Genomic DNA, 57,395 nt, shown 5'->3' with positions numbered 1-57,395 from the left:
TCTCCAACTCGCCCAGGTAGCGCGTAGCCGTGGGCTTGTTCACGCCCAGCTGCTGCTGCACCACGGTGTTGGTGATGCTGCCGTGCTGCCCGGCGTGTAGCAGCACCGGAACCTGTCCCGCGCACACGCCCTGCCGCTAGCATTGCGTTGGTCGGCTGGTTGCCGCTTGCAACTCGGCCACGCTGAGGGAGGCCAACGGGAGGGCAATAGCCAAGCCGGACCCGTGCACCACGTCATTGGCCCATGCGGCCAAGTCCGCCGCGTACACCATCCGTTGCCCGGCGCTGTTCTGATACTCCGTCTTGCCCTCCATGAACACGGCCAGGTTGGGGCGTAATGCCGCAGGTATGTCGGAAAAGGCTTGGTCAGTGGAGGCCGCTAGCAGGGACTCTAAATAGGTGCGCAGGGCTAGATAAGCCGCGTGGTGTTCAAATGGCATGAGGCAAAATCAGAAATCTACTAGAAAGTCCTTCACCTAAATTTAGGCGTTATAAGCCTTTTTAATGGTTTAGAAGGTTTTCAAGTAGAGTAACACTGGTAACATAGGTAATACGAGTAACATTAGTAACACCAGTAACATTCGGTTGCGTATGTTTGCGGCATGAGCAAGATTCTGGCGTTTACAAATCAAAAGGGAGGAGTTGGCAAAACCACGTCCACAGCCAACGTGGGGCCGGGCTGGCCCGCGCCGGCCAGCGGGTGCTGCTGGTGGATTTAGACCCTCAGGCTAACCTGACCAAAGGCTTGGGTCTGATCGACGCCGAGCAGAACGTGTACGGTGCCCTGCTGGGTGAGTACCGTCTGAAAGCGTACTCGCTGCACGAGAACCTGGCCCTGGTGGCCGGTTCCCCGGCCCTTTCCGGCTTCGAGAAAGTGAAAGGCGACGAGCTGGACCGCGAGTTTTTGCTCAAGGAGCTGCTTGAACCCGTGCGCGAGCGCTGCGACTACATTCTGCTGGACTGCCCCCCGCCTTGGGCCTGGTTACCCTCAACGCCTATGCCTGTGCCCAGGCGCTTTATGTTCCGCTGGAAGCCCAGATGTACGCGGCCGACGGCTTGGAAAAGGTGTTGGAGCTGGTGGGCCGGGTCCGGCGGCGGCTAAACCCGGAGCTGTCGGTGGGCGGCATCTTCTTTACCCGGCACGACGGCCGCAAAATACTGCGCCGGGAAACCGCCGAGGAACTGCGAGCCTCTACCCGGGCCTGGTGCTGACCAGCTTCATCCGCGAGAGCATTGCCTTGGGCGAGGCACCGCACCTGGGCCAGGACATTTTCACTTACGCCCCGCAGAGCGCCGGGGCTACCGACTACCAGGCGCTGGTCGCCGAAATCCTCACGCGTTAATCCGATCCCTTCCATGGCCAAAACGTTCAAGAACCTGCCCCGCCCCGGCGACCCCAAGGCCGCCAAGCCCACGTCGGAACGCGACTTTTTCGACCTTAGCGACGAGCATGAGCCGGTGGAAAAGCCAGCAGATAAGCCAGAAAGGGCAAGTAACATTGGTAATACCAGTAACACACGTAACACCAGTAACACCCCAACGGTAACGATTGAGGCTGCTGGGTTGGAGCCTGGGCCTGCCAGCCCGGCTGCTCCGGCGGATGGGGTGCGCCAAACGTTCGTGGTAAGCCGGGGGCACTTGGAGCAACTGCGCGACTACGTTCACGCCCGCCGCACTCAGGGCGAGTACACCTACTCGCAGAAGCAGGCGCTGCAGGAGGCGTTAGATTTGCTCTTCGCTGGCGCCGCGCCGGCCCCACCGCGGCCGGCGCAGGCCCGCGCGCAGGAGCAGCAGCGTCGGCAGCGCATTCAGCAGGGCCGACGACCGGAGGTTGGAAATAGCTAGGTATGGCTAGTTCGATTGGTCAGGCTCCAACTGGCTGCTGGCAACGATGAGGCCCAGTTAGCCACCATATGAGTTAGCACAGACGACATTACGGGACGCTCCGACACTATGCAGGCAGCCGGCGCAGGCTGCTCAGTGGAGCCTTCTTAAAGCAGGGGGCTAAGAGCCTATTTACTTCGCAGTGGAATAAACCCTTAAATACTCCTATTCGAATCTTGGCAATCGTTGATTTTGCGGACTTAGCCCATACTGGTGCCACAAAAAACGCCTCTCTTAGCAATCCAAGAGAGGCGTTTTTGTGTGATAACGAAGCTGACTACTACTCGGCTACGACAATTCGTTCAACTTTGTGTTGAGTAGCCGTATGTAGTGTGCAGTAGTAGATGCCGGCCCGAAGCCCGGTGAGACCTGCAGTGACTTCAAAAGTACCCGCAGGGGATTGTGACTGGTCAACTACAGTTCGGACTTCTCGGCCTAGTGCATCGCTCAAAATCAGGCGTACCCGACCAGGCTGAGCCACCTGGTAGCTTAAGCGAACTGAACCCGTCGCGGGGTTGGGGAAGGCTTGCAGAACAGTGCCTTGACTAGGGACACTGCCAGCAACCGCCGCTTTGCCCTTCCCTGCGGGACGAGTCAGTACTATAGCCTGCTTATACTTGGTGCCTTGGCACACTGCGTCAATAGCAGCGGGAGTTGCTTGAGACAACACGCCGCAGGAAGCTACGGGCAGAGATGCGTAACTGGCCACCGCGCTCGTCGTGACCGGGTAACGGGCTACAAACAGCACGTTTTGTTGTGTGGCCGTCGCGGCGACCGGCCGCAGGTTAAGCATCACCTTTAAATACGCAGTTTTATAAACAAATTCCTGGCTCAAGTCGCCTGTTCCACCCAACGCTTCAGTAGTGAAGATAGTATTTTTGATGCAGGCCGCATCCTGGTATTCGGTTCGATACAGGTAATTGAAGCTCCCATCGGGTTGCACTACAGAGCCTTCCAAGGTGTATTCGCCTCCGAAAGGCTCCACTTCGTTACCTTCCACGATCAATGCAACTTTAAAATCTTGCACCGTAAGCCCAGCGGCGGGGTTAATGACGTACTGCAGGTCCTCGGCCAGACGGAAGGAACGCACGATGTTGCGAGAGCGGTCGGGGTTAGTGGTCGTGGCGGCCTTAGTTTGAATAACTGGTTTTTTAACAAACTGAAGACACCCATGGCCTCGTTATAGTACGGGACATTTTCCGGAATGCTAACGGATATGCGATTGCCGGGATTGTGAAAAGGGGTGGTGTTGTATAAACTAGGCGCAGAAATGGTTCCGGTGGTAGTAGTGGCCATCTCAATGGCCATGGGTTGCATGCTTACTGGTTGTGGTCCTGCATCCTGGCCACCGCCCATAAAGTAGTCGAGCATGCTGACCGCAGCTCCAATATAAGGCAGCGCCGCCAAGCCACTCTTCAAGAACCCTCCCGATTTAAGGTCGGAATTAAGGGTAGACAGTTGGCTTGCCTTAGCTGGATTTTGGGCAGAAAGTTTGTTAGTAAATTTGTCGATGTTGTCGTAAGACTTGCCACCCGCTGCTAATACCCCGTTCACTTTTCGTATGAATGGGATGCCTTTGTCAAAATCTGAGCCTGTTGTGCTCGTGCCGCTCCCCGCCGTCACCAAGGACCCGGTCGTGTTCCCAATAAGGTTGACATTTGCTTGGGAGATCAAACTCACGTTGAGGTGGTCTAGCTAAGCCGGACACAATTGGGACGTTGTTTGAAGATGGGTTTCGAAGTGGTTGGGTGAGCAGTAGCCAAGGGCAGAATGACGCCGTTCGGCATTGTAATAGGCGATGTGGTGGCTGATTTCGAGCTTCGCTTCCGCCAAGCCGGGGAAACTGCCGCCGTCGAGTAATTCGGCCTTGAAACGGCTCCAAAAGGATTCGGCGTGGGCGTTGTCGTAGCAGTTGCCGCGCCGGCTCATGCTTTGCTGCGCGCCGTGGCGTGCCACCAGGTCCTTAAAACGGGTGGCCGTGTACTGGCTGCCCTGGTCGGAGTGCACGACCAGCCCGGCCGCGGGCCGGCGCACGACCAGGGCCCGGCGCAGGGCCTCGCTGACCAAGTCTTCGGGCATGGTGTCGCGCACGTCCCAGCCGACGATTTTACGCGAGCAACGGTCCAGCCACACGGCCAGGTAGAGCCAGCCGCCGCCCTGGCGGGGCAGGTAGGTAGGTGATGTCGCCGACCCAGACCCGGTTCGGGGCGGTGGGGGCCGGCTGGCCGAGCAAGCGGTTCGGGGCGGCGCGCACGGCCGGGTCCGAGTCCGTGGTGCGGGGCACAAACGAGCGGGGCTGCTGGGCCCGCAAGCCGTGCGCGTGGAGCACGCGGCGGATGCGCCAGCGGCCCACCGCGTGGCCCTGGGCCTGCACCTCGGCCCGCAGCCGGCGCGTGCCGTAGCGCTGCGCATGATAGGCAAAGGCCTCGCGCACGGCCACTTGCCACGCCGGTTCGGGCACGGGCTGGCCCTGCTGCCGGTGCCAGGCATAGTACGCGCTGGGCGTAACCTGCAAGGCCTGGCAGAGCTGGCGCACGGGCACTTGCTGCTGGCGCTGGGCGATGTGCTGGTAGGTGCTCACCGGGTCGGCTGGCCGAAGATGACCAAGGCTTTTTTAAAATATCGAGTTCCTGCTCGGCCCGTTTCAGTCGGGCCCGCAGGGCGCGCACTTCCGGGTCACGCGCCACTTCTTCGCTGCCCACTTCGGCCACGAGCCTGGGCCTGCTGCCAGCGGTAAAGCAGCTTGGGGCTGATGCCCAGCTGCCGGGCCGCGGCCTGCGTGCTGCGGCTCTCGCCGGCCAGACGAAGGGCTTCCGTCTTAAACGCCTCGTCGTACTTGCGTCGTTTGTCGGGCGACGACCCGCTCTTTTTGGCTGTCATCACAGAAGAAATATACGTCCTTCTTCTGTCCGCTTTGCCTAGACCACCTCACGTCAACTACTAGCCGCGAATCAAACTGGCAAATGCAAGGGTCGTAATCCATGGGAAAATCTGCCACGAACCACTTGCTGCGCCCGTTTAAGTAACGTGCAATGCCCACAAATTCCGGATTAGTACCTACCTCTGTATCTTCTAAGGCTACACCCAAAGCGTTTTGGCGGTTAAGGGTAGCAGCTTTGTTAAGCGCAGCGTTACCAAAGGTTAGTTTTATTTCCGCCAGTGGTAACTGTTTTGCAAATCCCCGACGGCAGTGAAGACTCTGAGCATGCTAGTGTAGCGGTTATAGAGAATCACTGTCGGATTGGTCGTTTTGGCGGGGTTACCCGCATCATCATAACCTAAATCTCTTCTAATCAACTCCCAACCATCCGCTGGATTATCAATTTTGCCCTGAAAACGGTCCATATTCGAGTTGAATGGCTGACGCCAAGGCAGTTCAATATAGTCTTGACCTACGCCCGGGAAAGGACTATTCAGTGTGTAGCGGCTGCCGTTGTAAGTAGTTGGCTGGTAATTACCATAATACCAATTAAAGGTATTGGGCTGCCCGCCAGGATTATTAGGGTTTGCTGGGTCGGTGCGCACACCAATTGGAGGGCAAGGTGCCGTTTGCCCAATGGCGGGATGTGGGAAGGATAGGGACGCAGCGAGCAGCCCCACCCCAAGAGGGTAGAAAAATTTCATTAACCAGAAAAGTGAAAGGTGAAAAAAACCGGGACTTACCGGACGCGTTTGCCGAGAAATACTTTGTCGATGATGGTAGGGCTCACCTGGGTGCGGTACTCGATGCGAATGCTATCGCGGGTGGTTAAGTATCCCTTGGTGATGTTTAAGCCCGTGCATCCGCCTCTATTGGCTGTAATGCCGCGCCACGTCAGGCCGATTTCAACATAAGGAATTCGGCACCCTTTGGGCAGCCCTACCGCGTAGTTGCTTGGATCGGCCGCCGGGTTGTTGGGGAAGGAATAATTGGGGCCGGAGTAAATGCGTACCGTAAACGTGTCCTGCGGGGCGTCCGAATTACTTCCTTAAACTTCCCATAAATTGGCGCCCGCGGGTCACGGATGGGCACCAGGGTCAGGACTTGGGTAAGTGTATCCACCCCGTCATCGTTTTTGAAGCACGCCGCGTTAGGTGGGCGCTTGGCAATTAGGCGGACGGGAATCGGTCCCAATGTTAGGTTGTCAAAGCGCACGGCGGTAGTACGCCCGGTGCGCTCGTCGATAGCGCCGATGCGCCATTGGTAGCTCGTGTAGGGCGCGCCCGGGCCCTGCAATGACACCGTCTGACCATTGTAAGCTGTGTCGGGTGTAGGCGTGCCGAAGGCTTCGACGAAGCTCACAGTCAAAGGGTTGGCCTTTTGACCCTGGCAGGGGTTGGGGGTGGAAGCTTGGTCGCGGCATGCGGGCAGGCCCATGGCTAGCGCTGCCGTTAAAAGCAATATGCCCGATTGCCGAATCGGGGCGACCAATCTCTTGATTTGCATGGGTAGAAGCAAAAGGATGAGAACGAAACAAATGTATTTGTCGCCTGACGTTAAAACAAGATAATTTATATATATATAATATTATTTTCTATTTGTTATGTATGTAAAGTATTTTTTAAGTTGTAGCCACTCTTTTCTGCAAAAGAGTGAGCCGCGCAGTGTAGGCCGTCCAAATTTTTTAATTCATTTCGAACAGTAGGAAAGACTCCAGTAAACACCTAGCTGGGATAACCAATCTAGATGTCTTTCAGCTTGACGTAACGGTAATACAGTCGCTCTAGGTATGACAACTCTATTTGAATACTTTTGGACGGATTGTCTCTATACTGGTCACTAAGCGGGGCTTCTCGCAAACTGGTACTACCGTACCTGCTCACATAGGAAGACGTACCCGTTGGTCACGCTGACCCGGCTGGCATCGGCCCCGGCCCCACCCTGTGTGGTGGAAAAGCCCACCACTCGGTAGCCGTTCTGCACTACGAAATTGATGATCGAAGTCGGCGACGCGGGCATAGGAACCTTTGCGTATTTTTTGTTCAGTTCTGCTTCGCTCAGGTTTGCCAAGCCCCGTCCGCCAGTGTCGAAGGCGGCTTGCAGGAATGAGGTGCCTGCTAGATTCCCCCACCAATTGATGGTTACCAGCACCATAGTGGGTGGTGGTGTGCTGGCCGAGACAGTTGAAGTGGGTATGGTCTGCGCTTGGGCAGGACAGAGCAGCAGGGACCATAGGATGGTACTTGCGAAAGCGATGACCCAGCGATATCGAACGAGAGGCATATGCAAGAGATAGAAGAAAGGTGAAATGAGAATTGTCTATCAAGGTATCCGACAGATATCTCTGTTAAGTATGATTAGGGCGCCTTCATGCGATGATACATGCGAATGCAGTCATGGGTAGTTTATCATCCCTCGGCGATGTCAAAACCGCTGAAGCTCTATTCGCACCCGTAAGGACACTACCGTAGCCGCACCCTCGCATTCGAGCGAGCGCTCGAAAATCATGTACAAAGGCACGTGCATTCCTAAATATAGTATTTTATAATAAATGGATACTTCTCGGTCAACGCATAAACAAGCGGGCCCGTGTGTGACATCAAATTAAATAACTTTTTTGGTGGAAGTTTATCCCACCGTATTTAAAAGAAGGGCGACTAATAGTAACACAGGTAACACAAGTAACACGGGTAATACTTCTACACTAGACACTACTAGCTGATTGGGTCCACGCAAGATTATATCTGATACGTCCCGTGCAGCTTGTGACTGGGCTAAGAAGGGGCTGCGTTAACTCATTTTGGCTTTCTTGAGTCCCAAGACGGTGAGCAGGAGCCCGCCGGGATTTTTATCGGCCTTGATTTTATCGGTTTTTAGCCGGTACATGAACTTGAACAGCTCGTTGAGCAGCTGCTTGTCGCCGAGGATGCGGCCGACCAGCTGGATGTCTTTTATGCCCAGGGTCTCGAGGTGACGACGGGCCATCAGTACCCGGGCCTGTTCCGGGGATTCCTCAAGGGAATCGGCAGCTGTTTGGGCTGCTGCCGGGTGACGTAGAAGCGGACGGCGTGAAACGAGCGGCCCTGCTTGAGCAGGGTGTAGCCAATCTTGAGCTCGGTGTTCTCGTTGATTTGCCGGACGGCAATGTCGAGCACCTTGGCTTTCAGGTCGCTGATGCGCTGGAACTGCTCGGGCTCCTTGCCCTTGGCGTCCTTGAGCTTGAGCATGAGCTTAAATTCTTCTAGGTCGTAGGTCTTGGTCTCGCCGATGTCTTTCCACTGCGAGGCCAGGCGGTAGATGCGCTTGGCGTACTTGCTCGATATCTTCAGGGCCGAGAAGAGCTGAAACGAGGTGAAGTTGTTCTTTAGCTCGAACAGGTAGGGCCGGATGTCTTCCGAGAGGCGGATGCGCAGGAAGCCCTGGCCTTTGACGTACTCCACCTTCTGGAACATCCAGAGCTGCACGTAGGCCTCGTCGTTCTCCACCTCGAACATGCGCGAGCCCATGGACTCGGTCGCTTCCTTGAGCTGCTTGTAGTGCCACTCCCGGCCCGTCATGGCCACGACCTCGTTCATATGAATCTGGTACTCCTGGTTCGGGGCGTCCTCGCGGCGGAGCTTGGAGAGCAGAAAGAACAGCAGGTCCAGCTGGCAGGCCGTGTAGTCGTAGCGGGCGGTGGTGATGGCATTGTGCTGCCGGACTTGCAGGGCGTCAGTCGATTCCATAGGGTAGCGGTAGGTCACAAATATAGGGCGCAGGACTTAAAAACTACCCTGGTTTTTCAAGGGCGTTTTTAACTGATAAAAAGTCGTAGTTCGCCAGGGAGGTGACTGATAAAAAGTCGTTTTTAACTGATAAAAAGTCGTTTTTAACTGATAAAAAGTCGTTTTTAACTGATAAAAAGTCGTTTTTAAGTGGCGTAACAGTCATTGTATCAACACGTTCTGAGCCCTGCAAATAGACAAATAAAGAAAAATACACAAGTTGTTGACTCGCGCGAGAGGGAAAAAGCTTTTAAGAAAAGGGAAGAGGCGACGAAAAACAGCAAAAAAGGGAAGCGCACAAAAAGGTACAACGGCAAAATGGGATTGCACTTTTTTAATACTTAATTATACTTTAAATATTATTGGGCACTCTTTGGGGTTAGGACGCAATTCCCGGTACGGCCACTAGGTCCTAAGGTGCCTTTGCACTTAAGGCTTTGCTGCCTAACGCTGTCAATGCCGGCGGGTCGTGCGATGCGGTGAAAAACGACTTTTTATCAGTCATTCCCTGATTCCACGGCATGTTGCGGGCTCGTCTAGGCGCACGAAGCGTCTGGCAGCCGAAATCCTGGGGCTTTCACTGATAAAAAGTCGTTTTTCACGACGCCTTCCCCGACGAATCGGGTCGATGTGCCCCATGGGCTGCGCCTCGGTCTCAGGCGGCCGCCCTCATTGCAGCACGCGCTGCGCCTACCCAGCTAAAGATGATAGGTAGAACCACCACGCGCCTTCTACCCCTGAAATGCAATTGCATTGTACATGTGTTTGGTTTATGACTACGCGCCTGATTCGGGTGGGCAACTCCCAGGGTATTGTGCTGCCCAAGAAGCTACTGCAGTAGTATCACCTCAGCAGTGGGGCCGACTTGCAGCCCACGCCCGAGGGGCTGCTCATCAAGCCGGTAGGGAAGCCCCGCCGCCAGGGCTGGGACGGGCGCTTTCAGCGGGCGCTGGCCCAAGGCCCGGTCCCGAAGGGCGTGTTGCTGGCAGGATTCGCCGGTGACGCCTTTGAGGACAGGGAATGGCGGTCGTAGGCGTGCAGCGCTTCGAAGTCCGGCTCACCAATCTGGACCTGACTCAAGGCAGCGAAGTCAACAGGACCCGTCCCTGCGTAGTGCTCTCGCCCGACGAGATGAACCGCCCCCTGCGCTTGGTCACCATTGCCGCGCTGACCAGCACCCGCCGGGATTACCCCTCCCGGGTTGACTGCACCTTTCAGGACAAGGAGGGCCAGGTCGCGCTCGACCACCTCCGATTGGTCGACAAAACGTGCTTGGTGCGCCGCCTGGAGATACTGCCCAGCGCCACCGCTCAGGAAATGTGTGACCGGCTGCAGGAATTGTTTCAGTACTACCGAAGGCCGGTCCCCGGCCTTCCAAACGCAGGCCCGATGGCAGACTTTGCGCACCTGATTCCCGGGGCACGGCCACGCTTTCCGCCGCCGAAGCGGCCGCTTAGGAGGAGCGCCGGTAGGGCTGCCTCAACGTGCTGGCGGCGCAAGCGGCGGAGGACCCCGACTACGAGCCGGATGCTTACCGCCTGGCCCTGCACCCGGGGGAGGTGACGGGGCGGCTCAGCAGTCAAGATGTCAGGGAGGCCCTTCGTGACCATTATGCCCAGTTACAAGCCGGCACCAGGCACCGGCTCCCCCATGAGCGGTTGGATGACCCATGGCGCGGGTACCACCAAGCGGGCGGAGGCTACGCCACGCACCTGCTCGGGGCGGTGTAAGATGCCTAGCGGGCGGGCTACGTCCCCCACCAGCCCCCGTCTACGGAACGCACCCACTCGGTCAGGAGCCCCTTGGGGCCCGCATCGCGCCCGGCTTCAGCAAAACGGAACGGACCACCCTGGTAAGCCAAGCGTAGGAAATGATAAGACGCCGGCAGTACCTCCGATATTCTGGAGAGCCCGCTCGCAATCCTCTGCTGGAGCCCGGCGCTTTTGAGCGGGAGGTGCTGGGCAGCTACGTGGCCCAGGAGATCAGTGCGAGCCAAGCCCAGCAGCTGCTAGCGACCCACGGGGAGAGTCGGCAGCACCATGACTCTTTCGGATTCTAAGGGGTACACAAATCGGATTATTTCGGGTTGCTTGTTTCTGCCCGGTATCAGCGCTTGGCTGCAACGACAAGGGCTGGACCGTTAGCGGAGGATGCCTAACGTCCCTATGCTTCCAGAATATCCCGTGGATGACCGCCGCTATTTAGCTCCTAGCCGTAACCTAGCCTCGTGCTTTTCCGTCTGTTCAACGGCCCCTAACGCGTTGAGTAGCCAGCCATGTTGTTGGCGGCAAAAACCTGCGGTTTATGCGCCACCAACGGCTGGCTTTGGCTCCTGTCGTCGCCAAAGTCCTACTCCCTGTCCTGTGCTATGGAAGCTTCCTTACCTGCCGAAGAGACCCCGCCCAAGCGAAAAGGCGGCCGGCCACGCAACCCCGTGGCCCGCCCGGACCGGGCCACGGTGCGCTTCACTAAAATTGAATACCTGGCGGTCAAGCGCCGGGCCCAGGCCGCGCGGCTGACGGTGGGGGACTACTGCCGCCAGGCGGTGCTGACGGGCCAGGTACTCCCGACACTGGACCCCGCCGCGCTTCCCGCGCTGCACGAGCTGCGGGCCTTGGGCAACACGCTGAATCAGCTGGTGAAGAAGGCCCACGGGGTCGGGGTACGTAGCATCGCCCTCAAGGCCGATGGACTGCTGGATGCGTTGACCAAACTGTTGGCGTCGTGATCGGCAAGACAATTATCGGACGCAGCTTCGGGGGCTGCGTGGCCTATCAGTTCAAGAAGCTCGACCAGGGCAACGGCGAGGTGCTGCTGAGCCGGGGCGTGCGCGACTACGACGCGGAGGCCATGACCCAGGACTTCGAGCAGCAGCGCCGGCTCAACCCCGCGCTCGGGCGGGCCGTGTGGCACACGTCCATCTCTTTTCCGCCGGAAGAAAAGGAGCAGCTGACCAATGACAAAATGGCGGCAATTGCCCTGGACTACCTGAAAGGGATGGGCCTAGCCCAGGGGCAGTACGCGGTGATTCGCCACGACGACCGGCCGCACCCGCACTTCCACATCGTGGCCAACCGGGTGGCGGACGACGGGCACACGGTCGGGGACGGCCATAACTATTCACGCAGCGAAGCGCTGCTGCGCGAGCTGGAGCAGAAGTACGCGCTGACCCCGGTGCTGAGCCAGGAGAAGCGGCAGAGCCTGGCCAACGTGCCGGTGCACGAGCAGGTCCGCATCCGGCTGCGCGAGGCGGTGCAGGCGTGCGCCCAGCAGGCCCGGAGTCTGCCCGAGTTCACCCAAGGGGTGGAAGCGCGGGGCATCACCGTGCAGCTGCACCGCAACGCTGCCGGGCAGGCGACGGGCATCAGCTTCGAGCAGAATGGGCAGCGCTTCAAGGAAGCCAGGCGGCGCGGCCGCTGTCCTTGGGCGGCCTGACCAAGACTTTGAACAGCATAACCAACAGCAACAACCCCAACTTAACCAACCCGCAACCCCACGCTTGCGCTCATCCGACCACGGACTGGGCTATTAATCCTTTCCTTTTCTACCCTCTCTTCTATGAACAACGAGCTAATTGGTGAACTGCTGCAGGGCCTGACCGACGACGTGGCCAGCGTGAAAAAAGCCTGGCGGATCAGCAGCCCCCGGTGGATTACCGTCCGACCCTGGAAAAGCTGGCTACGATTGTGCTGGAAGTGCAGGAAGCGGCGGCGAAGCCCGCGCCCGTCCCCGAGAATGCGGCTCCTGCGGGAGTGGGCAAGGACTTGGAGCAGCAGCTGCGGCAGGCAGTCGCCGAAGAAGTGCGGCGCCACCACCCGGACCGGCCGCTCACGGAGCTGGTGCGGTACGGGGTGTGGGCGTTCATCGGCTTGCTGGTCGTGCTGTGCCTGAGCTTGTGGGGGTGGTGGAACGCGGCCACCGTGCGCGACCAGTACGAGCGCAGCGCGTGGTTGTGGCGGGAGACGATGCAGACCAATCCGGCTTATGCCGTGTCGGTGGGGGCGCGGTGGCGGCAGGACTCGGTGACGTTTCAAGAGCAAACGATCCGCCTTGAGGAGCGGGAGCGTCTGCTGGTGCAGGCGCAACGGAAACGGGCCGAGGCGTTGCAATTGGAAAAGCAAGCCAGTCACAAAAGAACCAAGTAACGCGGTTGCGCTAGGAGCCGACGGTATCAAGAGAGCTAAAGAGCCGCTGTGGGTGCAGTACATGCTCCACGGCCTGTATCAGCCTCGGCCGAACGCAGCTATTCTGCGGGGCAAAGAGAAGGAACACAGCTTCTTGAGAGAAGTGATTTTGGCGATCGGGCCCAAAGACTGGCCGCTGCTAGCCAGAAAAGCCCTACAGGAGCGATTTGGCATCAGTTGCGTGAAGCTGCGCAACTGTGTGCAAACCCATTTTTGAGATTTTCTAATGGCCATTCAAGATGCCTTTGGTGTATATGCCGGCTTCTTCTACTGGTCCCAAATGCCAGGGGCGGTGGGGATGATTACGGGCTCCTATTAAATGCCTTCGCTGGGTTGACAAGGCAGAGTGGGGGTGTGTGATTCCGGGTTGTAGGCTTTCGGCTTTATCGCCTTCATTGTTTAAACCCATAGCCTTGGTTAACCTTTTTCATTTGGTGAGACCTGGGATGCCACAGTCCAGTTTCCTACCGCTCAACTGCACCAAGAGTTGAAGGAGCTCTGTTTTAAGTCTTGCCAGCTACTAAACAGGCCCAGCAGATTCAGCGGCTACCTAGTGCCAGTGAGGGCGACCAGAAGGGGCTAGCAAGGTCGTCCCCTTACGGGCAAGTATACAGATCCAGCGCCCGAAGCCTAACCGAGAGCAGGAGTGAGGCTAGCAGGCAGAATAATGGGTTGAAGGGAAAACAGTACTATAGTTAAGACTATAGTATCTATTGATAATATAAGTAATTAATTATATTAAATATATAACCTGAACGGAGGTAAAATATTTTGTTTCGTTCTCAACCCATTAGCTCGGCACTGTGCATGAAAGTGCGGATGAGCCTTGCAAACCCTGTTAATCAGTGCCTTACTTGCGTCACTAGCCTCCCTTGTAGCGGCTAACCTGTTGTTTCACCCGTTCTGTGCCTCCACCACGGACGGGGACGCTGCCCAACCCTCCCGGTTGCTGGTGCCCGGTCCCCACGGGGGCCAGGGCCGCCAACGTCAGCGGGTGCTGCGCCGGTTTCCGGCCCGGTCCCGTGAGTTTCTACCCGTTGCCCTTTCCGGCCGGTGTTCCGCACGGCCGCTCCATTTCCTCTTTTTCACGCCTCGGTGCTGGCGGCCCCTGCTTGCGCGTCTTCGCGCAAGGGGACCCCGTCATGCTTTTCCTTCGGCTCTTTCGGTTCGTGTATGATTTCATCTTCTATCCCTTCATTGCCCAAGCTTTAGGATAGCCTTGCATGTTAAACACGCCGTCAACCCATTGGGGCTGTTTACTCTCGTGCCTGGGAAGGTGCGTTGGTCTTGTCCTACCGGCACGAGCATGGCGGATACTGCTACTCCGGCCAGCCGCTGCTGGCGAAAGCATCCCTTGACATGAACGGATTGCGGCTTGGCAGGCGGGTAAGATGTGCCCTTTTTACCGCAAAAAGGTCCATTTGCTTACTCCATTTGCCTATTAGAGAGCGAAGCAGCCTCAGAATTCGCCCTCGCCTTGTGATGCTGGCGGGATATAAGACAACGGAGCAAATACCTACTACATAATTTTTGATGCATGACTTATCGTTTCAGACGGGCGCTTCTGGCATTGAGTATTGGCTGCCTTCTCACCCCGCGCTGCGGGCACAAACTCAGCTGGCAGCGGAACGAAAATTAATTCCTCCCGCTCCCGTTACGGCTCCCATTGGCACCTTCGGCAGCTTACCGGTGGACCTGAATGCCGGGGCCGTCTCGGTGAGCGTGCCGCTCGTGGAAATCAAGAGCCCGCAACTGACGCTGCCGCTGGCCCTGAGCTACCGCACCACCGGGGTGCGGGTGGAAGAAATGGCCTCGTGGGTGGGGCTGGGGTGGTCGTTCAACCCGGGCGGGTTGATGACGCGGACCGTAAAGGGATTGCCGGATGAAACCCCCAACTCCGGATACTTTGACGCGTGGCCCGTCTGGCATGCGGCGGATTCCATTGCCCGGGCGCAGCCTACTTCCAGCACCGCACGTGCAGACAAAAAGCTCCGCGACGGGCAAGCCGCGAACGGCACACTGGACATTGAACCCGACCTATACAGCATCTCGATAGCAGGGCAAAGCGTGACGATGACGCTGGACTCTCACCACCGTCCTTTTTTAAATCCCCACCAGAATTGGGTGGTCGGCGGCAGCGCGTCCGGTGGCTGGGAGGTGAAGCTGGCGGACGGAACGACGTACTCCTTCGACGCTCCCGAGACCACGGAGGCGCTTGGGCTAACCCCTGGGACCACCACAAGTTTTCACTCGGCGTGGCACCTTACGCAAATTACCTCCGCCGACGGCAAGGACCAGATCAGTCTCTTCTATAGACTCAATAACACCAGCCAACAGGTCCCCAGCAGCAAGGTCAATCGGGTCAAGCTGTACCAAGTTCCTTACAGCACAGATCCCGGCTCTCCCTATTACTGTGCCCAAGATCCCCCTTTTAGCCAAGGGGAAGGCTCCGTTCCCAGCAGCTACACCACTCAGACCCTGCAGGAAATTCGCACGGCGACGATGAAGGTGGTGTTCAACAGCGACATGAACCGCCTCGACGTCGCGCTGCCCCTGGACGTTCCGGCCCCCGTGCTGCGCAGCATCGACGTCACGGGGCTTACCGCTTCGAAGGCCGCACGTCGTTACGAATTGCAGTACGGCTACTTTAATGGGGGAGCCGGGCGCGCCTCACGCTTGCGCTTGGATGCGGTGCAGGAAATGGGGAAGCCCCTATCGGTTCGAGTACCACCACACCCCGCTGCCGAGTCGGGACAGCTACGCCCAAGACCACTGGGGGTATTTCAACGGCGCGCCCAATAGTTCGTTGGTGCCGCAATTGCCGCTGTCCTACCTGAGTTCCAACTTGTTCGTCTTGAATCCTTATGCCTCCGCCAACCGGGCCAGCAACCGGGATTATGCACAAGCCGGCAGCTTGGTTTCGATTCAATACCCTACGGGAGGCCGCACGTTTTTTGAATACGAATCAAATGTGGTAACCGAACTCCGCCAGACCAATTCCGATCCCGACCCGGCCCAGATGCAATTGGTGGCTTCGGCCAGCGGCGGGGCCATGGATTCGCTTTCGGAGATTGTTTACTATCAATTTTTTCCGGGCGGCTATCAAGGCATTGGCACGGCTTCGGTCAGTGCCACCTATGTCGAACTCCCCAAAGGGGCCACGGGCGTCAGCGTTAACCAAGACATCTACTTAAGCAACAACCCATCAGGTGGGACGCCGCGCACGTATTTCTACCGTCTTCAAGAAGGCGTGCCCGCACCCGGAGGGTTTGATACCCGAACCCAGCTGTATCCCCCGACCCCCTACAACGGCACCCCGAATACGCTGGACCCCGGTAATTACCTGCTCGTGGCGCTTTCCTATTCGCCCGACGACCGCGCGACGCTCCTGGTCAAGCTGCGGAATTTGGCCCTGGTGCCCGATCCCTACTTCGACCGCGTCGTGGGCGGTTTGCGCGTCCGCCGGATGATTGATTACGCGCGCTCGGGGGACAGCCTGACCACGACCTACGGGTATACGCGGTACGACAGCGTTCAACAGCGGCATTTTTCGACCGGCAAGCTCTTTTTGAGCCCCGATACTTGCGGATGACGCTTTGCGGGGACGCGGTGTTAGCGGCTGGCGACAGTCGCCTCATCAACGCCGGGCAGGACGGCTACCACATTGGCTATGAGCAAGTCTCCGTTACCCGCCGCGGTACGGCGACCGGTCAAACAACGTACACGTATCTCAACGAACAGGATAGCAACCGGCGCAACTTGCTGGTTTCCGAGCTCTACCAAAACGACCAAGGGCGGCCCGTGAAACGAGTCGATCATGCCTACCTGGGCGTGATCACGGCCCAGCAACAACAGTTCAAGGTGACGTTATCAGGCTATACCGTGGCCCCGTGCGGACGAACGGATTGTGCCGAGTACTATACCATAGGGATGACATTTACGAAACGGATAATGCACTCTACACCAGTGTGTTTTCGCCCCGCGTTTCCAGCCGGGAGCGCCTGTATGGGCGCGGTGCGGCTGCCTTCACGGACGTATCTACCAGATGGGGATACGGCAAGACCAAGGCCGGCAGTTGGCACACGGACCCTTCCTGGGCCAGCAAAGGGCTGTCGGATCAGTCGTTTTTAATCACGCACACGCGGTTTGCCTCCGACTACGATGCCGCGCAGGCAAGCAGCCCGGTGGCCCTGGCCATTCAAGGGCTTCAGGACCGAAACGTCGTGGACGCGGTGGTGGAACAGCAGCAATGGCGGCGGCGAGGGCTTGATTCTACCTTGGTGAGCAGCCAGCTGACCCACTATTATGCCGACGGGCACCCGCAGCGGCTGTGGCAGGCCCGGGTGTCGGCTCCTCAACCCTTCACCTCGGCGGCCATCGGCAGCAACGGCACGTGGCTCCAAGATGCGCGCTACGAGGAAACGTTAGCGTTCGATGGCTACGATGCCAAAGGCAACTTGCTCCAGCAACACCGCCCCCAGGGCCTGCCCAGTGCCTACGGGTGGGGCTACGGGGGCACGAAGCCGATTGCCTATGCCCTGAATGCCGCCGCCAGTCAATTGGCGTGCACCAGCTTTGAGGCGGGCGAGTTACGTCCGTGGGTGGCGACGGGCACGGGCGGGGCCTTCGTGACGACCGAGGGATACACCGGCACCGCCAGTTACCGGCTGGGCTCGGCCAGTGGATTGCAATCAGGGCCCTTAACGGCGGCGACCTACGCGGTTTCGTGCTGGGCAAGACAAGGAACGGAGGTGCCCAAAGCCAATGGGCAACCCTTGACCTACGCCGGTGTCGAAGCCAATGGCTGGCGGTTGTACGCAACGCAGGTGGCCATTGCAGCCGGTGGCCAAATCACCGTGTCGGGCGCTGGGGTGGTGGATGAACTACGCGTCTTCCCGGTGGGGGCCCAAGTGACCACCTATACCCACGATCCGTTGGACGGCACGACTTCTCAAACGGACCCGCAGAATCGCACTGTGTTTTTTGAGTACGACGCGCTGGGCCGCCTCGTGCGCACCCGCGACGAGCAGGGGCGCATCCTCTCGCAGCAGCAATACCACTACGCCGGGCAGTAAGCGCGTTCGCGCACGGCCTTGCCTCCCCACTCCCGAGCTTTTCACCAGTCCGTTATGTCCCACCTCTCCTCGCTGCGAGGCGTGTTACGCCGCGCCCTGTTCTTTGTTTTCTGGCTCGGTGCCGGCGCTTACGGGGTCCGGGCCCAGGGCGTGCCCCCGGGCGAGGGCCTGGTGGCCGACTCGACCGAGCTGCGCGTGCTGCGCCATTTCTACGCCGCCACGGGCGGGCCGGCCTGGACCACGCGCACCAACTGGCTTACGGGCACCACCCTGGCCGAGGCCGGCACCTGGGCGGGTGTGACCGTCAGTGGCGGCGACGTCACCGGTTTGGTCAGCGGCAACAATAACCTGCAGGGCACGCTGCCCGCCGCCCTGGGCCAGCTCCGGGGCCTGACCGTGCTCGAGTGCTACACCGCCCCCGGGCTCACCGGCGCGATCCCCCGGCCCTGGGCCGCCTGGCCCGGCTGCAACGCCTGGTCTTCTCCTTCACCGGCCTGACCGGGCCCATCCCCGCCGAACTCGGCCAGCTCGGCAGCCTGACCTACCTCTCGCTGTATTCCAGCAAGCTCTCGGGCCCGATTCCGCCCGAACTCGGCAACCTGGGCCAGTTGCAGAGCCTGTACCTGGGCAACCACTACAACATCCCGCTCGGGCAGGGCAACGCCTACACCGGGGGCATTCCCGCCGCGCTGGGCAACCTGGCCAACCTGACCACCTTCGAGCCTGAGCGTGACCCCGATCGGGGGCCCCATCCCCGCCGCGCTGGGCAACCTGACCAGCCTGACGTTCCTCGAGCTCGACGGCGACCAGCTCACCGGCGCCGTGCCGGCCGCGCTTACGCAGCTGCCCAAGCTCACGGCCCTGTACCTGAACGCCAACCGCCTGACCCGGCTGCCGGCCTGGCCCGCGGGGTCGGCCACGGCGGCCCTGCGCTTGTACGCCCACAACAACGTATTCGACTTCGGCAGCCTCGAGCCCCAGTTCGAGGGCGCCGGCGACCCGCGCCAACTCGGGCTCAACTACGCCCCGCAAACCGCCCCGGCCGGCACGGACACGGTGCGCGCCCTGCCGGGGCAGGCGCTCACGCTGCGCCGCCCGCTCGGCGGCACGCGCACGCATTACCAGTGGCAGCGCCGGCAGGCCGGCGCCTGGCAGGACGTGGCCGGCGCGGCCGACTCGCTCTACGCCGTGGCCGCGGCCAGCGCCGCCGACTCGGGCGCCTACCGGGTGCGGGCCACCAACGACTGGGTCACCAACCTGACCCTGACCAGCAAGCCCCTGTACCTGGCCCTCGGCGCCGGCCCGGTGGGGCCCCGCAACCGGCCCGACGAGACGAACCCCGGCCTGGCGTTGGCTCCCTTGCGGGCCGGTGCGGACTCGGCGGCCAGCGCCCCGGCGGACGTCAACTTCGTGCGCACCTGGGTGCCGCGCGTGCCCCTGCTGCCCGTGGCCGCGCCCCGCCGCCGCCCGCGCCCACCCAGGTGATTTTGCGCGAGGAGTGGGCCAACGTGCCCGGTGGGGCCCTGGCCGACGTGCCCGTGCACCTGGCGCCGACCGGCACGGCTTATCTCAACCAGGCTCGAAGCCCCGGCCGCTTCGGGCTTCAACTACGCCGCCCGCGTGCGCGGCTACCTCGTCGCGCCCCTGACGGGGGCCTACACCTTCTGGATCGTGGGCGACGACGCCGCCGAGCTCTACCTGAGCCCCGACCAGGACCCGGCCCACAAGGTCCTGATTGCTTCCTGCCTGGACTACACCTCCTCCGCCCACGACTTCGACCGCTACCCCGCCCAGCGCTCGGCCACCATCCAGTTGCTGGCTAATCAGCGCTACTACGTCGAGGCCCGGCACAAGCAAAGCTGGGGCCCGGGCTACCTGGCCGTGGCCTGGACCCTGCCCACCGGCGCCCGCCAGGAACCTATCCCGGCCACGGCGCTTGAGCCGCTGCTGGACGCGCCCGCCGACGCGGCGCCCACGTGGCCGGTCAGCGCCGCCGCCCGCACCACGCAGTACCTCGACGGGCTGGGCCGGCCGGTGCAGACCGTGCAGCACGAGGCCTCCCCGAGCTGCGGGACCTGGTCCAGCCGCAGGCCTACGACGCGCTCGGCCGCGAACCCCGCCAGTACCTGCCCTACGCCGCCGACGTCACCGCCACCCCGGCCAACGCCGTGGGGCCGGCCGGCTTCCGCTACCGGGCCCTGACCGAGCAGGCCGCCTTCTACCGCAGCACGGGCGTGCCGGGCGGCGGGCAGGGACCGCCCGACCCCGACTTTGCGGGTCGGGGCGTGGCCCGCACGGGCCGGGCCTACGCCGAGACGCAGTTCGAGGCCTCGCCCTGAACCGGGTGCTGGCGCAAGGGGCGCCCGGCGAATCCTGGCAGCTGGGTACGGGCCACGCCGTCGGTCGCAGCGAGCGGCCCAACACGGACGAGGACTCGGTGCTCTGGTTCCGGCCCGGCTACGATCCGGCGGTGTTCGACCCGGGCTACCAGGGCGTGTACCCGGCCGGGGAGCTCTGGGGGATGGAAGTCGCCGACGAGAGCGACCACCATTACCGCACGATCGAGTGGAAAGACAAGCAGGGCCAGGTCGTGCTCCGGCAAGTCGAGGCCGCCCGCCCGGGCACGGGTTCCTCAGCAACCAGCCGTTGGCTGCGCACGGCCTACGCCTACGACGACTTCGGCCGCCTGCAGTACGTGCTCCCACCCGAAGCCGCCAAGCGCGTGCTGGCCACCGGCGTGCTGCCGGCCCCGCTGCCGGCGGCGGCCGCACCCTTCGTGTTCCGCTACCGCTACGACGGGCGTGGCCGGCAGATTGCCAAGCAGGTGCCGGGCACCGACGGCGAGACCGTCGTGGTCTACGACGCGCTGGACCGGCCGGTGCTCAGCCAGGACGCGCAGCAGCGCCTCCGGAAGGAGTGGAGCTGGACCAAGTACGACGCGCTGGGCCGCGTCGTGCTCACCGGCCTGGTCACGCGCGCCGACGGGGCGAGCCCGACCATCTTGCAGGCCGGGGCTGACGCCGACACGACCGCAGCCCGCCAGTACGAGCAGCGCACGGCCAATGCCGGCGCCTACCCCCAGTTCTACACCACGGATCGGGCCTACCCGCGCCTGGGCCAGGCGGGATTCGGCGCCGGGCTCGTGCTGGGCGTGAGCTACTACGACGACTACAACTTCAACTTCGACGCCCAGGGTACGGCCGATGCCGCCTATAACGCGGACACGAACTTCGCCTTTCCCGCCGGCACGGCCCCGTGGCCGACGCCCGCACCACGGGCCTGGTCACGCGCACCCGCGCGCGGCTACTGCACCGCCCGGCCGGGGACCCGGGGGCAAACTGGCTCACGACGACGACCTTTTACGACGCACGCGCCCGCCCCGTGCAGGTGCAAACCACCAACGCCCGCAACCGCGAAGGCCTGGTCACCACCCACCTGGACTGGACGGGCCAGCCGCTGCAGCGCGTGACCCTGCACCGCGGCCCGGACTACGAGCCGCTCATGGTGCAGGACTTCTTCGCCTACGACCACACGGGCCGGCTGCGCGCCACCCGCCAGCAGGTGGGCGCCGAAACCCAGCCCGTGCTGCTGGCGCGGCGGCGCTACAACGAGGTGGGGCAGCTCGTGGTCGACTCGCTGGCCACCGGGGCGCTGGCCCAGGCCGTGGACTACGCCTACAACCCGCGCGGCTGGCTCACGGGCCTCAACAACCCCCACGCGCCCGATCCGGCCGACTTGTTTAACCTGAGTTTGCACTACGAGCGCGGCTTCACCCGGGGCTACGAGCAGTACAGCGGCAACCTGACGGGCCAGACCTGGCGCGGCCGGGACGGGGTGCAGCGCGCCTACGGCTACGCCTACGACCCGCTCAACCGTTTACTGCGGGGCGACTTCGTGGCCCGGGCCGGCGCCTTGGCCCCGACGCCCGGGGCCTGGAACGCGGAGGAGGACCGCTTCCGCCTGTTTGGGCTGGGCTACGACGACAACGGCAACATTGGGCACCTGCAGCGCCGGGGCCTGCTGGCGCCGGCCACCCGCACGGCGCCGGCCCGGTTCGGGGCGGTGGACCAGCTCGCCTACACCTATCAGGGCAACCGGCTGCAGGCCGTCGACGACCAAATCACGGGCAACCAGCTCCCGCGCCCCACGGGTTATAATGGAGCACCGGCCTCGCGGGCCGGAGACTTCCAGGAACAAGGCGTGAAGCTGGGGCAGGAGTACAGCTACGATGCGAGCGGCAACCTCACGGCCGACAAGAACAAGGGCATTACCCGCATCTTGTACAACCACCTGAACCTGCCCCGGCAGGTCAAGTTCGGCGCCGGGGCCGACAGCGTGGTGTTTCGCTACGCCGCCGACGGGCAGAAAGTGGCCAAGCTCGTCTACCAGACCGGCAAGCCCACGCCGCAACGCACCGACTACCTGGCTGGCTTCCAGTACGAGGCCGACTCGCTCCGGTTCTTCGCCCACGCCGCCGGGCGCGTGCTGCGCTCCTACCCGCGCGACCCGGCCGGGCAGGTGCGCACGGTCACGACCCGCGAGTACACGGTGTCGGACCATTTGGGCAACCTGCGCCTGGCCTACCGTCCCGGCCAGCGCCTCACGTATAAGACGTCGCTGAACCTCGGGGACGCCGACCAGCACGGGCGCGAGGTGCGCCAGTTCGACTCGCTCAGCGTCTCGGCCCCCGTGGCGCAACAAGTGGGCAGCCTCTCCCGCACCGATACGTACGTGGCGCGGCTCAACGCCGGCGGCTCGGCCCCGCAGCCGCTGGGCCCGTTGAAGCAGCTGGCCGTGCAGAAAGGAGATACGATCACCCTGAGCGCCTACGCCCTGTACCCGCAAGCGGAACAACAGAGCTTCTGGTTCTCGCTCGCCTCCTTCCTCACCGGCCTGCTGCAGCCCGCCGCCGGCCAGCCCGCCCCGCCCGAGGCCGTGCGCCGCGGCGGCCTGCCCCTGCTGCAGATCGGCGTGGCCGCCGGCCTCACGGGCCTCGACCAGTTGCCCGGGGGCGTACCCAAGGGTTACCTGCGCCTGCTCGTCTTCAATAGTGATTCGGTACTGGTCGGCCAGCAGGTGCAGCAGATCACTTCCCTGGCGTTGAACAACTACCAGCCCCGGAGCCTGCAGCTCATCGTACCCCAGGACGGCTACGTGACCGCCTACGTGGCCAACGAGAGCGCCGTGGACGTGTTCTTCGACGACGTGAGCGTCGAGCTCCGCCAGGGCCTGCAAATCCAGGAAACCCAGTACGACCCCACAGGACTCGAACTGGCCGGGCTCCCCGGCAGCACGCCGGGCTTAAAGCCGCTGAACCAATACAAGTTCAACGGCAAGGAGTTCCAGACCGACCTGGGCCTGAGCTGGAACCACCAGGACTGGCGCTTCTTTGATGCCCAACTTGGAAGGTGGCACAGTGTCGATCGTAAAGCCGAAGAAGGCGGCCAGGAATCGTGGAGTACGTATCAATTCGGCTTTAACAACGCACTGCGATATAGCGATCCTGATGGCGAATGCCCACCGTGCATCATTGCGGCAATGCTCGCCATTCTTAGCACTGCCATGCCAGTCAACGCTCCCGGCCTCAATCAAGAAGTCAACCAGCGACAAATGGCGGAAGCCAAGGCTTCATACGATAATGGCATGCTAGGAGCGCTCATGCCCGCAGGCACAATCAGGACGGGATGGAGCGCAATAAATGGAGCGAGGAACGTTGCTAACCGATTTGAAAAAGCTGCTGAAGCAAGAGAAAACGGACAAATTCCAAACGCAAAAGCGGGTGCTTTGCGCGAAAAAGCGGCACAAACTGAATTGGAAAAAGCCAACCCAGGAGCTTCTGTGCAAAGAGAACGATTTTTGCGGGATAGCAATGGTAAAATTGCTAAAGATCCAGTTTCAGGTGAAGGCCGTAGAATAGACCATGCCGTTATAAAAGATGGAACCGTCACTGATTTGGTTGAAACTACTAGCCTTACTGCCCCTAAAGGAGCTCAAGCCGCAAAAGAAGCGCGGATTCGAGAGGCGGGCGGCACTTACATTCGTGACAAGGAAACACGCAAACTTCATGACGTAAAAGAAGTGCCAACAAGATTAGAACGAAGAGATTAAAAGATGGAAAAGGATTTCACGCTGTTCAAAGTATCCTGGTTTACTCAACGTCCAGGCGGCATAGAAAGCATAGAAAAAATTCATGCAAGACATCGGGCCTTAATAACATTCCTTCAAAATCATAATTTGACACTTCGAACAGTTCTCGAGCCTGAAGAGATTATTAATGATGAATCTTGCTTGATGCGTTCAGATTTGACAGATGAGGGTTTTAAACTTTATCAGAAAGCGGAGCAAAAATGGCTTCGTGGAATCGATCGTGGTAAAGACCCAACCGATATGGGTGTTTTTGAAAAAGAACTGGCAAAACTCAGATTTCTATCATCACACCCTTAAACTAAGTTTGCATGCGCACCCAAGGATTACCTTCGCCTGCTCGCCTTCAACAGCGACTATATCCTAGTTGAACAATATGTTCACTTGCTCGCGGAGGCCACATTAAGGGCATTCCTGTTTGATAATATATATCAAAAGGCCTGTGATATATTAAGCCCCATGCGATCCCAGGAGCCCCGGCCTCGCGGGCCGGGGACTTCTAGGAAGGAGGGGTGAAGCTGGGCCAGGAGTACGAGTACGACGCCAACGGCAACCTGACTCAGGATAAGAATAATGGGATCACGCGCATTTTGTACAACCACCTGAACCTGCCCCGGCAGGTCAAGTTCGGCAGCGGGGCCGACAGCGTGGTGTTCCGCTACGCCGCCGACGGGCAGAAAGTCGCCAAGCTCGTCTACCAAAGCGGGAAGCCCCGGTGCGCACCGACTACCTCGGCGGCTTCCAGTACGAGGCCGACTCGCTGCGCTTCTTCGCCCACGCCGCCGGCCGCGTGCTGCGCCAGTACGTGCGCGACCCCGCCGGGCAGGTCAGCACCGTCACGACCCGCGAGTACACCGTCAGCGACCACCTCGGGAACCTGCGCTTAGCGTATCGCTCCAGCCAGCGTGTGACGTATAAAAATTCCTTGAACCGTAGAATGTGGCAATACTTCAAAAAGCCGCCGTTTGGGGCCGAGGATTGCCAGCAGTGCACGCGTTATGAGGAGAGCATCAAAAGTTGTGGAGCCGTGGCAGACAGCACGGTGAGGATCAAGAAGCAGAAGCTTACCAATTGCAGCTACAGGTATTAAATATATGAGTAATTGCTAGCCGCATGGAAGCTCCTGAAAAACGCTACAAAACAGCTGACTCATGTAAGCACAAGCCCTAAAATCATATAGTGTACCGCGTACAGAAAACCGTACACGGTACACTAGTAGCATCTTCATAATCGGATAATTAGCAAAATGCGATAACTTCTCCGACAGCTCAATGGCTGAAGTTTGCCATGAATCATGGCATTTTATCTCGCTATCTCAATTTTGATCGACTTGCGTTGTTCACCTGTTTGCAGTACACAGTGGTACAACCCCTGAGGTAATTTGATAGCATCGAATTGTACTTCGTGCACACCTGCTGATTGTGATTGTGTATTGAGAAGTTTTTGAACGCTGCGGCCCATGATGTCCATAAGTTCGATACTCACTGTCGCCTCTTTGTTCAAAGTGTAGGAGATCTTACTTATCCCCGACGCTGGATTGGGCATGCACGTAAGTTGAATGGGGGTACTTGGATTGGTTAATCCCGCAGTTTTACCGGGCCGGGCTAACATCACCGGATTGTACGTATTGGGGTTGGTGCAAAACTGTTGTATCTGCGCTGATGTCTGCACCGCTACTTGGCGTGAGCATCCTGCCGGATAGTTTGGATTAGTTGCGCCCGCAATGCCTGCTTGGGTCACCGGAAAGTACGGCAAGTTAAACCCACCTTTTGCTTGGTAGTAGTAGCGGTCACCATAGCTGTATGAATTATTCGGATCCGGGCAGTCTTGAACATAAAATTGGTCAAACTGAAGGTTACCTGGGTCATTTGGCGAACGCGACACGTCGACCTTGTAAGTAGCCAAATAGATGATTGGTTGGGTATTAGCTGGGGCGTTGACCGGGTGAAAATTGCTTTTACTTTCAAATAAAGTTTAGGCTCCACATAATCAAAGCCTTGACTGTGGTTTTGCGCTACTGCAATGCTGGTGCTACCTAAGCAACCAAGGGGTAAAAATGGGGTCCGAAAGCGTTTGTCTGTTTCTTTTTCATACCCTATTCTGTTGTAATAGTCCGGCACTGTATTATTTAATAGACTCGGGTCACCAAAGGTGGCAGCAAACGTACCCAACCCAGTGCTTGCATTTTCAACGACTAGTGCTGCCTTTAAGTCAGTCAGTTGTAACCCAGCTGCAGGGTTGACGGCATATTTTAAATCGTTAACCAATCGATACTGTTTGACTCGGTCATCGTAAAGTCCTATGCTGCTAGTAACCGTTTCAGGTGCACATAGGGGATACCCATATTCGTCATAGCCGAGGTTACAGTTGGGATCGTACGAGGGATTCGCGGTTTCCACGCTTAAGACGCCATTTGTACGAGCATTTGCATAAACAACATACTCAATTTTAGGCGTTTCCAAAAGCGCAATCAATCCCAATACGTTGTCATAATTGGGTACGGCAGCGGTTCCATCGCTGAGTGAGCCTGGGGTTTTCAAAATCCGGTCACCTCGAGGAATAGACAAGTCTAATTTACCGGAAGCAGAACCTGTTAAGTCGAACTTAAGGTTTGCCTCAAATGCCATTGGGGCAGCTGATTTAGACTCCGACCTTCCCCTGCAAGTAGAAAGTCAAATATGCCCATCATCCCACCTAAGTATGGGATACTATTTCCCAACCTCATGATGTTTGTAAATGCATTAAGGTCAGCTGCAGCTGCTCCAGGATTAAGGGAGTTGTTAAAACCATTAATTGCCGCTGCTCCACTTGCAAAGTTAGCGTAGGTGTTATAGCCTTTTGTTCCCGATGAAATAAGGCCATTCACCCAATTGAAAACGGGGAAGTCTGATCCGTTAACGTTTACACCCGCGTTGCTTTTGATGACCTGTTTTATGTATCCCGTTCCATCTAGTTTAATAGCGAGGTTAGCGTCTGTGCTTTGGATTAATTCAAAAGTGAAGCGCAGGCGGGAGGAAAACATGCACGTGCAGGGGTCGTAAGCAACGGGAAAATCCGCAAACATCCAGAAGTCGGATTCATTCGTGTAGCGGTTAGGAACCCGCATGGAAATGTCCTTTGTAAAGCGGTCCACTGCTGGCATGATGGATTCGGCATGCGCCAGCAAAGCACTTGCTCGCTGTCCCGTTTTTTCAAATTGCAAGGATACGGTGGCGCCATTATTGGTCGCAGTAATAGGGTCGGTCACCAGAAAAAAGACCCTAATGGTTGCCGTATAACGGTTGTAAAGCGCAAAAAATGGATTAGTCACTGCCGTGGCGGGCAAAGCGACTCCACTGCCTAAATCTTTGACTAACAGTTCCCAACCATCTATAGGTTGGCAGTCTTTAACGGCTGCATTTTGAAGAAAAATGATGTTTTGGTTTTGGAGCGTGCTATTTGGCGAATAGAAGGGAGACGCTATGGTAGTGGGTTGAGGCCGGTTTTTAATGTAAGCATCCGTAAAGAACTGGGCGGTCCAATTCCACGTGTTGTTGCTAGCCGGCGAATTCCACTGAGTGGTAACCGTGTTAATGTTGTCTTGGCAAAGCTGAGCCCTTGACATGTGGGATGCCAATAGGCACACCGAGGCAAGAAAAAGCGAGTAGAGCTGTTTCATTTTATTGTGAAAAAAGTAAGAAATAGAAATGGCTATTTTCTGCGCCCGATGAATTTGTCGCGTAGGCGAGTTCCCGGCACTGCCTTTTTGGGGTCGCTGTAACTGTATTCAACGACTATTGCCCGCTTGTCCTTGCGGTCCAGTACTGCCTTACCTTCCAACGAGCCGGCACCGTACGCCGGATCAAAGGTGCCGCTGTAAGCAAACAGGGCAGTTGACCCTATTTTTAATTCATCCCTAAGGTTATAGGTACACCCTTCTGGCAGGTTTAAGAGGCTGTTATTCCGAATTTGTATGGTGTACTTTCGGCTGGGGTCAGATAAGGAATAGCCCTCATAATCCCCAAAAACAGGAGCTTCTTTGGCAGGTAGTACCACTAAGGTCTTTTGACCCATAACCTCTTTGCCGTCAACTGCGGCACAACCCGTGGCAGTGCCCGTGTTAACTTTGAGCCGGACGGTGACAGGCCCCACAGGGTTTTCAAAGAAGAGACGAATTGTGCGGCTTCTATATACTCTCGGGTCGGCCCCGACGGTCCACTCGTAGGTTACATCGACGCTATCCAAGGCCGTGAATAAGATAGGGATTGTGTTGGACGCACCAACTGTATCCACTTCGTACCGCCCAATAAGTTGCATACTCGCAACTCCAATTTCCTCCTGAATGGTAAACGCCGCCGTAGGAGGGGTCACCTTCGTACACGGAGCAGGGTCAGGAGTGCTTTGACAACTGCTTATAGTTAGGCCGAAGCCAGTCATTGCGGAAAGTAACCCCAGCCTTGAACGGATTTTAAGCATTTCTTACTTGGGGTAGACAAGTTAGTATATATACTTATTTATATTGTAAATATACTGTCCATATTTTTAAATTCACAAGAAAATATTGTAGTTTTTAAAATTATATGAAAATTAATATATTGTTTAACCTCTATAGTTTCCTGCACAACACTTTTTGGCCACGAAACCTGGTGAAGCTTGGGCATGTCTTTAAGCACAAGCTAGCGGCGGTGCGTATTGGATAATGGATAAAAAGGTTAGATTTGAGTATTGCCACTTTTCAATTTTCTACCATGCTCAAGTATCTTTTTTGCTTTTCATTGCTAGGGTTAACCGCTGCGCCAACGCTTGCTCAGACTACGTCTGTCGCTCCTTTAGTTTCAGTTTATCGCCATTGCCTTATAACAGGAAGGGATAGTGATTTTGCGGGCGTTCATTTAGAATATGGCCAAGAAGCGTCCCCTCCGGTGAACGACACACAACTTGCGCAGGACGATGCCATTGTTCGCAGAATGAGCTCCATGATGGCTGCATTGAATTATATGAGCAAACGCGGCTGGGAATGCATCGGTGTCAATACGGTTCCATCAGATGTGAGTACCACCACCGGGGTAGTCCATTCGACAACCAGTTATTTGCTGAGGCAACGTGTTCAATAGAGACTCTTTCTGATGATTTAGCGAATTAGGCGAGCACTGGATGTAGCCTTAAAGTCATTTCATCCCCCAATGTCACTAAAAGGCCAAAGTGTAAGGCAGGACAGTGAAAAGGCTTCCCTAGTTTTTGCTAATGACCTGTAGGAGACCCTAAGATTGGTGCCTTATACCTAGTTTTACATGTTGCAAACGAACGTTTACAACATGTAAAAGGCGTAGCTTTGGGGCGTTTTCTTCCCTCTTGTTCTGATTTGATGTCCCCGGCGCGCCGTTACACTCCTTATTATCGCGTCTCCACCCAAAAGCAGGGCAGTTCCGGTTTAGGCCTTGACGCGCAGCGGGCCGCCGTGCGGGCCTTCGTGCCGGACGCGGCCCAACTCGGAATTGAATTCGTGGAAATCGAGAGCGGTAAAAAGAACCAACGGCCGCAGCTGCTGGCCGCCATCGCCGAGGCCCGACGGGTAGGCGCAACGCTGCTCATTGCCAAACTGGACCGGTTGTCGCGGAATGCGGGTTTCATCTTTGCCCTCCGTGATTCGGGCGTAGATTTCGTCTGCTGCGACATGCCCGACGCAAATACCCTCACGGTGGGGTTGTTCGCCGTCATCGCCCAGCACGAGCGCGAAACCATCTCCAAACGCACGAAGGAGGCACTGGCGGCCAAGAAGGCGCGGGGCGTCACATTGGGGAGCCCGGCCAATTTCACGCCGGCGGTCATCGCCCAGGGCCAGGCCGCGATGCAAGCCAATGCCCGCGAACACCAAGCCAACCGGCAGGCTGCCCGGCTCGCGGGGCTGCTGCGCAGCCAGGGGTACACCTTGCAACAGGTCGCCGATGAGCTGAACCAAGCCGGCTACCGCACCCGCCGCGGCCGGACGTTCCATCCCACCACTGTCCAGCGGTTATTGCCGGTCCAACATAAGCTCACTGCGTAGCACACTAAGAAGGTCCGTTAAAGCAGTATTACCGATGTTACTAGTGTTACTCAAATAATCCATAAAGGCCTTTTTATGGCAGCGAGAGGGTAAAAATGCCTTAGGCCCTGAATATTTCCTGTCATCTTCGGGCGGCAACATCCACTCACTTGTTGCCATAACCACCGTTTTTGTATACAGCAACGCCCACCATGGATACACGGCGGGCGTTCTGGTCTTTTACTGGGCAGCCGCATAATCAGGCCCGACTGAGGGTTGTTCCTGACTACCAAACCACCTGTTTCGCCGCTAGGCTGGAAACGCGCTCAGGTACTCAACGCCGACAAGATACAACGATTTAGAAAGTTACTGTTTTTGTGAATGCTTATGCCCGTTAATAAGCCCAGGTCTTTTAAAGGTGCGGTGCTTGGAATCGACTTTGGTAAGCACTGATGCATGCCGAGCAGCTAACTAGGGTGTCGAGGAATTCGGTTTGGCGCTCCCCGCGTAGCGTTTCAGCATCAACGGCGTCATAAAGCCTCGTTAACCCTGTTGAACTTTGCGTAGGGTTACAAAGCGACCTGTCCGGCCCTAGTGCTGGAAAATACGGGTTCTCGTAAAGGTGCGGCTCAGTGGCAGAAATGTGAAAATGCGCTCCTAAACGGATGGGACTCGGCTGCGGCGACGTATTCATAATCTGGAAGTGTTATCGTATGGTAAGCCCTTAAAGCTAACGCACTCGGTTTAAGGATGTGGATTTAACTACACCGCGCCTGTCTCTTTTTGAATCGACAACCACGCATCGGCATCCATTCCGTTCATGTACTCCTTTTACAGATGCTTCAGGAAAGCTTTGCGGGCCTCCTCAGTGCTTAAATCCAGTTTTAGATCACCCGCAGGAGTGGTTACCACGCGCACGCTGTGTTCAACGTTGCGCTTAGGCCTAAAGGTGAAAGGCCCTTCAGTTGTCAGGTTTTCCACTGCTTACTGCAACGCGTAGACCTCAAATCCTTCCAGCCCAACCGATTGAAGCCATATGCGAAAATCGGTAGTTCGTGTCCGGTTGCGTATCATAAACAAAGTGCATTTGGTCTACACTAGGATTGTTGCTTAGGGGCTAGGCAAAGCCTATTATCACTTTATAGAGACCGCTACAGGGGCCTGCTAATAAGCAAAATGTGGAGGTTTATGCTGCTTGCAAAGTGATCTTACTGAGGTCTTGAAGAGCTTTAAGTTTAGCTTGGCCCCTTCGCATCCACTCCACCACGATGGGTTGATATTCTGGAAATTCAAGTTCTCTGAATACTAATTGGTATTCAGCACAGAGGGCAGGTGCCTCCGCTTGGAACAGCAAATAGCGTTCGGCTAATAAAGACGCGCTCGGAATAAGTCGGCCATCCTGCTGCTTTGCATACGGCCGGAGCCAGTCGCGGACGCAGGCGATTATAAGCGCCGGGTTGTTGTTGTGACTCCGGGGTCCTCGCCGCCCAGGTCGGTAATGTGTTGTTTGTACCGGTGAGGGTCGCTGTCAAGAACGAGATATTCTTTTAGCTGGTCATGCGCATGCCCAAACTGGCGGCAGCCCATGAACAGGCCCAATTCCAGGGGCATGTTGTTGCGAGGCATCTTGCCAATGTCGATGCGCGAGAGGTCGTGGATGCCGAAGCGGCATTCGCCGATGAGGTCCATGATGCGTTGTAGGCGATTAGTCTGATTATTGTCCTCTAAAGCGCACTGCGCAGCAAAACCACAGGCGTGGATGGTAAACACCATCGCCCGGAACAGCTCTTTAAAATCCTCATCAAAGGGGCAGTTGATAAAAACGTTATAATCGTAATCCGCGGGTTTTGTGCGGTGAATGGTCTTACGGCGATTCTTCATGTAGCCAACACAGCTATTTCTTGCGGGAAGTAGGTTTGCGGGCTGGAGCGGCCACTTTTTTAGGGGCAGCAACCTTCTTTGGTGTGGCCGCTTTCTTGGGCAAGCCCGTGCTGCCCGCGCGTACGGCCGGACCACCGTACAGGCGTTGGTATTCTGCTCGCAGGGTACCCAGCTTTTTGTCGCTCCGGGCATCTGTCCCGTCCGGATTGCGAATAGCCCCTTTGTCAAGGCCTAGCCTTTTTTCTAAATTACCGATTTTGATGTCGGATCGGACTTTACGGGGCGGCATGGATAATGAGTAGAAAGCACGAAAAACATTAGCGTAATACAGCCATTACGTGGGTGGAAAGATAATCATTTGTATAAAAGGCCATCGGTGCTGAAATGATAAATAGTTGAAAAAGCTTTGAAATCAACTTTTACCTATCTGTACCCTTTCTGAGTTTGTATTAGGTCTAACCCTCATTTCGCTGAGTCAGCCCGGCGAATACCTGCGCGGCATCTAACGAGCTTGGACATATAACGCAAAGGCCGAGTTAGTCGAAGTGCCCTTAAAAATGGTCAAATGCATCAACAACGATTACGAGGGCTGAGTAGCTGGGATGATGGCACGCCTATCGGTGGGTAAATCCCCTGTTTTTCAATCCCAGAATCTGCGTTTATGTAAGGGTAGTTATGGCAGGCAGTGATCTGGTATCACAGCCCGCAAAGACCAAGGAGAAGCCTGGGTAAGGCTTAGGGTAATTCTATTCCCCGCTACTACAAGTAAGGACGCATAGAGCATGGGGTTGCGTTATTGAACGATAAGTTTTAACTTTGCGTAATACAAAGTGTATACACTTTGTATTTGCAGCTAACATGGCGATGAAGTACCTCTCTAACTAGCGCAGCGGCCTGGAATTTGATTTTCTGACTTTTATGTACTATCTTTGCAGGAAGTATATATACTTCCTGCTTTTCGGTATGTTCAACCGCTGCTATGGCCGGTAAATCACGGTTTGTTATCGCAGAAGCCCGAATACGGGCGTTCTTTAAGCAGCATCCTAAGAAGGCCTTTACCAAGCTGCAACTGATTGCCGTGCTGGAGGAACAACGGGCGACCTGGAACATTGCGCCGACCACTACGGAGGAAAAGCTGATTGACCAGCTGCTGGCCAAGGAGATGTTGCAGAAGATAAAGCTTCAGTCCGACGGGTACTTGCCCTCGAAAGAGCTCTATGTGCAGGATGAGTTTTCGGTGTTGCACATCGCCACGGCGTTGGCTCCCAGAGCTTACCTGTCGCATTACTCGGCCGTGTGGGCGAACGGCTTAACCACGCAGATACCGAAAATTATCTACGTGACGTTTGAGCAGACCAAGAAGCCCCAGCGGGAGTCGTCCTTGACGCAGGCTGGCATTGACGCGGCTTTTGCCAAGCCTCAGCGCCGCACCACGGCCAGCGTCCGCTACGGTGACTTTACGTTTATGGTGCTCAACGGCGGTTTTACGAACCGCCTGGGCGTACATCAGCTGGACGGCATTCCCACCACCAACGTGGAGCGCACCCTGCTCGACAGCACCGTGCGGCCCGGCTACGCGGGGGCGTTTCAGCCGTCTTGGAGGCCTACCGCAATGCCCTGGGCAAGCTCTCGTTAAATAAGTTGGTGGCTACGCTGGACGCGTTGGATTTCATCTACCCCTACTTCCAAGCGGTGGGGTTCTATCTGGAGCGCGCCGGCTACCAGGGCAAGAAGTTAGATGAGTTGCGGGAGCGTCCGAAGGCGTTCGATTTCTACCTAACGTACGACATGGAGGAGAAGGATTATTCCACTGACTGGCGGCTTTACTTTCCTAAAGGGCTATAATTCCGCCAAAGGCGTTCATCACGTAGTTGAAATAGAAGTCAAAATCCTGCACTTCTTCCGTTTGGGAAACCGTCGCCCGGACGTTCTCCCAGTCGTCGCGGTGGATGGCCTTGTGGTGGCGCATCTGCTGTAGAAACGCCAGCGGCACGCGCTTGGCGTCGAAGACGTGTTGCAATAGCGCCCGGCTCTCGGCGGAGCGGCAGGTGACCCCTTGGGATTCCATGATTAAGTGAATGTCGTAGAAGTCCCGTGCCCGTGCCCTTGGGGTATGAGAAGGAATTATCTCGGCGTACTGCGGCAGTTGCTGGCAAATGGCCCGCACTTTCTCGAATACAATCATTTCCGCCGTGTATACATACACGGTGTAGCCATCCACTTTAATGAGACGCTTGCTGCCTTCGCCCGTGTACTCGAACTTGCTGAACTCGATTTGAAACTTCGAGGAATTGTTGGGGCGCAGGGGGATAAAATTCCGTCGCTGCGCTTTGGGATTCGCAGTCGACCGGTCGAACACGTGCTGCTCAACCACTTTGAACTCAACCAGGTAACCACCCCAAAAATCAGCCACATGGGGCTTGACTTTGGGCTTGATGACAAAGTTGTATTCCAGCACCACGTAGCCGTTTTCGGCGTAGGTCTGCACCAGCGTTTTTTCAATTCTGTCCCTAATGGCTTGGAGATCTTCCAAAAAGTCGCCGTCGGCCAGGGAAAAGTCCAAGTCAAAGGAAGTGCGCGAAACCGCGCCCTGCTGGTCACTGTAGGCCAGGTCGATGGCATTGCCCCCTTTAGCACAATGGCTTCACTCAGCTCGTCATCGGAAGCGAGGGCAATAAGGGCGAGGTGCTTGATTTTGTTGACGACATCGATATCCATAGGGAGAGCTTAGAAGCGCGGTAGCTTGACTACTGCACCGGCAAAATTAGCCGAATTTCGGAGGCCCTACTGACAGAAGTGGTAACACGGATAACAATAGTAACATTGGTAATACTGGTAATACTGGTAACACCGGTAATAGTGGTAACACTGGTAACACCGTTAATAGTGGCCTCGAAAGCCAAGCCGGTAGAATTATACTGCTTGAGCCAATCTATCTGTTGAAAAAAGCGCCTCCACATTGCTCATTCAACGAATTACAGTTGGGTGTCGGCTCGTGGTGAGCCAATCATGAGCCAATCAACTGGTGCTCCGTTCCGGCCCCGCGGGTCCCGGTTTCCTGCAGGTAGCCGCCCTTCTCCAACTCGCCCAGGTAGCGCGTAGCCGTGGGCTTGTTCACGCCCAGCTGCTGCTGCACCACGGTGTTGGTGATGCTGCCGTGCTGCCCGGCGTGTAGCAGCACCGGAACCTGTCCCGCGCACACGCCCTGCCGCTAGCATTGCGTTGGTCGGCTGGTTGCCGCTTGCAACTCGGCCACGCTGAGGGAGGCCAACGGGAGGGCAATAGCCAAGCCGGACCCGTGCACCACGTCATTGGCCCATGCGGCCAAGTCCGCCGCGTACACCATCCGTTGCCCGGCGCTGTTCTGATACTCCGTCTTGCCCTCCATGAACACGGCCAGGTTGGGGCGTAATGCCGCAGGTATGTCGGAAAAGGCTTGGTCAGTGGAGGCCGCTAGCAGGGACTCTAAATAGGTGCGCAGGGCTAGATAAGCCGCGTGGTGTTCAAATGGCATGAGGCAAAATCAGAAATCTACTAGAAAGTCCTTCACCTAAATTTAGGCGTTATAAGCCTTTTTAATGGTTTAGAAGGTTTTCAAGTAGAGTAACACTGGTAACATAGGTAATACGAGTAACATTAGTAACACCAGTAACATTCGGTTGCGTATGTTTGCGGCATGAGCAAGATTCTGGCGTTTACAAATCAAAAGGGAGGAGTTGGCAAAACCACGTCCACAGCCAACGTGGGGGCCGGGCTGGCCCGCGCCGGCCAGCGGGTGCTGCTGGTGGATTTAGACCCTCAGGCTAACCTGACCAAAGGCTTGGGTCTGATCGACGCCGAGCAGAACGTGTACGGTGCCCTGCTGGGTGAGTACCGTCTGAAAGCGTACTCGCTGCACGAGAACCTGGCCCTGGTGGCCGGTTCCCCGGCCCTTTCCGGCTTCGAGAAAGTGAAAGGCGACGAGCTGGACCGCGAGTTTTTGCTCAAGGAGCTGCTTGAACCCGTGCGCGAGCGCTGCGACTACATTCTGCTGGACTGCCCCCCGCCTTGGGCCTGGTTACCCTCAACGCCTATGCCTGTGCCCAGGCGCTTTATGTTCCGCTGGAAGCCCAGATGTACGCGGCCGACGGCTTGGAAAAGGTGTTGGAGCTGGTGGGCCGGGTCCGGCGGCGGCTAAACCCGGAGCTGTCGGTGGGCGGCATCTTCTTTACCCGGCACGACGGCCGCAAAATACTGCGCCGGGAAACCGCCGAGGAACTGCGAGCCCTCTACCCGGGCCTGGTGCTGACCAGCTTCATCCGCGAGAGCATTGCCTTGGGCGAGGCACCGCACCTGGGCCAGGACATTTTCACTTACGCCCCGCAGAGCGCCGGGGCTACCGACTACCAGGCGCTGGTCGCCGAAATCCTCACGCGTTAATCCGATCCCTTCCATGGCCAAAACGTTCAAGAACCTGCCCCGCCCCGGCGACCCCAAGGCCGCCAAGCCCACGTCGGAACGCGACTTTTTCGACCTTAGCGACGAGCATGAGCCGGTGGAAAAGCCAGCAGATAAGCCAGAAAGGGCAAGTAACATTGGTAATACCAGTAACACACGTAACACCAGTAACACCCCAACGGTAACGATTGAGGCTGCTGGGTTGGAGCCTGGGCCTGCCAGCCCGGCTGCTCCGGCGGATGGGGTGCGCCAAACGTTCGTGGTAAGCCGGGGGCACTTGGAGCAACTGCGCGACTACGTTCACGCCCGCCGCACTCAGGGCGAGTACACCTACTCGCAGAAGCAGGCGCTGCAGGAGGCGTTAGATTTGCTCTTCGCTGGCGCCGCGCCGGCCCCACCGCGGCCGGCGCAGGCCCGCGCGCAGGAGCAGCAGCGTCGGCAGCGCATTCAGCAGGGCCGACGACCGGAGGTTGGAAATAGCTAGGTATGGCTAGTTCGATTGGTCAGGCTCCAACTGGCTGCTGGCAACGATGAGGCCCAGTTAGCCACCATATGAGTTAGCACAGACGACATTACGGGACGCTCCGACACTATGCAGGCAGCCGGCGCAGGCTGCTCAGTGGAGCCTTCTTAAAGCAGGGGCTAAGAGCCTATTTACTTCGCAGTGGAATAAACCCTTAAATACTCCTATTCGAATCTTGGCAATCGTTGATTTTGCGGACTTAGCCCATACTGGTGCCACAAAAAACGCCTCTCTTAGCAATCCAAGAGAGGCGTTTTTGTGTGATAACGAAGCTGACTACTACTCGGCTACGACAATTCGTTCAACTTTGTGTTGAGTAGCCGTATGTAGTGTGCAGTAGTAGATGCCGGCCCGAAGCCCGGTGAGACCTGCAGTGACTTCAAAAGTACCCGCAGGGGATTGTGACTGGTCAACTACAGTTCGGACTTCTCGGCCTAGTGCATCGCTCAAAATCAGGCGTACCCGACCAGGCTGAGCCACCTGGTAGCTTAAGCGAACTGAACCCGTCGCGGGGTTGGGGAAGGCTTGCAGAACAGTGCCTTGACTAGGGACACTGCCAGCAACCGCCGCTTTGCCCTTCCCTGCGGGACGAGTCAGTACTATAGCCTGCTTATACTTGGTGCCTTGGCACACTGCGTCAATAGCAGCGGGAGTTGCTTGAGACAACACGCCGCAGGAAGCTACGGGCAGAGATGCGTAACTGGCCACCGCGCTCGTCGTGACCGGGTAACGGGCTACAAACAGCACGTTTTGTTGTGTGGCCGTCGCGGCGACCGGCCGCAGGTTAAGCATCACCTTTAAATACGCAGTTTTATAAACAAATTCCTGGCTCAAGTCGCCTGTTCCACCCAACGCTTCAGTAGTGAAGATAGTATTTTTGATGCAGGCCGCATCCTGGTATTCGGTTCGATACAGGTAATTGAAGCTCCCATCGGGTTGCACTACAGAGCCTTCCAAGGTGTATTCGCCTCCGAAAGGCTCCACTTCGTTACCTTCCACGATCAATGCAACTTTAAAATCTTGCACCGTAAGCCCAGCGGCGGGGTTAATGACGTACTGCAGGTCCTCGGCCAGACGGAAGGAACGCACGATGTTGCGAGAGCGGTCGGGGTTAGTGGTCGTGGCGGCCTTAGTTTGAATAACTGGTTTTTTAACAAACTGAAGACACCCATGGCCTCGTTATAGTACGGGACATTTTCCGGAATGCTAACGGATATGCGATTGCCGGGATTGTGAAAAGGGGTGGTGTTGTATAAACTAGGCGCAGAAATGGTTCCGGTGGTAGTAGTGGCCATCTCAATGGCCATGGGTTGCATGCTTACTGGTTGTGGTCCTGCATCCTGGCCACCGCCCATAAAGTAGTCGAGCATGCTGACCGCAGCTCCAATATAAGGCAGCGCCGCCAAGCCACTCTTCAAGAACCCTCCCGATTTAAGGTCGGAATTAAGGGTAGACAGTTGGCTTGCCTTAGCTGGATTTTGGGCAGAAAGTTTGTTAGTAAATTTGTCGATGTTGTCGTAAGACTTGCCACCCGCTGCTAATACCCCGTTCACTTTTCGTATGAATGGGATGCCTTTGTCAAAATCTGAGCCTGTTGTGCTCGTGCCGCTCCCCGCCGTCACCAAGGACCCGGTCGTGTTCCCAATAAGGTTGACATTTGCTTGGGAGATCAAACTCACGTTGAGGTGGTCTAGCTAAGCCGGACACAATTGGGACGTTGTTTGAAGATGGGTTTCGAAGTGGTTGGGTGAGCAGTAGCCAAGGGCAGAATGACGCCGTTCGGCATTGTAATAGGCGATGTGGTGGCTGATTTCGAGCTTCGCTTCCGCCAAGCCGGGGAAACTGCCGCCGTCGAGTAATTCGGCCTTGAAACGGCTCCAAAAGGATTCGGCGTGGGCGTTGTCGTAGCAGTTGCCGCGCCGGCTCATGCTTTGCTGCGCGCCGTGGCGTGCCACCAGGTCCTTAAAACGGGTGGCCGTGTACTGGCTGCCCTGGTCGGAGTGCACGACCAGCCCGGCCGCGGGCCGGCGCACGACCAGGGCCCGGCGCAGGGCCTCGCTGACCAAGTCTTCGGGCATGGTGTCGCGCACGTCCCAGCCGACGATTTTACGCGAGCAACGGTCCAGCCACACGGCCAGGTAGAGCCAGCCGCCGCCCTGGCGGGGCAGGTAGGTAGGTGATGTCGCCGACCCAGACCCGGTTCGGGGCGGTGGGGCCGGCTGGCCGAGCAAGCGGTTCGGGGCGGCGCGCACGGCCGGGTCCGAGTCCGTGGTGCGGGGCACAAACGAGCGGGGCTGCTGGGCCCGCAAGCCGTGCGCGTGGAGCACGCGGCGGATGCGCCAGCGGCCCACCGCGTGGCCCTGGGCCTGCACCTCGGCCCGCAGCCGGCGCGTGCCGTAGCGCTGCGCATGATAGGCAAAGGCCTCGCGCACGGCCACTTGCCACGCCGGTTCGGGCACGGGCTGGCCCTGCTGCCGGTGCCAGGCATAGTACGCGCTGGGCGTAACCTGCAAGGCCTGGCAGAGCTGGCGCACGGGCACTTGCTGCTGGCGCTGGGCGATGTGCTGGTAGGTGCTCACCGGGTCGGCTGGCCGAAGATGACCAAGGCTTTTTTAAAATATCGAGTTCCTGCTCGGCCCGTTTCAGTCGGGCCCGCAGGGCGCGCACTTCCGGGTCACGCGCCACTTCTTCGCTGCCCACTTCGGCCACGAGCCTGGGCCTGCTGCCAGCGGTAAAGCAGCTTGGGGCTGATGCCCAGCTGCCGGGCCGCGGCCTGCGTGCTGCGGCTCTCGCCGGCCAGACGAAGGGCTTCCGTCTTAAACGCCTCGTCGTACTTGCGTCGTTTGTCGGGCGACGACCCGCTCTTTTTGGCTGTCATCACAGAAGAAATATACGTCCTTCTTCTGTCCGCTTTGCCTAGACCACCTCACGTCAACTACTAGCCGCGAATCAAACTGGCAAATGCAAGGGTCGTAATCCATGGGAAAATCTGCCACGAACCACTTGCTGCGCCCGTTTAAGTAACGTGCAATGCCCACAAATTCCGGATTAGTACCTACCTCTGTATCTTCTAAGGCTACACCCAAAGCGTTTTGGCGGTTAAGGGTAGCAGCTTTGTTAAGCGCAGCGTTACCAAAGGTTAGTTTTATTTCCGCCAGTGGTAACTGTTTTGCAAATCCCCGACGGCAGTGAAGACTCTGAGCATGCTAGTGTAGCGGTTATAGAGAATCACTGTCGGATTGGTCGTTTTGGCGGGGTTACCCGCATCATCATAACCTAAATCTCTTCTAATCAACTCCCAACCATCCGCTGGATTATCAATTTTGCCCTGAAAACGGTCCATATTCGAGTTGAATGGCTGACGCCAAGGCAGTTCAATATAGTCTTGACCTACGCCCGGGAAAGGACTATTCAGTGTGTAGCGGCTGCCGTTGTAAGTAGTTGGCTGGTAATTACCATAATACCAATTAAAGGTATTGGGCTGCCCGCCAGGATTATTAGGGTTTGCTGGGTCGGTGCGCACACCAATTGGAGGGCAAGGTGCCGTTTGCCCAATGGCGGGATGTGGGAAGGATAGGGACGCAGCGAGCAGCCCCACCCCAAGAGGGTAGAAAAATTTCATTAACCAGAAAAGTGAAAGGTGAAAAAACCGGGACTTACCGGACGCGTTTGCCGAGAAATACTTTGTCGATGATGGTAGGGCTCACCTGGGTGCGGTACTCGATGCGAATGCTATCGCGGGTGGTTAAGTATCCCTTGGTGATGTTTAAGCCCGTGCATCCGCCTCTATTGGCTGTAATGCCGCGCCACGTCAGGCCGATTTCAACATAAGGAATTCGGCACCCTTTGGGCAGCCCTACCGCGTAGTTGCTTGGATCGGCCGCCGGGTTGTTGGGGAAGGAATAATTGGGGCCGGAGTAAATGCGTACCGTAAACGTGTCCTGCGGGGCGTCCGAATTACTTCCCTTAAACTTCCCATAAATTGGCGCCCGCGGGTCACGGATGGGCACCAGGGTCAGGACTTGGGTAAGTGTATCCACCCCGTCATCGTTTTTGAAGCACGCCGCGTTAGGTGGGCGCTTGGCAATTAGGCGGACGGGAATCGGTCCCAATGTTAGGTTGTCAAAGCGCACGGCGGTAGTACGCCCGGTGCGCTCGTCGATAGCGCCGATGCGCCATTGGTAGCTCGTGTAGGGCGCGCCCGGGCCCTGCAATGACACCGTCTGACCATTGTAAGCTGTGTCGGGTGTAGGCGTGCCGAAGGCTTCGACGAAGCTCACAGTCAAAGGGTTGGCCTTTTGACCCTGGCAGGGGTTGGGGGTGGAAGCTTGGTCGCGGCATGCGGGCAGGCCCATGGCTAGCGCTGCCGTTAAAAGCAATATGCCCGATTGCCGAATCGGGGCGACCAATCTCTTGATTTGCATGGGTAGAAGCAAAAGGATGAGAACGAAACAAATGTATTTGTCGCCTGACGTTAAAACAAGATAATTTATATATATATAATATTATTTTCTATTTGTTATGTATGTAAAGTATTTTTTAAGTTGTAGCCACTCTTTTCTGCAAAAGAGTGAGCCGCGCAGTGTAGGCCGTCCAAATTTTTTAATTCATTTCGAACAGTAGGAAAGACTCCAGTAAACACCTAGCTGGGATAACCAATCTAGATGTCTTTCAGCTTGACGTAACGGTAATACAGTCGCTCTAGGTATGACAACTCTATTTGAATACTTTTGGACGGATTGTCTCTATACTGGTCACTAAGCGGGGCTTCTCGCAAACTGGTACTACCGTACCTGCTCACATAGGAAGACGTACCCGTTGGTCACGCTGACCCGGCTGGCATCGGCCCCGGCCCCACCCTGTGTGGTGGAAAAGCCCACCACTCGGTAGCCGTTCTGCACTACGAAATTGATGATCGAAGTCGGCGACGCGGGCATAGGAACCTTTGCGTATTTTTTGTTCAGTTCTGCTTCGCTCAGGTTTGCCAAGCCCCGTCCGCCAGTGTCGAAGGCGGCTTGCAGGAATGAGGTGCCTGCTAGATTCCCCCACCAATTGATGGTTACCAGCACCATAGTGGGTGGTGGTGTGCTGGCCGAGACAGTTGAAGTGGGTATGGTCTGCGCTTGGGCAGGACAGAGCAGCAGGGACCATAGGATGGTACTTGCGAAAGCGATGACCCAGCGATATCGAACGAGAGGCATATGCAAGAGATAGAAGAAAGGTGAAATGAGAATTGTCTATCAAGGTATCCGACAGATATCTCTGTTAAGTATGATTAGGGCGCCTTCATGCGATGATACATGCGAATGCAGTCATGGGTAGTTTATCATCCCTCGGCGATGTCAAAACCGCTGAAGCTCTATTCGCACCCGTAAGGACACTACCGTAGCCGCACCCTCGCATTCGAGCGAGCGCTCGAAAATCATGTACAAAGGCACGTGCATTCCTAAATATAGTATTTTATAATAAATGGATACTTCTCGGTCAACGCATAAACAAGCGGGCCCGTGTGTGACATCAAATTAAATAACTTTTTTGGTGGAAGTTTATCCCACCGTATTTAAAAGAAGGGCGACTAATAGTAACACAGGTAACACAAGTAACACGGGTAATACTTCTACACTAGACACTACTAGCTGATTGGGTCCACGCAAGATTATATCTGATACGTCCCGTGCAGCTTGTGACTGGGCTAAGAAGGGGCTGCGTTAACTCATTTTGGCTTTCTTGAGTCCCAAGACGGTGAGCAGGAGCCCGCCGGGATTTTTATCGGCCTTGATTTTATCGGTTTTTAGCCGGTACATGAACTTGAACAGCTCGTTGAGCAGCTGCTTGTCGCCGAGGATGCGGCCGACCAGCTGGATGTCTTTTATGCCCAGGGTCTCGAGGTGACGACGGGCCATCAGTACCCGGGCCTGTTCCGGGGATTCCTCAAAGGGAATCGGCAGCTGTTTGGGCTGCTGCCGGGTGACGTAGAAGCGGACGGCGTGAAACGAGCGGCCCTGCTTGAGCAGGGTGTAGCCAATCTTGAGCTCGGTGTTCTCGTTGATTTGCCGGACGGCAATGTCGAGCACCTTGGCTTTCAGGTCGCTGATGCGCTGGAACTGCTCGGGCTCCTTGCCCTTGGCGTCCTTGAGCTTGAGCATGAGCTTAAATTCTTCTAGGTCGTAGGTCTTGGTCTCGCCGATGTCTTTCCACTGCGAGGCCAGCCTGGTAGATGCGCTTGGCGTACTTGCTCGATATCTTCAGGGCCGAGAAGAGCTGAAACGAGGTGAAGTTGTTCTTTAGCTCGAACAGGTAGGGCCGGATGTCTTCCGAGAGGCGGATGCGCAGGAAGCCCTGGCCTTTGACGTACTCCACCTTCTGGAACATCCAGAGCTGCACGTAGGCCTCGTCGTTCTCCACCTCGAACATGCGCGAGCCCATGGACTCGGTCGCTTCCTTGAGCTGCTTGTAGTGCCACTCCCGGCCCGTCATGGCCACGACCTCGTTCATATGAATCTGGTACTCCTGGTTCGGGGCGTCCTCGCGGCGGAGCTTGGAGAGCAGAAAGAACAGCAGGTCCAGCTGGCAGGCCGTGTAGTCGTAGCGGGCGGTGGTGATGGCATTGTGCTGCCGGACTTGCAGGGCGTCAGTCGATTCCATAGGGTAGCGGTAGGTCACAAATATAGGGCGCAGGACTTAAAAACTACCCTGGTTTTTCAAGGGCGTTTTTAACTGATAAAAAGTCGTAGTTCGCCAGGGAGGTGACTGATAAAAAGTCGTTTTTAACTGATAAAAAGTCGTTTTTAACTGATAAAAAGTCGTTTTTAACTGATAAAAAGTCGTTTTTAAGTGGCGTAACAGTCATTGTATCAACACGTTCTGAGCCCTGCAAATAGACAAATAAAGAAAAATACACAAGTTGTTGACTCGCGCGAGAGGAAAAAGCTTTTAAGAAAAGGGAAGAGGCGACGAAAAACAGCAAAAAAGGGAAGCGCACAAAAAGGTACAACGGCAAAATGGGATTGCACTTTTTTAATACTTAATTATACTTTAAATATTATTGGGCACTCTTTGGGGTTAGGACGCAATTCCCGGTACGGCCACTAGGTCCTAAGGTGCCTTTGCACTTAAGGCTTTGCTGCCTAACGCTGTCAATGCCGGCGGGTCGTGCGATGCGGTGAAAAACGACTTTTTATCAGTCATTCCCTGATTCCACGGCATGTTGCGGGCTCGTCTAGGCGCACGAAGCGTCTGGCAGCCGAAATCCTGGGGCTTTCACTGATAAAAAGTCGTTTTTCACGACGCCTTCCCCGACGAATCGGGTCGATGTGCCCCATGGGCTGCGCCTCGGTCTCAGGCGGCCGCCCTCATTGCAGCACGCGCTGCGCCTACCCAGCTAAAGATGATAGGTAGAACCACCACGCGCCTTCTACCCCCTGAAATGCAATTGCATTGTACATGTGTTTGGTTTATGACTACGCGCCTGATTCGGGTGGGCAACTCCCAGGGTATTGTGCTGCCCAAGAAGCTACTGCAGTAGTATCACCTCAGCAGTGGGGCCGACTTGCAGCCCACGCCCGAGGGGCTGCTCATCAAGCCGGTAGGGAAGCCCCGCCGCCAGGGCTGGGACGGGCGCTTTCAGCGGGCGCTGGCCCAAGGCCCGGTCCCGAAGGGCGTGTTGCTGGCAGGATTCGCCGGTGACGCCTTTGAGGACAGGGAATGGCGGTCGTAGGCGTGCAGCGCTTCGAAGTCCGGCTCACCAATCTGGACCTGACTCAAGGCAGCGAAGTCAACAGGACCCGTCCCTGCGTAGTGCTCTCGCCCGACGAGATGAACCGCCCCCTGCGCTTGGTCACCATTGCCGCGCTGACCAGCACCCGCCGGGATTACCCCTCCCGGGTTGACTGCACCTTTCAGGACAAGGAGGGCCAGGTCGCGCTCGACCACCTCCGATTGGTCGACAAAACGTGCTTGGTGCGCCGCCTGGAGATACTGCCCAGCGCCACCGCTCAGGAAATGTGTGACCGGCTGCAGGAATTGTTTCAGTACTACCGAAGGCCGGTCCCCGGCCTTCCAAACGCAGGCCCGATGGCAGACTTTGCGCACCTGATTCCCGGGGCACGGCCACGCTTTCCGCCGCCGAAGCGGCCGCTTAGGAGGAGCGCCGGTAGGGCTGCCTCAACGTGCTGGCGGCGCAAGCGGCGGAGGACCCCGACTACGAGCCGGATGCTTACCGCCTGGCCCTGCACCCGGGGGAGGTGACGGGGCGGCTCAGCAGTCAAGATGTCAGGGAGGCCCTTCGTGACCATTATGCCCAGTTACAAGCCGGCACCAGGCACCGGCTCCCCCATGAGCGGTTGGATGACCCATGGCGCGGGTACCACCAAGCGGGCGGAGGCTACGCCACGCACCTGCTCGGGGCGGTGTAAGATGCCTAGCGGGCGGGCTACGTCCCCCACCAGCCCCCGTCTACGGAACGCACCCACTCGGTCAGGAGCCCCTTGGGGCCCGCATCGCGCCCGGCTTCAGCAAAACGGAACGGACCACCCTGGTAAGCCAAGCGTAGGAAATGATAAGACGCCGGCAGTACCTCCGATATTCTGGAGAGCCCGCTCGCAATCCTCTGCTGGAGCCCGGCGCTTTTGAGCGGGAGGTGCTGGGCAGCTACGTGGCCCAGGAGATCAGTGCGAGCCAAGCCCAGCAGCTGCTAGCGACCCACGGGGAGAGTCGGCAGCACCATGACTCTTTCGGATTCTAAGGGGTACACAAATCGGATTATTTCGGGTTGCTTGTTTCTGCCCGGTATCAGCGCTTGGCTGCAACGACAAGGGCTGGACCGTTAGCGGAGGATGCCTAACGTCCCTATGCTTCCAGAATATCCCGTGGATGACCGCCGCTATTTAGCTCCTAGCCGTAACCTAGCCTCGTGCTTTTCCGTCTGTTCAACGGCCCCTAACGCGTTGAGTAGCCAGCCATGTTGTTGGCGGCAAAAACCTGCGGTTTATGCGCCACCAACGGCTGGCTTTGGCTCCTGTCGTCGCCAAAGTCCTACTCCCTGTCCTGTGCTATGGAAGCTTCCTTACCTGCCGAAGAGACCCCGCCCAAGCGAAAAGGCGGCCGGCCACGCAACCCCGTGGCCCGCCCGGACCGGGCCACGGTGCGCTTCACTAAAATTGAATACCTGGCGGTCAAGCGCCGGGCCCAGGCCGCGCGGCTGACGGTGGGGGACTACTGCCGCCAGGCGGTGCTGACGGGCCAGGTACTCCCGACACTGGACCCCGCCGCGCTTCCCGCGCTGCACGAGCCTGCGGGCCTTGGGCAACACGCTGAATCAGCTGGTGAAGAAGGCCCACGGGGTCGGGGTACGTAGCATCGCCCTCAAGGCCGATGGACTGCTGGATGCGTTGACCAAACTGTTGGCGTCGTGATCGGCAAGACAATTATCGGACGCAGCTTCGGGGGCTGCGTGGCCTATCAGTTCAAGAAGCTCGACCAGGGCAACGGCGAGGTGCTGCTGAGCCGGGGCGTGCGCGACTACGACGCGGAGGCCATGACCCAGGACTTCGAGCAGCAGCGCCGGCTCAACCCCGCGCTCGGGCGGGCCGTGTGGCACACGTCCATCTCTTTTCCGCCGGAAGAAAAGGAGCAGCTGACCAATGACAAAATGGCGGCAATTGCCCTGGACTACCTGAAAGGGATGGGCCTAGCCCAGGGGCAGTACGCGGTGATTCGCCACGACGACCGGCCGCACCCGCACTTCCACATCGTGGCCAACCGGGTGGCGGACGACGGGCACACGGTCGGGGACGGCCATAACTATTCACGCAGCGAAGCGCTGCTGCGCGAGCTGGAGCAGAAGTACGCGCTGACCCCGGTGCTGAGCCAGGAGAAGCGGCAGAGCCTGGCCAACGTGCCGGTGCACGAGCAGGTCCGCATCCGGCTGCGCGAGGCGGTGCAGGCGTGCGCCCAGCAGGCCCGGAGTCTGCCCGAGTTCACCCAAGGGGTGGAAGCGCGGGGCATCACCGTGCAGCTGCACCGCAACGCTGCCGGGCAGGCGACGGGCATCAGCTTCGAGCAGAATGGGCAGCGCTTCAAAGGAAGCCAGGCGGCGCGGCCGCTGTCCTTGGGCGGCCTGACCAAGACTTTTGAACAGCATAACCAACAGCAACAACCCCAACTTAACCAACCCGCAACCCCACGCTTGCGCTCATCCGACCACGGACTGGGCTATTAATCCTTTCCTTTTCTACCCTCTCTTCTATGAACAACGAGCTAATTGGTGAACTGCTGCAGGGCCTGACCGACGACGTGGCCAGCGTGAAAAAAGCCTGGCGGATCAGCAGCCCCCGGTGGATTACCGTCCGACCCTGGAAAAGCTGGCTACGATTGTGCTGGAAGTGCAGGAAGCGGCGGCGAAGCCCGCGCCCGTCCCCGAGAATGCGGCTCCTGCGGGAGTGGGCAAGGACTTGGAGCAGCAGCTGCGGCAGGCAGTCGCCGAAGAAGTGCGGCGCCACCACCCGGACCGGCCGCTCACGGAGCTGGTGCGGTACGGGGTGTGGGCGTTCATCGGCTTGCTGGTCGTGCTGTGCCTGAGCTTGTGGGGGTGGTGGAACGCGGCCACCGTGCGCGACCAGTACGAGCGCAGCGCGTGGTTGTGGCGGGAGACGATGCAGACCAATCCGGCTTATGCCGTGTCGGTGGGGGCGCGGTGGCGGCAGGACTCGGTGACGTTTCAAGAGCAAACGATCCGCCTTGAGGAGCGGGAGCGTCTGCTGGTGCAGGCGCAACGGAAACGGGCCGAGGCGTTGCAATTGGAAAAGCAAGCCAGTCACAAAAGAACCAAGTAACGCGGTTGCGCTAGGAGCCGACGGTATCAAGAGAGCTAAAGAGCCGCTGTGGGTGCAGTACATGCTCCACGGCCTGTATCAGCCTCGGCCGAACGCAGCTATTCTGCGGGGCAAAGAGAAGGAACACAGCTTCTTGAGAGAAGTGATTTTGGCGATCGGGCCCAAAGACTGGCCGCTGCTAGCCAGAAAAGCCCTACAGGAGCGATTTGGCATCAGTTGCGTGAAGCTGCGCAACTGTGTGCAAACCCATTTTTGAGATTTTCTAATGGCCATTCAAGATGCCTTTGGTGTATATGCCGGCTTCTTCTACTGGTCCCAAATGCCAGGGGCGGTGGGGATGATTACGGGCTCCTATTAAATGCCTTCGCTGGGTTGACAAGGCAGAGTGGGGGTGTGTGATTCCGGGTTGTAGGCTTTCGGCTTTATCGCCTTCATTGTTTAAACCCATAGCCTTGGTTAACCTTTTTCATTTGGTGAGACCTGGGATGCCACAGTCCAGTTTCCTACCGCTCAACTGCACCAAGAGTTGAAGGAGCTCTGTTTTAAGTCTTGCCAGCTACTAAACAGGCCCAGCAGATTCAGCGGCTACCTAGTGCCAGTGAGGGCGACCAGAAGGGGCTAGCAAGGTCGTCCCCTTACGGGCAAGTATACAGATCCAGCGCCCGAAGCCTAACCGAGAGCAGGAGTGAGGCTAGCAGGCAGAATAATGGGTTGAAGGGAAAACAGTACTATAGTTAAGACTATAGTATCTATTGATAATATAAGTAATTAATTATATTAAATATATAACCTGAACGGAGGTAAAATATTTTGTTTCGTTCTCAACCCATTAGCTCGGCACTGTGCATGAAAGTGCGGATGAGCCTTGCAAACCCTGTTAATCAGTGCCTTACTTGCGTCACTAGCCTCCCTTGTAGCGGCTAACCTGTTGTTTCACCCGTTCTGTGCCTCCACCACGGACGGGGACGCTGCCCAACCCTCCCGGTTGCTGGTGCCCGGTCCCCACGGGGGCCAGGGCCGCCAACGTCAGCGGGTGCTGCGCCGGTTTCCGGCCCGGTCCCGTGAGTTTCTACCCGTTGCCCTTTCCGGCCGGTGTTCCGCACGGCCGCTCCATTTCCTCTTTTTCACGCCTCGGTGCTGGCGGCCCCTGCTTGCGCGTCTTCGCGCAAGGGGACCCCGTCATGCTTTTCCTTCGGCTCTTTCGGTTCGTGTATGATTTCATCTTCTATCCCTTCATTGCCCAAGCTTTAGGATAGCCTTGCATGTTAAACACGCCGTCAACCCATTGGGGCTGTTTACTCTCGTGCCTGGGAAGGTGCGTTGGTCTTGTCCTACCGGCACGAGCATGGCGGATACTGCTACTCCGGCCAGCCGCTGCTGGCGAAAGCATCCCTTGACATGAACGGATTGCGGCTTGGCAGGCGGGTAAGATGTGCCCTTTTTACCGCAAAAAGGTCCATTTGCTTACTCCATTTGCCTATTAGAGAGCGAAGCAGCCTCAGAATTCGCCCTCGCCTTGTGATGCTGGCGGGATATAAGACAACGGAGCAAATACCTACTACATAATTTTTGATGCATGACTTATCGTTTCAGACGGGCGCTTCTGGCATTGAGTATTGGCTGCCTTCTCACCCCCGCGCTGCGGGCACAAACTCAGCTGGCAGCGGAACGAAAATTAATTCCTCCCGCTCCCGTTACGGCTCCCATTGGCACCTTCGGCAGCTTACCGGTGGACCTGAATGCCGGGGCCGTCTCGGTGAGCGTGCCGCTCGTGGAAATCAAGAGCCCGCAACTGACGCTGCCGCTGGCCCTGAGCTACCGCACCACCGGGGTGCGGGTGGAAGAAATGGCCTCGTGGGTGGGGCTGGGGTGGTCGTTCAACCCGGGCGGGTTGATGACGCGGACCGTAAAGGGATTGCCGGATGAAACCCCCAACTCCGGATACTTTGACGCGTGGCCCGTCTGGCATGCGGCGGATTCCATTGCCCGGGCGCAGCCTACTTCCAGCACCGCACGTGCAGACAAAAAGCTCCGCGACGGGCAAGCCGCGAACGGCACACTGGACATTGAACCCGACCTATACAGCATCTCGATAGCAGGGCAAAGCGTGACGATGACGCTGGACTCTCACCACCGTCCTTTTTAAATCCCCACCAGAATTGGGTGGTCGGCGGCAGCGCGTCCGGTGGCTGGGAGGTGAAGCTGGCGGACGGAACGACGTACTCCTTCGACGCTCCCGAGACCACGGAGGCGCTTGGGCTAACCCCTGGGACCACCACAAGTTTTCACTCGGCGTGGCACCTTACGCAAATTACCTCCGCCGACGGCAAGGACCAGATCAGTCTCTTCTATAGACTCAATAACACCAGCCAACAGGTCCCCAGCAGCAAGGTCAATCGGGTCAAGCTGTACCAAGTTCCTTACAGCACAGATCCCGGCTCTCCCTATTACTGTGCCCAAGATCCCCCTTTTAGCCAAGGGGAAGGCTCCGTTCCCAGCAGCTACACCACTCAGACCCTGCAGGAAATTCGCACGGCGACGATGAAGGTGGTGTTCAACAGCGACATGAACCGCCTCGACGTCGCGCTGCCCCTGGACGTTCCGGCCCCCGTGCTGCGCAGCATCGACGTCACGGGGCTTACCGCTTCGAAGGCCGCACGTCGTTACGAATTGCAGTACGGCTACTTTAATGGGGGAGCCGGGCGCGCCTCACGCTTGCGCTTGGATGCGGTGCAGGAAATGGGGAAGCCCCCTATCGGTTCGAGTACCACCACACCCCGCTGCCGAGTCGGGACAGCTACGCCCAAGACCACTGGGGGTATTTCAACGGCGCGCCCAATAGTTCGTTGGTGCCGCAATTGCCGCTGTCCTACCTGAGTTCCAACTTGTTCGTCTTGAATCCTTATGCCTCCGCCAACCGGGCCAGCAACCGGGATTATGCACAAGCCGGCAGCTTGGTTTCGATTCAATACCCTACGGGAGGCCGCACGTTTTTTGAATACGAATCAAATGTGGTAACCGAACTCCGCCAGACCAATTCCGATCCCGACCCGGCCCAGATGCAATTGGTGGCTTCGGCCAGCGGCGGGGCCATGGATTCGCTTTCGGAGATTGTTTACTATCAATTTTTTCCGGGCGGCTATCAAGGCATTGGCACGGCTTCGGTCAGTGCCACCTATGTCGAACTCCCCAAAGGGGCCACGGGCGTCAGCGTTAACCAAGACATCTACTTAAGCAACAACCCATCAGGTGGGACGCCGCGCACGTATTTCTACCGTCTTCAAGAAGGCGTGCCCGCACCCGGAGGGTTTGATACCCGAACCCAGCTGTATCCCCCGACCCCCTACAACGGCACCCCGAATACGCTGGACCCCGGTAATTACCTGCTCGTGGCGCTTTCCTATTCGCCCGACGACCGCGCGACGCTCCTGGTCAAGCTGCGGAATTTGGCCCTGGTGCCCGATCCCTACTTCGACCGCGTCGTGGGCGGTTTGCGCGTCCGCCGGATGATTGATTACGCGCGCTCGGGGGACAGCCTGACCACGACCTACGGGTATACGCGGTACGACAGCGTTCAACAGCGGCATTTTTCGACCGGCAAGCTCTTTTTGAGCCCCGATACTTGCGGATGACGCTTTGCGGGGACGCGGTGTTAGCGGCTGGCGACAGTCGCCTCATCAACGCCGGGCAGGACGGCTACCACATTGGCTATGAGCAAGTCTCCGTTACCCGCCGCGGTACGGCGACCGGTCAAACAACGTACACGTATCTCAACGAACAGGATAGCAACCGGCGCAACTTGCTGGTTTCCGAGCTCTACCAAAACGACCAAGGGCGGCCCGTGAAACGAGTCGATCATGCCTACCTGGGCGTGATCACGGCCCAGCAACAACAGTTCAAGGTGACGTTATCAGGCTATACCGTGGCCCCGTGCGGACGAACGGATTGTGCCGAGTACTATACCATAGGGATGACATTTACGAAACGGATAATGCACTCTACACCAGTGTGTTTTCGCCCCGCGTTTCCAGCCGGGAGCGCCTGTATGGGCGCGGTGCGGCTGCCTTCACGGACGTATCTACCAGATGGGGATACGGCAAGACCAAGGCCGGCAGTTGGCACACGGACCCTTCCTGGGCCAGCAAAGGGCTGTCGGATCAGTCGTTTTTAATCACGCACACGCGGTTTGCCTCCGACTACGATGCCGCGCAGGCAAGCAGCCCGGTGGCCCTGGCCATTCAAGGGCTTCAGGACCGAAACGTCGTGGACGCGGTGGTGGAACAGCAGCAATGGCGGCGGCGAGGGCTTGATTCTACCTTGGTGAGCAGCCAGCTGACCCACTATTATGCCGACGGGCACCCGCAGCGGCTGTGGCAGGCCCGGGTGTCGGCTCCTCAACCCTTCACCTCGGCGGCCATCGGCAGCAACGGCACGTGGCTCCAAGATGCGCGCTACGAGGAAACGTTAGCGTTCGATGGCTACGATGCCAAAGGCAACTTGCTCCAGCAACACCGCCCCCAGGGCCTGCCCAGTGCCTACGGGTGGGGCTACGGGGGCACGAAGCCGATTGCCTATGCCCTGAATGCCGCCGCCAGTCAATTGGCGTGCACCAGCTTTGAGGCGGGCGAGTTACGTCCGTGGGTGGCGACGGGCACGGGCGGGGCCTTCGTGACGACCGAGGGATACACCGGCACCGCCAGTTACCGGCTGGGCTCGGCCAGTGGATTGCAATCAGGGCCCTTAACGGCGGCGACCTACGCGGTTTCGTGCTGGGCAAGACAAGGAACGGAGGTGCCCAAAGCCAATGGGCAACCCTTGACCTACGCCGGTGTCGAAGCCAATGGCTGGCGGTTGTACGCAACGCAGGTGGCCATTGCAGCCGGTGGCCAAATCACCGTGTCGGGCGCTGGGGTGGTGGATGAACTACGCGTCTTCCCGGTGGGGGCCCAAGTGACCACCTATACCCACGATCCGTTGGACGGCACGACTTCTCAAACGGACCCGCAGAATCGCACTGTGTTTTTTGAGTACGACGCGCTGGGCCGCCTCGTGCGCACCCGCGACGAGCAGGGGCGCATCCTCTCGCAGCAGCAATACCACTACGCCGGGCAGTAAGCGCGTTCGCGCACGGCCTTGCCTCCCCACTCCCGAGCTTTTCACCAGTCCGTTATGTCCCACCTCTCCTCGCTGCGAGGCGTGTTACGCCGCGCCCTGTTCTTTGTTTTCTGGCTCGGTGCCGGCGCTTACGGGGTCCGGGCCCAGGGCGTGCCCCGGGCGAGGGCCTGGTGGCCGACTCGACCGAGCTGCGCGTGCTGCGCCATTTCTACGCCGCCACGGGCGGGCCGGCCTGGACCACGCGCACCAACTGGCTTACGGGCACCACCCTGGCCGAGGCCGGCACCTGGGCGGGTGTGACCGTCAGTGGCGGCGACGTCACCGGTTTGGTCAGCGGCAACAATAACCTGCAGGGCACGCTGCCCGCCGCCCTGGGCCAGCTCCGGGGCCTGACCGTGCTCGAGTGCTACACCGCCCCCGGGCTCACCGGCGCGATCCCCCGGCCCTGGGCCAGCTGGCCCGGCTGCAACGCCTGGTCTTCTCCTTCACCGGCCTGACCGGGCCCATCCCCGCCGAACTCGGCCAGCTCGGCAGCCTGACCTACCTCTCGCTGTATTCCAGCAAGCTCTCGGCCCGATTCCGCCCGAACTCGGCAACCTGGGCCAGTTGCAGAGCCTGTACCTGGGCAACCACTACAACATCCCGCTCGGGCAGGGCAACGCCTACACCGGGGGCATTCCCGCCGCGCTGGGCAACCTGGCCAACCTGACCACCTTCGAGCCTGAGCGTGACCCTGATCGGGGGCCCCATCCCCGCCGCGCTGGGCAACCTGACCAGCCTGACGTTCCTCGAGCTCGACGGCGACCAGCTCACCGGCGCCGTGCCGGCCGCGCTTACGCAGCTGCCCAAGCTCACGGCCCTGTACCTGAACGCCAACCGCCTGACCCGGCTGCCGGCCTGGCCCGCGGGGTCGGCCACGGCGGCCCTGCGCTTGTACGCCCACAACAACGTATTCGACTTCGGCAGCCTCGAGCCCCAGTTCGAGGGCGCCGGCGACCCGCGCCAACTCGGGCTCAACTACGCCCCGCAAACCGCCCCGGCCGGCACGGACACGGTGCGCGCCCTGCCGGGGCAGGCGCTCACGCTGCGCCGCCCGCTCGGCGGCACGCGCACGCATTACCAGTGGCAGCGCCGGCAGGCCGGCGCCTGGCAGGACGTGGCCGGCGCGGCCGACTCGCTCTACGCCGTGGCCGCGGCCAGCGCCGCCGACTCGGGCGCCTACCGGGTGCGGGCCACCAACGACTGGGTCACCAACCTGACCCTGACCAGCAAGCCCCTGTACCTGGCCCTCGGCGCCGGCCCGGTGGGGCCCCGCAACCGGCCCGACGAGACGAACCCCGGCCTGGCGTTGGCTCCCTTGCGGGCCGGTGCGGACTCGGCGGCCAGCGCCCCGGCGGACGTCAACTTCGTGCGCACCTGGGTGCCGCGCGTGCCCCTGCTGCCCGTGGCCGCGCCCCCTGCCGCCCGCGCCCACCCAGGTGATTTTGCGCGAGGAGTGGGCCAACGTGCCCGGTGGGGCCCTGGCCGACGTGCCCGTGCACCTGGCGCCGACCGGCACGGCTTATCTCAACCAGCTCGAAGCCCCGGCCGCTTCGGGCTTCAACTACGCCGCCCGCGTGCGCGGCTACCTCGTCGCGCCCCTGACGGGGGCCTACACCTTCTGGATCGTGGGCGACGACGCCGCCGAGCTCTACCTGAGCCCCGACCAGGACCCGGCCCACAAGGTCCTGATTGCTTCCTGCCTGGACTACACCTCCTCCGCCCACGACTTCGACCGCTACCCCGCCCAGCGCTCGGCCACCATCCAGTTGCTGGCTAATCAGCGCTACTACGTCGAGGCCCGGCACAAGCAAAGCTGGGGCCCGGGCTACCTGGCCGTGGCCTGGACCCTGCCCACCGGCGCCCGCCAGGAACCTATCCCGGCCACGGCGCTTGAGCCGCTGCTGGACGCGCCCGCCGACGCGGCGCCCACGTGGCCGGTCAGCGCCGCCGCCCGCACCACGCAGTACCTCGACGGGCTGGGCCGGCCGGTGCAGACCGTGCAGCACGAGGCCTCCCCGAGCCTGCGGGACCTGGTCCAGCCGCAGGCCTACGACGCGCTCGGCCGCGAACCCCGCCAGTACCTGCCCTACGCCGCCGACGTCACCGCCACCCCGGCCAACGCCGTGGGGCCGGCCGGCTTCCGCTACCGGGCCCTGACCGAGCAGGCCGCCTTCTACCGCAGCACGGGCGTGCCGGGCGGCGGGCAGGGACCGCCCGACCCCGACTTTGCGGGTCGGGGCGTGGCCCGCACGGGCCGGGCCTACGCCGAGACGCAGTTCGAGGCCTCGCCCTGAACCGGGTGCTGGCGCAAGGGGCGCCCGGCGAATCCTGGCAGCTGGGTACGGGCCACGCCGTCGGTCGCAGCGAGCGGCCCAACACGGACGAGGACTCGGTGCTCTGGTTCCGGCCCGGCTACGATCCGGCGGTGTTCGACCCGGGCTACCAGGGCGTGTACCCGGCCGGGGAGCTCTGGGGGATGGAAGTCGCCGACGAGAGCGACCACCATTACCGCACGATCGAGTGGAAAGACAAGCAGGGCCAGGTCGTGCTCCGGCAAGTCGAGGCCGCCCGCCCGGGCACGGGTTCCTCAGCAACCAGCCGTTGGCTGCGCACGGCCTACGCCTACGACGACTTCGGCCGCCTGCAGTACGTGCTCCCACCCGAAGCCGCCAAGCGCGTGCTGGCCACCGGCGTGCTGCCGGCCCCGCTGCCGGCGGCGGCCGCACCCTTCGTGTTCCGCTACCGCTACGACGGGCGTGGCCGGCAGATTGCCAAGCAGGTGCCGGGCACCGACGGCGAGACCGTCGTGGTCTACGACGCGCTGGACCGGCCGGTGCTCAGCCAGGACGCGCAGCAGCGCCTCCGGAAGGAGTGGAGCTGGACCAAGTACGACGCGCTGGGCCGCGTCGTGCTCACCGGCCTGGTCACGCGCGCCGACGGGGCGAGCCCGACCATCTTGCAGGCCGGGGCTGACGCCGACACGACCGCAGCCCGCCAGTACGAGCAGCGCACGGCCAATGCCGGCGCCTACCCCCAGTTCTACACCACGGATCGGGCCTACCCGCGCCTGGGCCAGGCGGGATTCGGCGCCGGGCTCGTGCTGGGCGTGAGCTACTACGACGACTACAACTTCAACTTCGACGCCCAGGGTACGGCCGATGCCGCCTATAACGCGGACACGAACTTCGCCTTTCCCGCCGGCACGGCCCCGTGGCCGACGCCCGCACCACGGGCCTGGTCACGCGCACCCGCGCGCGGCTACTGCACCGCCCGGCCGGGGACCCGGGGGCAAACTGGCTCACGACGACGACCTTTTACGACGCACGCGCCCGCCCCGTGCAGGTGCAAACCACCAACGCCCGCAACCGCGAAGGCCTGGTCACCACCCACCTGGACTGGACGGGCCAGCCGCTGCAGCGCGTGACCCTGCACCGCGGCCCGGACTACGAGCCGCTCATGGTGCAGGACTTCTTCGCCTACGACCACACGGGCCGGCTGCGCGCCACCCGCCAGCAGGTGGGCGCCGAAACCAGCCCGTGCTGCTGGCGCGGCGGCGCTACAACGAGGTGGGGCAGCTCGTGGTCGACCTCGCTGGCCACCGGGGCGCTGGCCCAGGCCGTGGACTACGCCTACAACCCGCGCGGCTGGCTCACGGGCCTCAACAACCCCCACGCGCCCGATCCGGCCGACTTGTTTAACCTGAGTTTGCACTACGAGCGCGGCTTCACCCGGGGCTACGAGCAGTACAGCGGCAACCTGACGGGCCAGACCTGGCGCGGCCGGGACGGTGCAGCGCGCCTACGGCTACGCCTACGACCCGCTCAACCGTTTACTGCGGGGCGACTTCGTGGCGGGCCGGCGCCTTGGCCCCGACGCCCGGGGCCTGGAACGCGGAGGAGGACCGCCTGCCTGCTTTGGGCTGGGCTACGACGACAACGGCAACATTGGGCACCTGCAGCGCCGGGGCCTGCTGGCGCCGGCCACCCGCACGGCGCCGGCCCGGTTCGGGGCGGTGGACCAGCTCGCCTACACCTATCAGGGCAACCGGCTGCAGGCCGTCGACGACCAAATCACGGGCAACCAGCTCCCGCGCCCCACGGGTTATAATGGAGCACCGGCCTCGCGGGCCGGAGACTTCCAGGAACAAGGCGTGAAGCTGGGGCAGGAGTACAGCTACGATGCGAGCGGCAACCTCACGGCCGACAAGAACAAGGGCATTACCCGCATCTTGTACAACCACCTGAACCTGCCCCGGCAGGTCAAGTTCGGCGCCGGGGCCGACAGCGTGGTGTTTCGCTACGCCGCCGACGGGCAGAAAGTGGCCAAGCTCGTCTACCAGACCGGCAAGCCCACGCCGCAACGCACCGACTACCTGGCTGGCTTCAGTACGAGGCCGACTCGCTCCGGTTCTTCGCCCACGCCGCCGGGCGCGTGCTGCGCCGCACCCGCGCGACCCGGCCGGGCAGGTGCGCACGGTCACGACCCGCGAGTACACGGTGTCGGACCATTTGGGCAACCTGCGCCTGGCCTACCGTCCCGGCCAGCGCCTCACGTATAAGACGTCGCTGAACCTCGGGGACGCCGACCAGCA

At 58.9% G+C, this 57,395-nt stretch carries 60 protein-coding genes and 5 pseudogenes (1 of these 65 running past the window's edge); 37 read left to right on the top strand and 28 right to left on the bottom strand.

What is annotated here, in order from left to right; all coding sequences use genetic code 11:
* Positions 1–127, bottom strand: the 5' portion of a protein-coding gene (locus ACFQT0_RS26430) for a helix-turn-helix domain-containing protein (RefSeq protein ID WP_380206213.1). 68 nt of this gene lie to the left of the window's left edge; 127 of the gene's 195 nt are visible here — the first part of the coding sequence; its start codon is at positions 125–127; its stop codon lies off the left edge, out of view.
* A gap of 9 nt (positions 128–136) precedes the next feature.
* On the bottom strand, positions 137–439 hold the full coding sequence (locus tag ACFQT0_RS26425; protein ID WP_380206212.1) for a hypothetical protein: 303 nt from the start codon (positions 437–439) through the stop codon (positions 137–139).
* 162 nt (positions 440–601) lie between these two features.
* On the opposite strand from ACFQT0_RS26425, the gene ACFQT0_RS26420 reads away from it, so the two are divergent.
* From ACFQT0_RS26420 to ACFQT0_RS26405, 4 genes and pseudogenes are all read left to right on the top strand, one after another.
* On the top strand, positions 602–718 hold the full coding sequence (locus tag ACFQT0_RS26420) for a ParA family protein (RefSeq protein ID WP_380206243.1): 117 nt from the start codon (positions 602–604) through the stop codon (positions 716–718).
* Positions 700–1,058: pseudogene (locus ACFQT0_RS26415) on the top strand (ParA family protein); the annotation flags it as partial. The gene ACFQT0_RS26420 and the pseudogene ACFQT0_RS26415, both read left to right, overlap by 19 nt.
* A gap of 146 nt (positions 1,059–1,204) precedes the next feature.
* Positions 1,205–1,342: a ParA family protein gene (locus ACFQT0_RS26410; protein ID WP_380206236.1), complete on the top strand. Its 138-nt coding sequence runs from the start codon at positions 1,205–1,207 to the stop codon at positions 1,340–1,342.
* A gap of 13 nt (positions 1,343–1,355) precedes the next feature.
* Positions 1,356–1,844, top strand: coding sequence for a hypothetical protein (locus ACFQT0_RS26405; protein ID WP_380206211.1), 489 nt, complete (start codon positions 1,356–1,358; stop codon positions 1,842–1,844).
* 319 nt (positions 1,845–2,163) lie between these two features.
* Here the strand turns inward: ACFQT0_RS26405 and ACFQT0_RS26400 are convergent, their stop codons facing one another.
* From ACFQT0_RS26400 to ACFQT0_RS26360, 9 genes are all read right to left on the bottom strand, one after another.
* A complete protein-coding gene (locus tag ACFQT0_RS26400; protein WP_380206210.1) occupies positions 2,164–2,973 on the bottom strand; it encodes a T9SS type A sorting domain-containing protein in 810 nt (269 codons plus the stop codon).
* Positions 2,974–3,578: 605 nt separating this feature from the next.
* Positions 3,579–4,016, bottom strand: coding sequence for an IS3 family transposase (locus ACFQT0_RS26395; RefSeq protein ID WP_380206235.1), 438 nt, complete (start codon positions 4,014–4,016; stop codon positions 3,579–3,581).
* Positions 3,991–4,464 carry an IS3 family transposase gene (locus tag ACFQT0_RS26390; RefSeq protein ID WP_380206234.1) on the bottom strand — a complete coding sequence of 158 codons (474 nt, stop codon included), beginning with the start codon at positions 4,462–4,464 and terminating at the stop codon, positions 3,991–3,993. Before ACFQT0_RS26390 ends, ACFQT0_RS26395 begins: the two co-directional genes overlap by 26 nt.
* A 95-nt stretch (positions 4,465–4,559) precedes the next feature.
* On the bottom strand, positions 4,560–4,763 hold the full coding sequence (locus tag ACFQT0_RS26385; protein WP_380206209.1) for a transposase: 204 nt from the start codon (positions 4,761–4,763) through the stop codon (positions 4,560–4,562).
* A 267-nt stretch (positions 4,764–5,030) separates the two neighbouring features.
* Positions 5,031–5,507 (bottom strand): hypothetical protein, encoded by a 477-nt coding sequence (locus tag ACFQT0_RS26380; protein WP_380206208.1) that lies wholly within the window; start codon positions 5,505–5,507, stop codon positions 5,031–5,033.
* A 1,162-nt stretch (positions 5,508–6,669) separates the two neighbouring features.
* The gene (locus tag ACFQT0_RS26375; RefSeq protein ID WP_380206206.1) at positions 6,670–6,957 is read right to left on the bottom strand and encodes a hypothetical protein; all 288 of its coding nucleotides are present in this window, start codon (positions 6,955–6,957) and stop codon (positions 6,670–6,672) included.
* A 636-nt stretch (positions 6,958–7,593) separates the two neighbouring features.
* Positions 7,594–7,788 (bottom strand): hypothetical protein, encoded by a 195-nt coding sequence (locus tag ACFQT0_RS26370; protein WP_380206233.1) that lies wholly within the window; start codon positions 7,786–7,788, stop codon positions 7,594–7,596.
* The gene (locus ACFQT0_RS26365) at positions 7,788–8,528 is read right to left on the bottom strand and encodes a replication initiation protein (RefSeq protein WP_380206232.1); all 741 of its coding nucleotides are present in this window, start codon (positions 8,526–8,528) and stop codon (positions 7,788–7,790) included. The genes ACFQT0_RS26370 and ACFQT0_RS26365 overlap by 1 nt, the downstream gene beginning before the upstream one ends.
* Positions 8,529–8,571: 43 nt before the next feature.
* Positions 8,572–8,760 carry a hypothetical protein gene (locus ACFQT0_RS26360; protein WP_380206231.1) on the bottom strand — a complete coding sequence of 63 codons (189 nt, stop codon included), beginning with the start codon at positions 8,758–8,760 and terminating at the stop codon, positions 8,572–8,574.
* A gap of 827 nt (positions 8,761–9,587) precedes the next feature.
* Here ACFQT0_RS26360 and ACFQT0_RS26355 point away from each other — a divergent pair.
* The 14 genes and pseudogenes from ACFQT0_RS26355 (at position 9,588) to ACFQT0_RS26285 (ending at position 25,060) form a co-directional block, all read left to right on the top strand.
* Entirely contained in the window at positions 9,588–10,130 is a 543-nt protein-coding gene (locus ACFQT0_RS26355) for a type II toxin-antitoxin system PemK/MazF family toxin (protein WP_380206202.1), read from the top strand.
* 805 nt (positions 10,131–10,935) lie between these two features.
* Complete coding sequence (locus ACFQT0_RS26350) at positions 10,936–11,295, top strand: plasmid mobilization protein (protein WP_380206230.1); 360 nt, start codon at positions 10,936–10,938, stop codon at positions 11,293–11,295.
* A gap of 38 nt (positions 11,296–11,333) precedes the next feature.
* Complete coding sequence (locus ACFQT0_RS26345; protein WP_380206229.1) at positions 11,334–12,002, top strand: relaxase/mobilization nuclease domain-containing protein; 669 nt, start codon at positions 11,334–11,336, stop codon at positions 12,000–12,002.
* Positions 12,003–12,214: 212 nt separating this feature from the next.
* Entirely contained in the window at positions 12,215–12,712 is a 498-nt protein-coding gene (locus ACFQT0_RS26340) for a hypothetical protein (protein ID WP_380206199.1), read from the top strand.
* A gap of 1,572 nt (positions 12,713–14,284) precedes the next feature.
* Positions 14,285–15,553, top strand: a complete 1,269-nt coding sequence (locus tag ACFQT0_RS26335; RefSeq protein WP_380206228.1) for a hypothetical protein — start codon at positions 14,285–14,287, stop codon at positions 15,551–15,553.
* A gap of 4 nt (positions 15,554–15,557) precedes the next feature.
* Entirely contained in the window at positions 15,558–16,343 is a 786-nt protein-coding gene (locus ACFQT0_RS26330; RefSeq protein ID WP_380206196.1) for a hypothetical protein, read from the top strand.
* A gap of 376 nt (positions 16,344–16,719) precedes the next feature.
* Entirely contained in the window at positions 16,720–17,826 is a 1,107-nt protein-coding gene (locus ACFQT0_RS26325) for an RHS repeat domain-containing protein (protein WP_380206195.1), read from the top strand.
* A gap of 54 nt (positions 17,827–17,880) precedes the next feature.
* Positions 17,881–18,324 (top strand): hypothetical protein, encoded by a 444-nt coding sequence (locus tag ACFQT0_RS26320; protein ID WP_380206227.1) that lies wholly within the window; start codon positions 17,881–17,883, stop codon positions 18,322–18,324.
* 231 nt (positions 18,325–18,555) lie between these two features.
* Positions 18,556–19,311, top strand: a complete 756-nt coding sequence (locus tag ACFQT0_RS26315) for a hypothetical protein (protein ID WP_380206226.1) — start codon at positions 18,556–18,558, stop codon at positions 19,309–19,311.
* 30 nt (positions 19,312–19,341) lie between these two features.
* Positions 19,342–20,165, top strand: a pseudogene (locus ACFQT0_RS31780) (DUF6443 domain-containing protein).
* Between the two features lie 5 nt (positions 20,166–20,170).
* Positions 20,171–21,295, top strand: coding sequence for a hypothetical protein (locus ACFQT0_RS26300; protein WP_380206192.1), 1,125 nt, complete (start codon positions 20,171–20,173; stop codon positions 21,293–21,295).
* A gap of 32 nt (positions 21,296–21,327) precedes the next feature.
* On the top strand, positions 21,328–23,934 hold the full coding sequence (locus ACFQT0_RS26295) for an RHS repeat-associated core domain-containing protein (RefSeq protein WP_380206242.1): 2,607 nt from the start codon (positions 21,328–21,330) through the stop codon (positions 23,932–23,934).
* A gap of 3 nt (positions 23,935–23,937) precedes the next feature.
* Complete coding sequence (locus ACFQT0_RS26290) at positions 23,938–24,270, top strand: hypothetical protein (RefSeq protein ID WP_380206224.1); 333 nt, start codon at positions 23,938–23,940, stop codon at positions 24,268–24,270.
* Between the two features lie 415 nt (positions 24,271–24,685).
* Complete coding sequence (locus ACFQT0_RS26285; protein ID WP_380206223.1) at positions 24,686–25,060, top strand: hypothetical protein; 375 nt, start codon at positions 24,686–24,688, stop codon at positions 25,058–25,060.
* 212 nt (positions 25,061–25,272) lie between these two features.
* Here the strand turns inward: ACFQT0_RS26285 and ACFQT0_RS26280 are convergent, their stop codons facing one another.
* Genes ACFQT0_RS26280 through ACFQT0_RS26265 form a run of 4 tightly spaced genes read right to left on the bottom strand, consistent with a single transcriptional unit; the run spans position 25,273 to position 28,194 of the window.
* A complete protein-coding gene (locus ACFQT0_RS26280) occupies positions 25,273–25,710 on the bottom strand; it encodes a T9SS type A sorting domain-containing protein (RefSeq protein WP_380206222.1) in 438 nt (145 codons plus the stop codon).
* Positions 25,707–26,597: a hypothetical protein gene (locus tag ACFQT0_RS26275; protein WP_380206221.1), complete on the bottom strand. Its 891-nt coding sequence runs from the start codon at positions 26,595–26,597 to the stop codon at positions 25,707–25,709. The genes ACFQT0_RS26280 and ACFQT0_RS26275 overlap by 4 nt, the downstream gene beginning before the upstream one ends.
* A complete protein-coding gene (locus ACFQT0_RS26270) occupies positions 26,564–27,628 on the bottom strand; it encodes a hypothetical protein (RefSeq protein ID WP_380206220.1) in 1,065 nt (354 codons plus the stop codon). Before ACFQT0_RS26270 ends, ACFQT0_RS26275 begins: the two co-directional genes overlap by 34 nt.
* 32 nt (positions 27,629–27,660) lie before the next feature.
* Complete coding sequence (locus ACFQT0_RS26265; protein WP_380206219.1) at positions 27,661–28,194, bottom strand: hypothetical protein; 534 nt, start codon at positions 28,192–28,194, stop codon at positions 27,661–27,663.
* A 503-nt stretch (positions 28,195–28,697) separates the two neighbouring features.
* Between ACFQT0_RS26265 and ACFQT0_RS26260 the strand changes: the two genes are divergently transcribed.
* Both ACFQT0_RS26260 and ACFQT0_RS26255 read left to right on the top strand, forming a co-directional pair.
* Positions 28,698–29,063, top strand: coding sequence for a hypothetical protein (locus ACFQT0_RS26260; protein WP_380206218.1), 366 nt, complete (start codon positions 28,698–28,700; stop codon positions 29,061–29,063).
* A gap of 251 nt (positions 29,064–29,314) precedes the next feature.
* Positions 29,315–29,995, top strand: a complete 681-nt coding sequence (locus ACFQT0_RS26255; RefSeq protein ID WP_380206217.1) for a recombinase family protein — start codon at positions 29,315–29,317, stop codon at positions 29,993–29,995.
* Positions 29,996–31,417: 1,422 nt separating this feature from the next.
* Here the strand turns inward: ACFQT0_RS26255 and ACFQT0_RS26250 are convergent.
* A complete protein-coding gene (locus ACFQT0_RS26250; RefSeq protein ID WP_380206216.1) occupies positions 31,418–31,855 on the bottom strand; it encodes a hypothetical protein in 438 nt (145 codons plus the stop codon).
* A gap of 1,078 nt (positions 31,856–32,933) precedes the next feature.
* Here ACFQT0_RS26250 and ACFQT0_RS26245 point away from each other — a divergent pair.
* Positions 32,934–33,491 carry a hypothetical protein gene (locus tag ACFQT0_RS26245; RefSeq protein ID WP_380206215.1) on the top strand — a complete coding sequence of 186 codons (558 nt, stop codon included), beginning with the start codon at positions 32,934–32,936 and terminating at the stop codon, positions 33,489–33,491.
* Positions 33,452–33,700, top strand: a complete 249-nt coding sequence (locus tag ACFQT0_RS26240; protein WP_380206214.1) for a hypothetical protein — start codon at positions 33,452–33,454, stop codon at positions 33,698–33,700. The genes ACFQT0_RS26245 and ACFQT0_RS26240 overlap by 40 nt, the downstream gene beginning before the upstream one ends.
* Here ACFQT0_RS26240 and ACFQT0_RS26235 read toward each other — a convergent pair.
* The 3 genes and pseudogenes from ACFQT0_RS26235 to ACFQT0_RS26225 form a co-directional block, all read right to left on the bottom strand.
* Positions 33,687–34,475, bottom strand: a pseudogene (locus ACFQT0_RS26235) (nucleotidyl transferase AbiEii/AbiGii toxin family protein); the annotation flags it as partial. The gene ACFQT0_RS26240 and the pseudogene ACFQT0_RS26235 sit on opposite strands and share 14 nt — an antisense overlap.
* A gap of 387 nt (positions 34,476–34,862) precedes the next feature.
* A complete protein-coding gene (locus tag ACFQT0_RS26230) occupies positions 34,863–35,057 on the bottom strand; it encodes a helix-turn-helix domain-containing protein (protein WP_380206213.1) in 195 nt (64 codons plus the stop codon).
* Positions 35,058–35,066: 9 nt separating this feature from the next.
* Entirely contained in the window at positions 35,067–35,369 is a 303-nt protein-coding gene (locus ACFQT0_RS26225; protein WP_380206212.1) for a hypothetical protein, read from the bottom strand.
* A gap of 162 nt (positions 35,370–35,531) precedes the next feature.
* Between ACFQT0_RS26225 and ACFQT0_RS26220 the strand changes: the two are divergent.
* Both ACFQT0_RS26220 and ACFQT0_RS26215 read left to right on the top strand, forming a co-directional pair.
* Positions 35,532–36,274 (top strand): annotated as a pseudogene (locus tag ACFQT0_RS26220) (ParA family protein).
* A gap of 13 nt (positions 36,275–36,287) precedes the next feature.
* Positions 36,288–36,776 carry a hypothetical protein gene (locus ACFQT0_RS26215; protein ID WP_380206211.1) on the top strand — a complete coding sequence of 163 codons (489 nt, stop codon included), beginning with the start codon at positions 36,288–36,290 and terminating at the stop codon, positions 36,774–36,776.
* A 318-nt stretch (positions 36,777–37,094) separates the two neighbouring features.
* Here ACFQT0_RS26215 and ACFQT0_RS26210 read toward each other — a convergent pair whose 3' ends face one another.
* The 9 genes and pseudogenes from ACFQT0_RS26210 to ACFQT0_RS26170 all read right to left on the bottom strand — a co-directional run bounded on the left by ACFQT0_RS26210 (position 37,095) and on the right by ACFQT0_RS26170 (position 43,797).
* Positions 37,095–37,904, bottom strand: a complete 810-nt coding sequence (locus tag ACFQT0_RS26210) for a T9SS type A sorting domain-containing protein (protein WP_380206210.1) — start codon at positions 37,902–37,904, stop codon at positions 37,095–37,097.
* Between the two features lie 605 nt (positions 37,905–38,509).
* Positions 38,510–39,400: pseudogene (locus tag ACFQT0_RS26205) on the bottom strand (IS3 family transposase); the annotation flags it as partial.
* A gap of 89 nt (positions 39,401–39,489) precedes the next feature.
* Entirely contained in the window at positions 39,490–39,693 is a 204-nt protein-coding gene (locus tag ACFQT0_RS26200; RefSeq protein WP_380206209.1) for a transposase, read from the bottom strand.
* A 267-nt stretch (positions 39,694–39,960) separates the two neighbouring features.
* Entirely contained in the window at positions 39,961–40,437 is a 477-nt protein-coding gene (locus ACFQT0_RS26195; protein WP_380206208.1) for a hypothetical protein, read from the bottom strand.
* 34 nt (positions 40,438–40,471) lie between these two features.
* Positions 40,472–41,095 (bottom strand): hypothetical protein, encoded by a 624-nt coding sequence (locus ACFQT0_RS26190; RefSeq protein WP_380206207.1) that lies wholly within the window; start codon positions 41,093–41,095, stop codon positions 40,472–40,474.
* Between the two features lie 504 nt (positions 41,096–41,599).
* Positions 41,600–41,887, bottom strand: a complete 288-nt coding sequence (locus ACFQT0_RS26185) for a hypothetical protein (RefSeq protein ID WP_380206206.1) — start codon at positions 41,885–41,887, stop codon at positions 41,600–41,602.
* A 636-nt stretch (positions 41,888–42,523) separates the two neighbouring features.
* Complete coding sequence (locus ACFQT0_RS26180; protein ID WP_380206205.1) at positions 42,524–42,961, bottom strand: hypothetical protein; 438 nt, start codon at positions 42,959–42,961, stop codon at positions 42,524–42,526.
* Between the two features lie 4 nt (positions 42,962–42,965).
* On the bottom strand, positions 42,966–43,460 hold the full coding sequence (locus ACFQT0_RS26175; RefSeq protein ID WP_380206204.1) for a replication initiation protein: 495 nt from the start codon (positions 43,458–43,460) through the stop codon (positions 42,966–42,968).
* Between the two features lie 43 nt (positions 43,461–43,503).
* Positions 43,504–43,797 (bottom strand): hypothetical protein, encoded by a 294-nt coding sequence (locus tag ACFQT0_RS26170; protein ID WP_380206203.1) that lies wholly within the window; start codon positions 43,795–43,797, stop codon positions 43,504–43,506.
* A gap of 722 nt (positions 43,798–44,519) precedes the next feature.
* Here ACFQT0_RS26170 and ACFQT0_RS26165 point away from each other — a divergent pair.
* From ACFQT0_RS26165 to ACFQT0_RS26105, 13 genes are all read left to right on the top strand, one after another.
* Positions 44,520–45,062, top strand: coding sequence for a type II toxin-antitoxin system PemK/MazF family toxin (locus tag ACFQT0_RS26165; RefSeq protein WP_380206202.1), 543 nt, complete (start codon positions 44,520–44,522; stop codon positions 45,060–45,062).
* 805 nt (positions 45,063–45,867) lie between these two features.
* On the top strand, positions 45,868–46,170 hold the full coding sequence (locus tag ACFQT0_RS26160; RefSeq protein WP_380206201.1) for a plasmid mobilization protein: 303 nt from the start codon (positions 45,868–45,870) through the stop codon (positions 46,168–46,170).
* 96 nt (positions 46,171–46,266) lie between these two features.
* Entirely contained in the window at positions 46,267–47,034 is a 768-nt protein-coding gene (locus ACFQT0_RS26155; protein WP_380206200.1) for a relaxase/mobilization nuclease domain-containing protein, read from the top strand.
* Between the two features lie 115 nt (positions 47,035–47,149).
* A complete protein-coding gene (locus tag ACFQT0_RS26150; protein WP_380206199.1) occupies positions 47,150–47,647 on the top strand; it encodes a hypothetical protein in 498 nt (165 codons plus the stop codon).
* Between the two features lie 1,729 nt (positions 47,648–49,376).
* The gene (locus tag ACFQT0_RS26145; protein WP_380206198.1) at positions 49,377–49,793 is read left to right on the top strand and encodes a hypothetical protein; all 417 of its coding nucleotides are present in this window, start codon (positions 49,377–49,379) and stop codon (positions 49,791–49,793) included.
* A 17-nt stretch (positions 49,794–49,810) separates the two neighbouring features.
* Positions 49,811–50,524, top strand: a complete 714-nt coding sequence (locus ACFQT0_RS26140; protein ID WP_380206197.1) for a hypothetical protein — start codon at positions 49,811–49,813, stop codon at positions 50,522–50,524.
* Positions 50,494–51,279, top strand: coding sequence for a hypothetical protein (locus tag ACFQT0_RS26135; RefSeq protein ID WP_380206196.1), 786 nt, complete (start codon positions 50,494–50,496; stop codon positions 51,277–51,279). The genes ACFQT0_RS26140 and ACFQT0_RS26135 overlap by 31 nt, the downstream gene beginning before the upstream one ends.
* 376 nt (positions 51,280–51,655) lie before the next feature.
* A complete protein-coding gene (locus tag ACFQT0_RS26130) occupies positions 51,656–52,762 on the top strand; it encodes an RHS repeat domain-containing protein (protein ID WP_380206195.1) in 1,107 nt (368 codons plus the stop codon).
* A gap of 170 nt (positions 52,763–52,932) precedes the next feature.
* Positions 52,933–53,259 (top strand): hypothetical protein, encoded by a 327-nt coding sequence (locus tag ACFQT0_RS26125; protein WP_380206194.1) that lies wholly within the window; start codon positions 52,933–52,935, stop codon positions 53,257–53,259.
* Between the two features lie 870 nt (positions 53,260–54,129).
* Complete coding sequence (locus ACFQT0_RS26120; protein WP_380206193.1) at positions 54,130–55,098, top strand: DUF6443 domain-containing protein; 969 nt, start codon at positions 54,130–54,132, stop codon at positions 55,096–55,098.
* A 5-nt stretch (positions 55,099–55,103) separates the two neighbouring features.
* Positions 55,104–56,228: a hypothetical protein gene (locus ACFQT0_RS26115; protein ID WP_380206192.1), complete on the top strand. Its 1,125-nt coding sequence runs from the start codon at positions 55,104–55,106 to the stop codon at positions 56,226–56,228.
* Positions 56,147–56,911 carry a hypothetical protein gene (locus tag ACFQT0_RS26110; protein ID WP_380206191.1) on the top strand — a complete coding sequence of 255 codons (765 nt, stop codon included), beginning with the start codon at positions 56,147–56,149 and terminating at the stop codon, positions 56,909–56,911. Before ACFQT0_RS26115 ends, ACFQT0_RS26110 begins: the two co-directional genes overlap by 82 nt.
* The gene (locus ACFQT0_RS26105; protein ID WP_380206190.1) at positions 56,817–57,362 is read left to right on the top strand and encodes a hypothetical protein; all 546 of its coding nucleotides are present in this window, start codon (positions 56,817–56,819) and stop codon (positions 57,360–57,362) included. Before ACFQT0_RS26110 ends, ACFQT0_RS26105 begins: the two co-directional genes overlap by 95 nt.
* The last annotated feature ends 33 nt before the right edge of the window (positions 57,363–57,395 follow it).

The organism is Hymenobacter humi, from assembly GCF_042665855.1.
In the GTDB taxonomy this organism is placed as follows: Bacteria; Bacteroidota; Bacteroidia; order Cytophagales; family Hymenobacteraceae; genus Hymenobacter; species Hymenobacter humi.
Note: the sequence above shows the minus strand (reverse complement) of the source record. Positions and strands in the feature narration are given on the sequence as shown.

Coding starts and splice junctions, on each gene's coding strand:
- ACFQT0_RS26185 (WP_380206206.1), bottom strand. CDS start 41,887: ATGGTGCTGGTAACCATCAATTGGTGGGGGAATCTAGCAGGCACCTCA.
- ACFQT0_RS26180 (WP_380206205.1), bottom strand. CDS start 42,961: ATGCTCAAGCTCAAGGACGCCAAGGGCAAGGAGCCCGAGCAGTTCCAG.
- ACFQT0_RS26175 (WP_380206204.1), bottom strand. CDS start 43,460: ATGGAATCGACTGACGCCCTGCAAGTCCGGCAGCACAATGCCATCACC.
- ACFQT0_RS26165 (WP_380206202.1), top strand. CDS start 44,520: ATGGCGGTCGTAGGCGTGCAGCGCTTCGAAGTCCGGCTCACCAATCTG.
- ACFQT0_RS26225 (WP_380206212.1), bottom strand. CDS start 35,369: ATGCCATTTGAACACCACGCGGCTTATCTAGCCCTGCGCACCTATTTA.
- ACFQT0_RS26420 (WP_380206243.1), top strand. CDS start 602: ATGAGCAAGATTCTGGCGTTTACAAATCAAAAGGGAGGAGTTGGCAAA.
- ACFQT0_RS26370 (WP_380206233.1), bottom strand. CDS start 7,788: ATGGCCCGTCGTCACCTCGAGACCCTGGGCATAAAAGACATCCAGCTG.
- ACFQT0_RS26200 (WP_380206209.1), bottom strand. CDS start 39,693: ATGACAGCCAAAAAGAGCGGGTCGTCGCCCGACAAACGACGCAAGTAC.
- ACFQT0_RS26385 (WP_380206209.1), bottom strand. CDS start 4,763: ATGACAGCCAAAAAGAGCGGGTCGTCGCCCGACAAACGACGCAAGTAC.
- ACFQT0_RS26270 (WP_380206220.1), bottom strand. CDS start 27,628: ATGAAACAGCTCTACTCGCTTTTTCTTGCCTCGGTGTGCCTATTGGCA.
- ACFQT0_RS26275 (WP_380206221.1), bottom strand. CDS start 26,597: ATGGCATTTGAGGCAAACCTTAAGTTCGACTTAACAGGTTCTGCTTCC.
- ACFQT0_RS26260 (WP_380206218.1), top strand. CDS start 28,698: ATGCTCAAGTATCTTTTTTGCTTTTCATTGCTAGGGTTAACCGCTGCG.
- ACFQT0_RS26335 (WP_380206228.1), top strand. CDS start 14,285: ATGCATGACTTATCGTTTCAGACGGGCGCTTCTGGCATTGAGTATTGG.
- ACFQT0_RS26255 (WP_380206217.1), top strand. CDS start 29,315: ATGTCCCCGGCGCGCCGTTACACTCCTTATTATCGCGTCTCCACCCAA.
- ACFQT0_RS26250 (WP_380206216.1), bottom strand. CDS start 31,855: ATGAAGAATCGCCGTAAGACCATTCACCGCACAAAACCCGCGGATTAC.
- ACFQT0_RS26350 (WP_380206230.1), top strand. CDS start 10,936: ATGGAAGCTTCCTTACCTGCCGAAGAGACCCCGCCCAAGCGAAAAGGC.
- ACFQT0_RS26290 (WP_380206224.1), top strand. CDS start 23,938: ATGGAAAAGGATTTCACGCTGTTCAAAGTATCCTGGTTTACTCAACGT.
- ACFQT0_RS26160 (WP_380206201.1), top strand. CDS start 45,868: ATGGAAGCTTCCTTACCTGCCGAAGAGACCCCGCCCAAGCGAAAAGGC.
- ACFQT0_RS26215 (WP_380206211.1), top strand. CDS start 36,288: ATGGCCAAAACGTTCAAGAACCTGCCCCGCCCCGGCGACCCCAAGGCC.
- ACFQT0_RS26405 (WP_380206211.1), top strand. CDS start 1,356: ATGGCCAAAACGTTCAAGAACCTGCCCCGCCCCGGCGACCCCAAGGCC.
- ACFQT0_RS26355 (WP_380206202.1), top strand. CDS start 9,588: ATGGCGGTCGTAGGCGTGCAGCGCTTCGAAGTCCGGCTCACCAATCTG.
- ACFQT0_RS26425 (WP_380206212.1), bottom strand. CDS start 439: ATGCCATTTGAACACCACGCGGCTTATCTAGCCCTGCGCACCTATTTA.
- ACFQT0_RS26365 (WP_380206232.1), bottom strand. CDS start 8,528: ATGGAATCGACTGACGCCCTGCAAGTCCGGCAGCACAATGCCATCACC.
- ACFQT0_RS26295 (WP_380206242.1), top strand. CDS start 21,328: ATGGTGCAGGACTTCTTCGCCTACGACCACACGGGCCGGCTGCGCGCC.
- ACFQT0_RS26320 (WP_380206227.1), top strand. CDS start 17,881: ATGTCCCACCTCTCCTCGCTGCGAGGCGTGTTACGCCGCGCCCTGTTC.
- ACFQT0_RS26195 (WP_380206208.1), bottom strand. CDS start 40,437: ATGAAATTTTTCTACCCTCTTGGGGTGGGGCTGCTCGCTGCGTCCCTA.
- ACFQT0_RS26375 (WP_380206206.1), bottom strand. CDS start 6,957: ATGGTGCTGGTAACCATCAATTGGTGGGGGAATCTAGCAGGCACCTCA.
- ACFQT0_RS26380 (WP_380206208.1), bottom strand. CDS start 5,507: ATGAAATTTTTCTACCCTCTTGGGGTGGGGCTGCTCGCTGCGTCCCTA.